The organism is Pseudorhodoplanes sp., from assembly GCF_046289595.1.
In the GTDB taxonomy this organism is placed as follows: domain Bacteria; phylum Pseudomonadota; class Alphaproteobacteria; order Rhizobiales; family Xanthobacteraceae; genus Pseudorhodoplanes.
In genome coordinates, this window is the sequence record NZ_JBKBVB010000001.1 from 56,117 (window position 1) to 110,015 (window position 53,899).

Consider the following 53,899-nt stretch of genomic DNA (forward strand, 5'->3'; position numbering starts at 1 on the left):
AGCCGAAGAAGACCCGCCCGTTCCATTGCGTGCCGGTGATGGCGCGCGCGATGGCCGAAAGTGATTTGTATGGCCGGCCCTGATACTCGTAGCCGTCGTCGCGCACCGTTACGCAATGCTCGATGCCCTGATATTCCCGGATCAGCCGGGTGCCAGCGATAGGCCGATCATGATCGGCTCGGCGCCGCCGCAAATCCACCTTGCCGCCGTCCAGTTCCTCGGCCAACTCACGCAAGTGCCGCAATGTCTCAGGCTTCAACCCGCCATAGGCCAATTCCTGAATCCGGTAGGCCAGTCGATGCTCAAGGAAACGCCGGTTATAGGGTGGCGGCTCGGACTCGAAGAGATCGCGCCATTTCTGCTTGAGCGCGCCGATCGGCGCGGTTTTCAGGGCGGCCAATTGGGCCAGTACGGTGTCGGTCAACCCGAGCCTCCATGCGACGTAAGACGGTCGGCATGACTGCTCTGGTCAGCGGTACAGTCGAGTGAACTCTCTCTACAGGCGGCAGATAAAGGAGTTGACTGTCGGGCCCGCAGACGGATCAGGCCGGCGGCCAAGATTTCGGCAAGTTCGGCGAGACGCTCGGATGCGGACAATCGGCCAGCGTCGATACCGTTATGCATGGAGTGGGAGCCTTGGATTGCTTGCTCCCCTTAGTAGCGGTCGAGCAGGCGATCTTTGCCAAGAGGTCCCTGAGGAGGCTCAGTGTCTCGACCCCGAAGCGCGCTCGATCTCGACGTCGAACTTAAGCAGCCGGTCGAACAGGCCGGTCTTGCGATAGAAATGGCGCTTACTGAACCGGGACTCCGTGATTTGCTCGGCGCGGTGATCGACCAAGCCGAACCACAGCAGTGGCCGCAGAATACGGCCCTCGAACGCGAACGGGGTTCGATCCCAGTCGCCCGTCAGCATCTCGGGCCTCGGGATTGTACAGAGGCGTGTCAGCTTTTCCGCGGATTGCCAGTCGTCGCCGCAAACCGACAACGACCAGAGAGCAATGCCGATGTCCTCTTGCGGCCACGAGCCGAGGAGGCCTCTGGCAAAGTAGCTCAGATCAAACCGCCAGAACGCGATCTGTGCCAGGAGCGCGACCAATCCACTCGGATCAGAGAGGCATTGCTTGCCCATCGGGGGCGCAATCAGCTTGTCCTTCTTGATCTTCACAAGACCAGCCGCCTCGCAGAGGAGCCGGACGATATGGAGCGGCATGAAGTCGGGCTCGTTGATAACCTTGCTAAAGCGGAAGGCATCGGCCTGATCGTAATCCGGCCAATCCATCAGCTTGCACATGTCCGCGACGACGGCGCGGGTGAGATTGCCGGTTGCAGTGATTGGCAGCCCGCCAGTGTCTATGGCGCGCTTTATCAATATAAGCGCGTTGTGCGCCGCGGCCGATGCTTTTATTTCATCAGAGGTCAAGTCGGTGGCGAACATGATCGGTCCACCGCTCATTGACCGCTGCTGCCGCAGCGCGCGAAGGCTTCCAAATGTCAGCAGGGTCCAGGCCGGCTCGACACCAGCGAGCCATTCCCGGACTTTTGGGTCACTCAGAAAATCCTCAGCGACCATCGTCAGCCCGTCATGGCGGTGCATTGCTTGAACGATGGAGTAGGACGCAGCCATTCGGCGAGTTTCGACCAGCGCCGCCGGCCCGAGACATTGCGTACAGCGATGGCGATCGCTTTCTTCTGTCCGACCAGCACCACGAGCTTCTTGCCGCGCGTGACGCCGGTATAGAGCAAATTCCGCTGCAACATGGCGTAATGTTGCGTAAGGACGGGAATCACAACCGCCGGATATTCTGAGCCCTGACTCTTGTGAATGGTCGCCGCATAAGCCGGTACCAGCGTGTCGAGTTCGCCGAACCCATAGGTAATGGTTCGGTCATCAAAGCGGGCCGTCAGTTCGCCGGCATTGGTATCGACGTCATCGATCATGCCGATATCGCCGTTGTAGACCTCCTTGTCGTAGTCGTTCTCGATCTGCATGACCTTGTCGCCGGGGGCGAAGGTCCAGCCGAACCGCTCGACCTTGTTCTCGCCTGCGGGATTGAGCGCGGCCTGCAGCTCGATATTCAAGGAGCGGGCGCCGACGCCACCGCGGTTCATCGGGCAGAGCACCTGAATGTCGCGAATCGGGTCGAGGGCAAAGCGATTCGGGATGCGCGTCTTCACGAGCTCGATGATTCGGGAGACCGCCGTCTCCGGGTCGTCTGCCTGCACGAAATAGAAGTCGCTCTCGGTCTCGGGCGGGCTGAGGTCCGGGATCGAGCCCTGGTTGATGCGGTGGGCGCTGGTGATGATGCGGCTTTGGGCCGCCTGCCGAAACACTTCGGTCAGCCGCACCACGGGAACCGCGCGGGACGAGATGATATCGGCCAGCACCTGCCCGGGACCGACGGACGGCAGCTGGTCGATATCGCCCACGATCAGCAGGGCGGCTCGGTCTGGTATTGCCCGCAGCAGCGCCTGCATCAGCATGACGTCGACCATCGAGGCCTCGTCGACCACCAGGAGATCGCAATCAAGCGGATTGTCCTCGCCCCGTTTGAAGCCGCCACCCTTGGGGTCGACCTCGAGCAGTCGGTGTATGGTCTTGGCCTCGAACCCGGTTGCCTCGGTCATGCGCTTGGCCGCACGGCCGGTTGGTGCACACAGCAAAAGCTCGGTGCCCTTGGCGGCGAGGATGCGCAGGATGCCTCTGACGATGGTGGTCTTGCCCACCCCAGGCCCGCCCGTCATCACCATGACCTTGCACATCAAGGCCAGCCGGATCGCCGCAACCTGGCTTTCCGCAAGCGACAGGCCGATGTGTTTTTCGACCCAGGGCAGCGCCTTGTCCGGATCGATCCAGGGCCACGGCAGCGTGCCGCTGGCGAGCCGCAGCAATCGGTCGGCGATGGCGCGTTCGGCGCGATGCAGGCCTGACAGGAACACACAAGGCGTATCACCGACGCACTCGGCGATCACACTGCCCTCGTTCAGTTCGAGATCGAGCGCGGTCCGAACCAGGTCCTGCGGCACGTCCAGGAGCTTCTCGGCAAGCGGCAGCAGTTCATCCGTGGGCAGGCCACAGTGGCCTTCGTCCATCGCTTCTGTCAGCGCATAGGAAATCCCGGCACGCACCCGCATCATCGCGGTCTTTTCGATACCGAGCTTCGTGGCGATCGCGTCCGCGGTCTTGAACCCGATGCCCCGAATGTCGCGCGCCAGGCGGTACGGGTTTTCGGTCATGACCTGGATGGCGTCGGCGCCGTAGGTCTTGAAGATCCGTACCGCCCTCGCCGTACCGACACCATGGCTGTGCAGGAACACCATGATTTCCCGCACCGCCTTCTGTTCGGCCCAGGCGGCCAGAATGCTGGCGGCGCGCACCGGGCCGATGCCGTCGATCTCGCGCAACCGGTCCGGCATTGTCTCGATGATGTCAAAGACCTTCTCGCCAAACGCCCTGACGAGCTTCTTTGCATAGACCGGCCCGACGCCTCGGATCATGCCGGACGAAAGATACTTCTCGATGCCATCGACCGAGGTCGGCGGGGACGTTCGCAGGAACCGCGCCTTGAATTGCTGACCATGGGTCCGATCGTTGACCCATTCGCCGGAGGCGGTGATCCACTCGCCGGCCGCGATCGTCGCCGAATGACCAACGACGGTAACAAGGTCGCGGTGGCCGCGCGCCTTGGCGCGCAGGACGCAGAATCCGTTCTCGGCATTGTGAAAGGTGACTCGCTCAACCAGGCCCGCCAGGACTTCCTGCTTCGAAGGCTCGAGCTGTGCTGTCATGGCGGTCGTCATCGGTTTTGAGTCTGCCTGCGCCAGTCCCACGGCATGTCGAACTCACCCGACCAGATATTAGCCCGGTTCCGCCGCGCGATATTCTCGTCGCCAACGTAATCCAGAGAATATCGCCGGAATGCCACCGCCCAGCCGTGCTGCACCATCCGGCGACCAAGATCCTCAATGCCCTGGAAACAGACGGCTACCACCCGACCGTAGCGATCAAGATCACGCTGCTCGCAGCGGACTGTAGCGCGCCCAATTCTGTCCGCCAGGGCAAAGCTCGCCTGCTGCCCGCAACGCCACGGTTCTCCGTTTGGCCGGACACAAAGCTGACTGCTCTCTGGTGCGTCGATGCCGAACAGGCGAATGCGCTGACCGCGGATCTCGATGGTGTCGCCGTCGATGACGGAGGCGACACCGACGATTGGCGTTTGCGCGCCGGCCGCCGCGACAGCTAACACGACCAAAAGCACAACAATGCAGAGGGCGTGCCAGGTCATCGTCATCGCCAGACCTTTTGCGGATCGTCGATTTCCTCGGCATCGCCGGTCTCACGATGCACTTCTTCGCGAATGACCTTTTCAGTGATTTCGGACAGATAGGCCAGCAGAGCGGCATTCGACTCCTGGAATTCCGGCCACAGCACCTGCTCCATAAAGCTCTTCGGCCCCTTGAGCATAATGGACTGGCGGTGCATTCGCGGATGACGGTACGGCCGCAGACCGTACCGGCGGCACAGCGCGATGAACAGCTGCCGCGACCAGACATCGGGAATCGAGAACTTCATCTCGATGGATTTTTCCTTACCCGCCGCCTGACCCAGGCGCAGGCGAATCCGTTCGGCGGCGGCCCCCGCGGCGGCCTTCTCCCCTGGCGTCGCTGCGCCGGCGAACAGCGCCTCGATCTTGCGCAGCTTGTCGCGGAGGATTTCGTCGGGGGTCATCGGTTGGTCACAGCCGCTTCGAGGCCCAAACCACACGCCCGATAATGTTCACATCCTCGGCGTTGCGCTCATAGGTCTGGTACTCGGGATTGAGCGACTTGATGATGATCTGGGTCGGATCAGAGTGCGGCACGTGTTCAATCCGTTTGGCGACAATCCCCATGCCGTCCCAGATCACAAAAATACCGGGCGGCGCCGGCACACGCCGGCTGGTATCGACCATGATCCGGTCGCCGCTCGAGAGCAGAGGCTCCATCGAGTCACCGTCGATTGTGACGATGTGCAGATCTTCCGGCCGCGCGCGGAACTCATGGCGGATCACCTCGTCAGGAAACAGCCAGGTGCTCTTGGCCTCCTCGAGGCCCTCATGAAAGGCCCCCGGCCCCGCCGACGCGCGCATGTCGATTTCGGTGATCGGGGAAAATCCTGCAGCCGATCGCCGCGGACGCTTGCGAGCATCCAGTTGTTCGTCGTGCTCATCCTCATGGCGCGTCTCCTGGCGCGCTGGCGCCTTTCGCTGTGGCACCTCGGGATGGCGCAGCACGCGATCAGTCACACCAAGATGCTTGGCGAGCGCCTCCCGAACATCTTCGGGCAGAATCTTCGGCGTGCCGCGATAGATGAACTGGTGTACGTAGGCTGCGTTCTTGCCACACGCGAGCGAGGCCTTCTTGAGATCGGTGCCAGCGCGCTCGACCAGATCGAGGACCTTCAGCCGGATCGGATCGAGGTCCATGGGATAACTCCTTGATTCGAAAATGTAGGAAATTTCCAACTTCTTTTCGTTGACGCTCGATCTGCATATCGTTTTTATGCCGCTCATGGCAAGAACATTTAGTGAACAATTCGCTGTCCGGGTCGAGACCTTCCTGCAGGCATCGGGCTTCAAGCCAACGGAATTCGGCCGCCAAGCCATTGGTGATGCGTCGTTTATTCTCAATCTGCGGCGTGGACGGTCGCCCACGCTCGCGACCGCCGACAAGGTCTTAGCCTTCATCGAGCAACTGGAGGCCGCCACGGTAGCCAGCGCTCGAAATAGGAGGAAAAAATGACTATTCCTCCAATCGGCTCTGCTATGCGCACGGCCAATGCAAGTGCCGCCCAAGCCGCTCCGGCATCGGACCGGTGCTTCGACCAGCCTTCGCTGCGGACCATGATGAGCGCCGCCGCCTATCACGCCCGTCGGGTCGCGCGTACCATGCGGCTCTCCAATGTGGAGCGCGAAGACGTCGAGCAGGATATTTTGCTCGTGATGCTGGAACGGCGCCGCTTTTTCGATCCCGCCCGTGGCGCCTGGTCAGCTTTCGCGGACCGCGTGGCACGCCAAGCCGCGCAAGGGGTCGCCAACAAGATCGGTGCCGAGTTCCGGATGTGGGGCGCCTCGCTCGATCAGTCGGCTGGCAGCAACAGAACCACCACGCTCGGCGACCTCAGCGAGACACAGCAGTGGGTCGGTTCCGATGACGAGCAGGAACTGCAGCTCCCGCTCGTTCTTGCCGATTTCATTGCCGGGCTGCCCGAGGAGCTCGCTCTGGTCGCACGCCTGTCACTTTTCGAGGATGGCGATCTCCCAGCCGCGCAGCGACGCTCGGGTCTGTCCACCAGCGAGTTCTATCGGCGGCTACGCGAAATCCGCTACCGCATGTTCACGCTGGAAATCGTCGATCGCCGATCGATCCTTAGACCTCCTGGGAGCGATCAGCGGTCCCAATCGGTACTAAGGGGGCGTGAGTGATGTCGCGCAGATCGCGGGCCGACAGGAACAGGAGCATCAGCATGCGCCCAAGTCACGTCCAACGCGTCCCACCCGGCGACCTCCTGGGAAAATCGGCGGCTTCGAACGCTACTAAGGCACAGTGGGCAACGTCGCCCGACAGGAACACAAGCGAACCAGCATGCGCCCAATCATATCCAATGTTTCGCACCCGGTCATGACGACCTCCTGGGAAAATCTGAGGTCTCGGTCGCTACCTAAAGAGTAAAGGGACCGATCACCTCACGGCCGACCGGTCCACAACACGCACATCCGAATTCCATTCACGGCCGAGCTTGATGCTCCGGCCGAACGAGAAAGCTTTGCCCGATGTCAGCTTATTCACGCCACCTGACCGGCACGCTCGCGCTTCACGCCGTGCCCCTCGACGAAAACCGGTTCGTCGACTGGATCGTGGATGCCAAGGCGCATGACTGCATCGCCTATTACCGAGGCCATCTCGCCCTTGATCGTTGCGAAAGCACAGGCGTGCTGAGCCCGACCGATCGCCGGCGTCTGGCGACCGTTGCCAACCGCGTGATGGTCGCTTCGGGACAGGGTCTGGTGTTCCCGGTGCAGAAACGCCTCGGACCGCACGATTATCTTTACCTCGCGGTTCGGGCTCTGGGCCGGCTCGGCACGGCCGCGATGCGAGCGCCGCGCATCGTGCCGCTCAAGATGGCAGCGTGAGGCCCGCGCCATGAACGCCCCGATCATTCTGACCGAACATATCCGCGACATGGATGTTGCCGACATTGCTCTCGTCTCCGCGCCAGAGCTTGCATGCCTGCTCGATGACCTTGCCATGCAAAAGGCGGCGCTGCGACGGATTGAGGACAAGCTCGATGCCGCACTCGACCGGCGCTACGGCCCCCGCGCCGCGCAACGCCGCGCCGAGGCCGGAAAGGACGCCGGCACTGTTCGTTTTGAGGACAACGGTTTCATCGTCATTGCCGATCTGCCGAAGCGCGTGACCTGGGACCAGGATAAGCTCCGGCACGCCTCAGAAATCATCCGCACCGGCTGGGGCGATGATCCGGCAGATTACGTCAAGACCAAGCTTGAGGTCTCGGAGGCAGCCTTCGCCAACTGGCCGCGTCCGCTGCGCGAACTGTTCATGCCGGCGCGCACAGTAAAGACCGGCAAAGCCTCGTATCGCGTCGAGCCACTCAAGGGAGGCCTGTGATGGCGCTGCGGATCATCACGGCTGACGAGCGCCTGTCCGGGGCCAGTGCCAAGACCACGATGGCGATCTTCGGCCCGAGCGGCGCCGGCAAGACCTCTCTGCTGAGGACGTTGCCGCCCGAGGAGACGCTGTGCATCGATCTCGAGGCCGGCATGAAATCCGTCCAGGATTGGCGGGGCGATAGCATCCCGGTGCGCACCTTCGCCGACGCACTCGACATCGGATGTCTGGTGGGTGGTATCAATCCTGCGGCCGACCCGTCAGGCTTCTTCTCGGACGGACATTATCGCCATCTCGCCGAGAGCTATCCTGATCTGGTCGGCATGATTGGGCAAAAGCGCATCATCTTTGTCGACAGCATCACCGATCTAACCCGGCAGGCCATGGCCTGGGCGAGAACGCGACCGGAGGCGTTTTCGGAGAAGACCGGCAAGCCGGATACTCGTGGCGCCTATGGGCTCCTCGCGCGCGAGGTGATCGCCCTTCTCAAGCATCTGCAGCACGCGCCAGGCAAGACGGTAATCTTTGTCGGCATTCTCGAACGCGTCACCGACGAGTTCAACCGCGTGACCTGGCAGCCGCAGATGGAGGGTGGGAAGGCTGCGCGCGAGCTTCCCGGCATCGTCGATCAGGTGATCACGCTCAGCCTGTTCGCTCCCGACGGCGAGAGCTTCCGGCATGACCCCGAGCGCGGCGATGTCCGCCGCCTGGTTTGCCGCTCCGGTAACCCCTTCGGCCTGCCGGCGAAAGATCGCAGTGGTCGTCTCGACATCACCGAGCCGCCGGACCTCGGCGCGCTCCTCGCCAAGATCAATGTCACCAGGAAAGGATGATGGGCCATGAGCTTCGACATGAATGACGCCGAGCCGCAGAAGAGCGGCGAACTGATTCCCGACGGCACCTTCGCCAAGACGACCATGACCATCCGGCCGGGTGGAATCGATGGCGAAGGCGAAATCGACCGCGGTTTGCTCCGTGCATCCAAGGATCCGACAAGCGACGTGCGCATGCTCGACTGCGAGTTCACGGTGGTGGAGGGACCGCATGCCAAACGCAAGTTCTGGCAGATGTTCACCGTCCAGGGCGGCAAGGTCGATGAGAGCGGCGTTTCGATCGCCTGGAAAATCTCCAAGAGCACGTTCCGTGCAATGATCGACAGCGCGCTTGGGCTCGACCCGCAGGACATGAGCGAGGCGGCGAAGCAGAAGCGCATCCTGCGCGGTCTTGCCGACCTCAATGGCATCACGTTCGTCGCCAAGATCAAGGTCGAGGCAAGCGAGGATCCTCGTTACGGCGACCAGAACCGTCTCGACCGTGTGGTGCTGCCGACCGAAAAGGAGTGGAAGCTGGTCATGGACGGCAATGATGTGCCGGCGAGCCCGAGCCGCTCGCGTAGCGCTACGCAGAAGTCGGCGCAACCGGCCTGGTCCGGAGCCGCCCCACAGAGCGGACAGCTTGGACAATCGCGACCTGCGCAAGCCTCCACGGCCCCGGCCTGGGGCACTGCGCCGGCCGCAGCGCCAAAACCTGCCGGACCCGCATGGCTCAACGGCTGAACCATGACCGCTGACGAATGGCAGGCGCACACCACGCATGAAGCGGCGAAAGCGATCGGCGAATGGCTCGAGGCAAGAGGAAGGCTGCATCAGCCAATCCGCTGTTTGACCATGCGCGAGCTCGAGGCGATGGCGCAGAACGCAATCAGCCGCTTCATCGTGCTGACCTCGCAGCGCATTGCGGAACGCCCAAACGACTCCGTGTCGCGCAGGTTCTCGACACTGCTGTCGGGGTGAGGGTCTGCGCCATCTGCAGCCGGGCAGCACGCGGCTTCTACTACACCCATGAAATGCGGCCGGATCGCTATCCGACCTTCGGCTTCTGTTCGCTTCGCTGTCAGAGCGCCGGCGCCGCCATCGCAAAAGGAAACAAGGGGATGATCGATAAGTCGGACATGGAGCAGCGGGCGATCAAGGACGCGCGGCGCTTCCTCGCCGAGGTGCTGACGGAACTGAACCTGATGGCGCCGTTCCACGACAGGAGCCCGGCCGACATCGATCGCATCATCGAGGCCTGCGTGGACGGATTCCAGGACTCGATGCAGCGCCAGTCGCTCAATAGCGATATTCCATTTTGAGGCGAGCCAATGATCGACCTCAATTCCGGATCAGGTCTCGTCTACGGTCGCGGACTGCCCGCAGCAGCAGCACCCGCCCAGCGGATCAATGCGCTGATCGATCGTGCGTTGGTGGAGCAGAACCATTGCCAGCCTCCCCGGGACTATCTCGGCGGTAGCCGCATCGGAGAACCCTGCGCGCGCAAACTGGTCTACGAACTCACGAACACGCCGGTCGACGAGGGCAAAGGCTTCGGCGGTCAGACGTTGCGAATCTTTGATGCCGGCCACCAGTTCGAGGCGCTGGTTGTGCGCTGGCTACGCAAAGCAGGCTTTGACCTGCGCGACCGCGGACAGGACGGCCGGCAGTTCGGCTTCTCGATCGCCGGCGGGCGCATCCGCGGCCATATTGACGGCGTGATCGTCGCAGGTCCAGACGTCGGCATCGCCTGGCCGGCGCTTTGGGAGCACAAGACGCTCAATGCGAAGTCTTGGACCGATCTGGTCAAGCGCGGAGTCCAGCTTTCGAAGCCGGTCTACTACGCCCAGCTGCAGATCTATATGGCTTACATGGAGCTTCGCTCGGCGCTGTTCACCGCGCTCAACAAGGACAATCAGGCACTGCATCACGAGGTCGTGCCGTTCGACGCCTCTGCTGCCCAGGCGCTGTCCGACAAGGCCGTTGAGATCGTTCGAGCCGCGCAGGCAGGCGAATTACCTCCCCGCATCGCCCAGAATGCAGACTTTTATCTCTGCCGCTGGTGCGCCTATGCACAGCGCTGCTGGGAGGGCGACGTATGACTTTCACGCCGTCTCCGCAGCAGGCTTCGGCCATCCGTGCGATCGTCGATTGGTATCGCGACCCGCATCGCAAGAAGCCTGTATTCCGCCTGTTCGGCTATGCCGGATCAGGGAAGAGCACCATCACGCGCCACGTCATCGAGGCACTCGGCCTCTCGCCCCTGAGCCGCGATGGCAGCGCGAAGGGCGGCGTGCTCTTTGCCGCCTATACCGGCAAGGCGGCGCTGGTGATGACCCGCAAGGGTACTCCCGCCTCAACCATTCATGGTCTGATCTACCGGGTCTCGGAGGCAACGGCAGAAGAGATCGCGCGCGTTGAACAGGAGGCGGCAGACATCCGCGCGCAGCTCGGCGCTCTGCCCCCAGCGGAATTATTGTTCGCCATGGAGCGGCTGAAGCGGCTCGAACTCCGCCTCGCCGATGTGCATCAACCGCGCTTTCTGCTCAACGAGCAGTCGCTGGTGCGCGATGCCGATCTGATCGTCCTCGACGAGGTGTCCATGGTCGGCCCCGAAATGGCTGCCGATCTGCTTGCCTTTGGCAAACCCATCCTGGTGCTGGGCGATCCCGGCCAATTGTCGCCGATCAAGGGAACAGGTGCCTTTACCGATGTCGCTCCTGACGTGATGCTGACGGAGATCCACCGGCAGGCGGGCGAAAGCGCCATCATTCGCCTGGCCACCATGGCGCGGCAGGGTCTGCCGATTCCCTACGGCGCCCATGACCAGCATGTCTGGAAAATGCGACGCACCGACGTCACCGCCGAACAGCTCCTGCGCGGTGGTCAGGTGATCTGCGGACGCAACGCCACACGGATCCAGCTAAACGCCGCCATGAAGCATGCCGCGGGCTTTTACGGCACCCACCCTGCTGGCGGAGACGAAAAGATCATCTGTCTCAAGAACCGGCATGACCTCGGACTCGTCAATGGCATGTTCGTGTCGCTTACCGACATTCGCCATGAAGATCATCTCTCCTTCAGCGCGTCAGTGACCACCGAGGATGGAGCAGCAATCGCTGGAAGGCACCGCTTCTACAAAGGGCACTACGACGATCACGTGGCCTTCGACAGCGATCGCCTACGCCGCGACTGGAAGGACATACGCGGGCTGATCGAGACCGTCTGGGGCTACGTCATTACCTGCCACAAGGCCCAGGGCAGTTCCTGGCCCCATGTCGTTGTGTTCGACGATGGTTTCGGCCGCACGGCCGAGGATCGATCGCGCTGGCTTTATACCGCGATCACGCGGGCGGAATGGGGGCTTGCGATCCTTGATTGATCTCAACGACACCCGTCCGCCGCCAGCGCCGCGGATCCACTACGACCTCGACGCCATTGTCGCGGAGTTGCGGGCAACCGCGCAGACCTGGGTGCCGCGGCTGTTCCCGAACGGCCGCCGTGTCGGCGACGAATGGCGGCTTGCCAACATCAGGGGCGCTCCGCCGCGCAAGCAGGGCAGCTGCGTCATTGCGCTCACTGGCGATCACGCCGGGGATTGGCACGAGTTTGACGGCGGCCAGGGCGGCGGGCCGCTGAGCACCATCGAGGCGGCAACAGGGCTCAACGGTCGCGATCTGTTTGCCTATGCCGCCGACCTGGCAGGATGGTCTCCCGGCGCTCCGATGCGTCAAGCGCCGCCGCCAACGGCGGCTGTCGATCGAGACGCCGAGACAGCGCGCGAAATCGCCTTCATCCTCAATCACGCTCAGCCTCTCGCCAACTCGCCGGCGGCTGCCTACCTGCACGGTCGCGGGCTTTTCGTGCCGGAAGGTGCCGACCTACTGTTCCATCCCGACCTGACACATTGGGAGACGAAAACCGGCTACCCAGCCATGCTTGGCCTGGTGCGTAACTGCGCTGGCGACATCATCGCGCTGCACCGGACCTATCTGTACCTGGATCCGAACGACGCGGGCAAGGTCACGAAGGCACCAGTCTCAAAGCCGCGCATGGTCTTGGGCAAGAGCGGTACGGGCGCGGTCCGGCTTTCCGCGCTGAACGAGAACAACGTTCTTGCGATGTCCGAAGGCATCGAGTCTGGCCTCGCTGCGATCACCGCTTGTCCCGGATTGTCGGTCTGGGCAACGCTCTCGACCTCCGGACTGGAGCAGGTCATCCTGCCAGTTGCCGCCAAACGGATCCTGATCCTCGCCGATCATGACGCGTCAGGCGCCGGCCTTCGTTCCGCCGAGACCGCGGCACGCCGGCTGCGCGGCGAAGGACGCGAGGTTTCGATCGTCCTGCCGCCGCAGGAGGGCGACGACTTCAACGATCTGCTGCTGCGCGACGGGCCGCAAGCCGTGCGCGATGTGATTGAACATGCGTTGCGCCCCGCGGCCCCGGATGAAGCGTCATCGCCGCTCGGACAACACCGTCCGCTGAATTACGCTCTCGCGGATTCTTCCGTTCCGCTGATGCGCGCCGACGAGGGCGACCTAGCCCGCGCCGTCGATCGGGCCTGGAGCCTGTTGCTTGCCTCCAACCGCACGCCTTGGCTGTTTCGATACGCGGGGCTGGCAACCTGGGTCGTGCCGGACGACGAGGGCCGTCCCGTCGCCGTTGCACTCACCGACGAGCGGCTGCGCCACATGCTGGCCCGGCTGGCCGATTGGCGACGCCTCAATGCCAAGGGCGAGCTCGTGCCAAGCCACCCGCCGACGGCGCTCGTCAAATCGATCCTGGCGACACCCGATCCCGGCCTGCCAGTTCTGGTCGGCATCGTCAGCGCGCCTGTCTTCGGCCGCCATGGCCGCCTCCTGACGACACCCGGCTATCACCCAGATGCCCGACTGCTCTATTGCCCTGCACCCGGCTTCGACGTGCCCGCCATCCCACAGCAGCCCTCGGGGGGTGAAGTCGCAGCTGCACGCCAGCTCATCTGCGACGATCTTCTGGGCGACTTTCCCTTCGTTTCGGAATCCGAACGCGCGCATGCGGTGGCGCTGCTGCTGCTCGGCTTCCTGCGCGCCATGGTCGATGGGCCCACGCCACTGCATCTGATCGAAAAGCCCAGCCCCGGCACCGGCGCGACGCTGATGGTCGATGCGATCGCCACCATCCTCACCGGCGCCGGCGCCTCCGTCATGACCGAGGGCCGCGACGATGAGGAATGGCGCAAGCGCGTAACCGCCAAGCTTCGGCAAGTTCCGTCGATCGTCCTGATCGACAATCTGCGCAACAAGCTCGATAGCGCCGCCGTCGCTGCGGCCCTCACCGCCCCGTTCTGGGAAGACCGCATCCTCGGTGCTTCCGAGATGGCACGCCTGCCGATCCGCTGCATCTGGATTGCCACCGGTAACAACCCGGAATTCTCCAACGAGATGGCCCGCCGCATCCTGCGCATCCGGCTCGACGCTCATGTCGAACGGCCATGGCAGCGCGCAGGCTTTCGCCATCCCGATCTCATGACATGGGTTCGTGCCAACCGCGCGCCGCTCGTCACCGCATGTCTCACCCTCTGTCAGGCCTGGATCGCCGCCCGACGGCCGCGCGGCACTCGGACCATCGGCAGCTACGAAAACTGGGCGCAGATCTTGGGAGGCGTGCTGGAGACCGCCGGCATCAATGGCTTCCTCGGCAATCTGGAAGAGATGATGCGGGCCTCCGACGCCGAAGGCGTGGTTTGGCGCAGCTTCGTCGCCGCCTGGTGGGACCGGTTCGGGACCGCTGAGGTCGGCACCAACGATCTTTATGAGACGGCGCTCACTTGCGAACCGCCACTGTCACTTGGGTCTGGCAATGATCGCTCGCAGCGGATCCGCCTGGGCAAAGCGCTGGGTCGCCTGCGTGATCGGGTGTTCCAGCTCAGCAGCGTTTCGGTTCGCGCTGAAATTTGCGGCACGCTGCAGGGCGCACAGCGCTGGCGACTGGTTGTTGATGAAAAAACAGGCGCGGAAGAACATTCACAACATTCACGGCCGGTGAATGTTGTGAATGTTCGTGAATGTTCAAAAACCAACATTCACGGCGAAATCCCGAGTCAAACCAACGAGATAGAGGGTGCTTGTGAATGTTGTGAATGTTTTTCCAGACCTTACGCGTGCGCGCGGGCGCGAGCGCCCGCGAGAGAAGACCAGGAAAAACATTCACAACATTCACAACATTCACCGGACGCAGGAAAACTGCGGGTTTCTGACGGTGAATGTGCCGGTGAATGTCGTTCCAGACATTCACCGATCCCCAATCCGCCGGACTGGCTGAAGGAGGTGCTGTGATGTGGCGCCTGCCGCACGCCACCGGCCCACCCAGCGCTGCCAATCCGGCAGACCAGACGACGGCGGCCCGCGCAGCCAAGCACCAGACCGCCGTCGTCCTCCACCACAAACGAATCCCTGAACGGAGACCATCCATGGCTTCGACGACTCTGACTCTGCCTGCCGGCAATGCAATCCCACCCGCGGCAGAAATTCTGGATCGCGCACAACCTTCGATTCTTGCCCTCGATCTCGGCACTACTACCGGCTGGGCCATGCGGGATAGCGCAGGGCTCATCACCAGCGGCACGGCATCGTTTCGCCCCAGCCGTTACGACGGTGGCGGCATCCGCTACCTGCGCTTCCGTTCCTGGCTGGATGGCATTGCCGCCAATGCGGGGCCGCTGGGCGCTGTGCATTTCGAAGAGGTACGTCGGCACATCGGAACGGATGCGGCGCATGTGTTCGGCGGTCTGCTGGCGACGCTGACAGCCTGGTGCGAGCAGAACGGTATCGCCTACCAAGGCGTCCCCGTCGGCACCATCAAGCGCTTCATCGCCGGCAAGGGGAACGCCGACAAGCAAGCCGTGATCGCCGCCGTGTGCGCGCGCGGCTTTACGCCCGCTGATGACAACGAGGCGGACGCCATCGCCATTCTGCTGTGGGCGATCGAGACCAAGGGAGGCGTGCGATGACACGGGCGCGCCTCCCGAACCGCCGTTTCGCCGCGACCTCGGACCTCGAGCATGGCGGCAGTCGCTTCACGGTCACCGTCGGGTTCTATCCCGACGGCCGACCGGGCGAAGTGTTTACCCATGGCACGCGGACCGGATCGACCATGGATGGGCTATTGGCGGATGCCTGCGTCGTCGTCTCGCTGTTGCTGCAGCATGGTGTCGAGCCGTCAGATCTCGCCGCGAGCATGGGCCGGCTTGGCAACGCTGAGCCCGCATCCGTGATCGGCGCCGTGATCGATCTCGTTGCGCAGGCGGTGCCAATCCCGATGCAACAGGAGGTCTCGTGATGCGACGATCTCCTGGACGCCACCGCACGGGATCTGAGCGCATGCTTCGACATGCCGCTGGGGTCATGGCGGAGCGCGATGCGGCCTACGGTGACCCGGCGATTTCCATGGCGGCAGTTGCCGCACGCTGGTCGCTCACGCTGGGGCGCCGCGTCACGCCGGCACAGGTCGTGCTCTGCATGCTCGATCTGAAGCTGGTGCGGCTCGCGCATGACCCTTCGCACCGCGACAGCGCCACGGACGTCATCGGCTACGCCGCGCTCCTTCCGGAGGTCACGCGATGAGATGGGCTCCTCCCGGATACGGCGGCGAACGGCGGCCGCCTGAAAAGGTCAAGCAGGACGGCTGGCGTGAGCAGGGTCTGCTTGCGGTGTCGATCGACGATCACCGCCTCAATTGGCCGGAACGCGAGTTTGTTCGGCAACTCGGCGAGAAGCTTTACGGGAAACGCGTAACCAAAACTCTGAACGATGTCGCGGGGGACCAATGAACAGAAAGCTCAAAACACGAGCAAAACGCGGCGCCTCGCGTCCAGCAATTGCGCAGCAGAACCTCCGTGAAGTGACCGAGTTCGATCCCAACGGCATCGAGGTCACGCATCATCGGACCGTCGATACGCTCGGGCTCATGCTGCGAGCGGGCACCATTACGCCGGCGATGCATGATGCGGCCCGTGACTTCCAGGCCGCGTTCACCATCGCCTGCTTCGATTGCATGCCGCGATCCAACCTGATGCTGATGGCGAGGCCAGCTCCGGGCAAATATCGGCCGGCTGACTTTACCGACACGCAGATCGCCGCGCGCGAACGGGTGGCGAAAGCGCTCGACGCGCTCGGCGGACACGGCTCACCCGCCGGCTCGTGTGTCTGGCACGTCGTCGGCATGCAGACGTCGATCCGCGAGTGGGCGCTTCGCCAAGGGTGGAGCGGGCGTCCGGTGCGACAGGAAAGCGCCCAAGGGATACTGCTCGCGGCCCTCGGCGTTCTGATGAAGCATTACGGCATCCGCGAAACAGACCCGCGATGAGCCAAGAGCAAACAACGACGCTCGTCGTAATTCTTGAGTCGGATCAATTGCTTGCAGACAAAATGTAGCAAACGATTGATTTCGAATTGACGGGCGTCCGATGCAAGTCTAGCTATTTCACCACGGTCCACGAATGCGCCAACGATCGAAGCGACGGCGCAACGGACCGAAAAGCCTCCGATCATCGCGATGAAACTGGTCATCAACGCCACAGACCAAGTCCTGGCGCGGTTCGGCAATCAACTCGCCGCGCTGAGTGACGGAGAGGCGCGCACCGCCATGTCGCGGGCGCTCAATCACGAGGGCGACAAGGGGCGAACGCAAGTCAAGCGCGCGCTCGTCAAGCAGACCGGCATCAAATACGGCGCCATCGACAAAGCCATGGCAACCATCCGCTCGACACCGGCGACGTTGACCTATCAGCTCAAGGCGCGCGGAACGGAAACCAACATCGCCTGGTTCGGCGGCAAGCAGCGCGGCAAGGGCGTGTCGGCTGCGCCCTGGAACAAGCGGCGTATCTTCCGGCACGCCTTCATCGTGCCGCGGTTTGGTCGCGCCTTCATCCGCACGTCGAACAAGCGCCTGCCGATCCGCTGGCTCTACGGCCCCAACCTGGGACGAGAGCTTGTGAAAGACTACAGCGCTGCGGCTTGGCGCAGCGGAGTGTCGAAGATCGTCGACCGCATCGGCCATGAGATTGGGCGCATGCTCGGGACGCGGTAGCCCGGTTCTCGAAGGGGTTCGTCGATTATCGGCGGGGCTCGAAAGGATTGAGCAGTTTCGCTCCGAGATCGGCAACGTCTGCGGTGTTTCGGGTCACGAGCGTCAAGCCGTTGACCTTGGCGGTCGCGGCCAGCAGCGCATCGACAGTTGAAACCGGACGCGTCGCGCCAATCCGCCCCCATTCTTCGGCCGCAGCTCGGTCGATTGGTAGAATCCTTTCGGCAAAGGATGTCGTCACTGCCTTGAGCCAATCTTCCAATGCCTTGGCCTGCACAGGCATTTTGGCGCGCGCCCGCTCAATACCCTTGCGGATTTCACCGATGACAAGAACGCTCAGATACAGCTCACGATCCGAAACTGACTCAAACCAGGCAGCGACATTGGGATCACATCGATCACCCTTACGCACTTCCGAGATGATGTTGGTGTCGACCAGATAGCTCATAGAGCAACATCCCTGCCGAGATCGCGATCGCGGCTGAGATCGATACCGTCCAGCGGTGCTGACGCAAGCAGGCTCTTGAAGCCGGTTGCCATGCCGAACCGTTCTCTGAGCAGCGTCCTCGCCGCGGTCTGCGTCGCGGGATCGGTCAAAGCTTGAGCGATGCCGCGAATGAGCGGCGCATCGCCCTTGGCAACATGGACTTCGACCCGGACGACACCGCGTCGTTTGAGCTTGCGGCGGTAGGTCGTGATCGGTTTGGTTGTTGACGTGGCCATCGGCGATCGATCTCCTTGGGACGGGAGGATAACCGGAAACATCACCGGAAACAAGATTTCCGGAAACGTTTCCGGTTATCGTCAAAAACGAATACTCAAGTAGCATCAATAGCTTACGGGTCCTTCCTCCGAGGGCCTCGGAAGCGGTGGCGCCGCCGCCCGGAAAACGCGCGTTTTTCCAAATCGAAAAACTTCAGTTTGGTTTGGTTTCGCGGCCGAATAATCCAACGATATCAATGCCCGACCCTCAAAAACCCTCAGCCGCCTGGCCGGCAGCGAAAATCGAATTCTGGCCCTTGGAGCGGCTGACCGTGAACCCGCGCAATGCGCGCGTTCATGGCCCCGAGCAGATCGAGCAGATCCGGGCGTCGCTGCGTCGTATCCGCGCCGCGCGTTCATAGCTTGCCATTAGTCAGAAGAGCGTCGGCACTGCTCGATGAGCCGGACAAGAGGCACACCGCGGCAGCGGATCTGTCTCGGATGTGGCCAGCAGGACTTTATCCGCAGAGACAGCCTCGCGCGGAGATGCCGGAGTTGCGCTGCCAAAGAATCCGTTGTGAGGGCAAAAGCAACCCGAGCAAGCAGGAGCCATCGGCTACATGTTCGATGCGAGCATTGCGGATCGATGTTTCCAACTACCCCAAGCGCAGTAAAGGCTGGCCCGCCCAAGTATTGTTCGCGGGCATGCTACCATGACAGTCGTCGCGTGATACGCACGTGCAAGTTATGCGGCGCTGCGTTTTCAGTTCTTAAGAGTACGATTTCGGGGCGGACGAATGCTTCTGGAAGATTTTGCAGTCGTGGTTGCTATCACAAACATCTCTGCCGTACGGAGCGAATTAACGGGCGCGGCTCACGCTGGAAAGCAATTCGGGATGAGGCAATACGACGAGTCCCGTTCTGTTCGATCTGCGGCACTCTACGTCGCCTCGATGTCCACCATATAACGCCCTATCGACTGACTCGCGATAACAGCCAAGCCAACCTTATCCCGCTGTGCAAACGCCATCACACTCTGGTCGAAGGAATCTACCGCGACTTGGCGGCTGAAGAATTCGATCAGACAATCTTGGCCTTTTGGTTGAAGGTCTCACTGCTCGAACGACAGCTCGCAACCCGCGTCAGATTAAGACGAATCTGGGACTCTCTCCGTGCAACCCCTAATCCTAGAGAACTGGCCGATCGAGCGCCTGGTTGATTACGCCCGCAACCCGCGGCGCAACGACCACGTCGTCGATCGCATGTGTTCCGCCATTACTGAGTTTGGATTTCGGATCCCGATTGTCGCGCGCAGCGACGGCAGCGTAGTCGACGGCCACCTGCGTCTGAAGGCGGCGCGGCGCCTCGGTCTTGCAACGGTTCCAGTCGCGCTGGCCGACGATCTGACAGATGCGCAAATCAAGGCCTTTCGATTGCTGGCTAACCGCTCGGCGAGCTGGGCTGATTGGGATGACGAGTTGCTCCATCTGGAATTGGGCGAGCTCAACGCTGCGGAGTTTCCGCTTGAGCTGACCGGCTTCGATCCAGACGAACTCGACAAGCTGCTCCTGGTCGACACCGACATCGACGGCGACCCAGACGAAGCGCCCGAGCCGCCAGCAGAGCCGATCAGTCGCCCTGGCGATCTTTGGATTTGTGGCGAGCACAGGGTTCTTTGTGGTGACGCTACGGTGCTGAACGACGTCGAGAAGGTGCTGGGTGGCGAACTCGCCGATATGACTTTTACGGATCCGCCGTACAACGTGAACTACGCCAACTCGAGCCAAGAGAAACAGCGCGGCAAGAATCGACCGATCCTCAACGACGCGCTTGGCGAAGATTTTGGTGCCCTTCTCTACGACGCCTGCGTCAATATCCTCGCGCTCACTAAGGGTGCCGTCTACATCTGCATGTCGTCATCGGAACTGGACACATTGCAGAAGGCTTTCCGCGAGGCCGGCGGCAAGTGGTCGACCTTCGTGATCTGGGCCAAGAACACCTTCACGCTCGGTCGGTCTGATTATCAGCGCCAGTACGAACCCATCCTCTATGGCTGGAAGGACGGCGCCGATCACTATTGGTGCGGCGCCCGCGACCAGGGCGATGTGTGGTTTCTCGATAAGCCGGCAAAAAATGATCTGCACCCGACGATGAAGCCGGTGGCGCTGGTGGAACGGGCGATCCGCAATTCGTCCAAGAGCCGGGACATCGTGCTCGATCCGTTCGGCGGCTCAGGGACCACGCTGATTGCGGCGGAGCGGGCGGGACGGCGGGCGAGGCTGATCGAGCTCGATCCGAAATTTGTCGACGTCATCGTTCAGCGCTGGCAGGACACGACGGGAGGCATAGCGCGGCTCGCAGTCTAGAACATGGACTGGCTAAGATGTACTTCGAGCTCTCGCTTCTCTAAGGTTTGCCGCAGATCATTGACCGCCTCCATCCAAAGACAGATCCTTTGAGCGTCGACCATCTCCTGCTGGACTTCATGTTGCGGTGCGAAGCTGATTCTTGCTCTACCAAGAGCATTATTGAGCCGCTACGATGCCATCCAATCAGGGACGTTCTGTAATCGTAGGGCGATGATGATTACGCTTGAAGATTGCATTGGATTATGTGGTTTGACTGAAGAAGAGGTGCTCGCTCTTGCGGAACACGAACACCTTTCCGAAATCTGTGCAACAGCGCTCGCGCAATATCTTTTGTCCCAAGATCAGGGCAGCGAAAAAGTCCGGGACATGATTGTCGACGATATTCGGCAAGCGCAGCGAAGTGGCGACAAGCAGCATGTCTTAGCCTTGCTACATGTTCTTCACCATTTCCTTAAGAAGCACCCGGAGGCTACGCCATCTCAACATCCCTGGAGTGAGCAGCGCTGAAGGTGACGCCGGCGCTCTCGGGTAGCATCAAGCGAAGCCAGAAGTCTGCATTTTTGAATTGCAGCGCACGGGTCGGTACAGCGCACTAGACCATGAATCGAATGCCGCCGACCGCAAGATCAGCCGAAAACGCTCGACCGATCGCAACTACGCCGATTCGCCTTAAACGCCGGATTTCGAGCGGCGCCTCAGTGCGATAAGGCACGAAGTCCGCGAAACGAAACGGGATGGTCCGCCACTGCGGATCGGCACGAAAGTTCTGCCGGTAAGACTGCCAGGGCCGTGTCAGATCTTCGGTGCGCAGATGAATTCCATACTCTTCGCCGTTGCCGAAAACATCGAGCTCGATGCCCTGCCAGGCGCTGGCATCGACCGCTTTGCCGTCGGGCGCAAGATCGATCGCGATCTGGACGAAGCCACCATTGTTTTCGAGACTGACATCACCGCGCATGCGAATGGCAGGTCGGCCTGCGACGCTCTCGCGTACCATGGTGCCGTTGGAGACGCCACCCATCACACGGTCGGTAAACACTTGCCAGCGCGTGCCGATTGCAGAGACTGGGGGCTCACGGCTGAGATCGTCGATGACAGCCGATTTGGGACTCATGGTCTCGCCTTCCGCTGAGCCGCCGGCGACCGAGACGAACGCGGCAAGTAACAGAAACGTCCGGCGGTCACAGAGCATGATAAAAGGCGCGCCTCGGGTTGTTCGAACAAAAATGGCCCCCGGCAAATACGCGCCAGGGGCCACTCGTTCACCGGGCAATGTCAGGGGGGCTGGGGGACTGCCCGATTCCCTCGTCAGCTAAGGCGCCGCGGCTGTTCGGCAAGCTAGGATACTTCACAGCTCTGTGATCGGACCAGTCAGCCCAAGATTCGATAGACGCGCCCGCGTTTGTCATCCTTCTCCGAGGATATATCGAGCCCGAGCTTCTTTTTCAGCGCTCCCGCCATGGCGCCCCGCACGGTGTGTGGTTGCCAGGACAGCGCCTTTGCGATCTCGTCGATGGTGGCACCCTTGGGGTCTCGCAGCATCACGACGAGCTGCGCTTGCTTGCTGTTCTCGCGGGCAGCGCGTGGCAATTTCTGCTTCTTTGATTTCGCGGATTTCCGCGCGCGGCTCTTGGACTTCTTCGAACGTGAACTCATGAGATCGCTCCTTCGGCAGCTGGGCGCGACCATCGCGGCCCTGCTACCGACGCAAGCCCCGACGGCCTAACCGTGCGGGGCGAGGCTGAGGCGCTTCCGCATAAACGCGTCATCCGCCGTCAAAGCCAAGACGTTAATCGGATCATTTGATTGCTTATCGCCGGCGCACCGATCACTAAATGATCGTCCGTAACTCTTCGCCAATCATCGAGCCTGGTTGTTATGGCGCGAACCGCGGGACATACCGGCGCCCATGATGCCGCCGGCACCATTCCGATCGAGGTTGCTGCCAAGCTGTTGATGGTCACGCCGGAATGGGTTCGCCGATTGACCAAGGACGGCTGGATCGCCAAGAGCGACCGTGGCCGCTACCGCGTGGTCGACGTAGTTCAGGGCTATATCCGGTTCCTGAAGGACGAGGCGCGGCGTTCGACCAAGACGGCATCACATAATCGGCTACAGGATATTCGCACCCGCAAGGAGGAACTGGCAGTCGCGCAGACCGAGCGCGAGCTCGTGCCACTGGTGGAAGCCATGACGCTGGTGGACGAGGTGGCGGGTGCAGTCGTCGCGCGGATCAATGCGATCCCGGCACGCTTGACCCGCAACATCGAGCAGCGGGAGCAACTGCAGCGAGAAGTAGATGATGCGCTCACCGAAGTGGCCGACCGCATCGCAAAACTCCGTCGTTCTTATCGATCGGGTGACGAGGATCCTGCGCCCGAGGAGGAAGGTATCGACTGATGCCTGGGCGCGTGAGAACCGGGTCTATCCCCTTTCCTCGGGAAGGCCTGGGCCGAAGGACCCGGCGCTGACCCCTTACATGATCCCGTTCATGCGGGCCTTCGAGGATCCACGCTACAATACCGTGGTGTTCGTCTGTGGCGGCCAGATGGGCAAAACTGATTCTGTCATCGACGTGATCCTGTCGCGGCTCGATCAGCGTCCGGTACCGATCATCTACGCAGGACCGGACCGGAATTTCGTGACGGACCAGTTCGAGCCGCGGTTCGACGATGCGCTGAACCGGTCGCCGAGCCTTTCGGTGAAGCTGGCGCGCGGCAAGAAGAACAAGAAGACCCGCAAGATCGTCTCCGGTGTTCCGGTGCGTCTGGCCTGGGCAGGCTCGGCGAACCAGCTCAAGTCGGATCCCGCGGGTCTGGCCATCGTCGACGAACGCGATGGCATGGCCAAAAACATCAAGGGCGAAGGTGACCCCGTGCGGCTCCTTGAGGTCCGCGGCGATACCCATGCCGACTTCACGCTGGGCGTCACCTCGACGCCGACCGAGGGCACGGTCGAGATCGAGAAAGATGAGGTCACGGGACTTAAATTCTGGAAGGTGGTCGACCAGGATGACATCGATACCCTGGATAGCCCGATCTGGAAGCTCTGGCAGCGTGGCACCCGATATCACTGGGCCTGGTCGTGTCCACACTGCGAGGAGTTTTTCATCCCGCGGTTCGATTGCCTGGTTATCCCTAAGATCGACATCACGCCTAAGGGCGGCAAAGAGAAAATCGAACGCGACGCGACTGCGATCGAGGCGCGGAGGCTGGCTTTTCTGCAATGTCCCAATTGTGGCGGCGTCATCGAGGAGAAGCACAAATTCGAGATGAACGCGCACGGCGTCTATGTCGCGCCAGGGCAACGGATCGGACCGAACGGTGATTTGACCGGCGATCCGCCGGAAGGCACGACGCTGAGCTTTTGGGTCTCAGGGCTGGCGTCGCCATTCGTGTCGTTCGGCGAGCGTGCCGGCCGTTATGTCGAGGCGTTGAACTCGGGCGATCAGGAAGAAGTCCAGACAGTCATCAATGGGGGGTTCGGAGAACTGTGGGCGCCGGCCGGCGGGGATGCGCCGGAATGGGCGGATGTCGCCCGTCTCAAGCTGCCGTATCGCTCGGGTGAGATTCCGGACGGCGTCTTGCTGCTGACTGCCGGCATCGACGTCCAAAAGAACCGGCTGGTCTATGTCATCCGCGGATTTGGCACCCGCCAGGAAAGCTGGCTGATCGAGCAGAACGAAATCTGGGGGCCGACCGAACAGGGCGATGTCTGGACCGATCTCGCCGAGCTTTTGGCGCGGCCGATCGGCGGCGTCGTGATCCGCCGGGCCTTCATCGATTCCGGCTTCCGCCCCGGCAAGAAGGATGAGGTTCCCGAGCACCGGGTCTATGAATTCTGCCGGCGGCACGCGCGCGTCGCTTATGCCGTCAAAGGGTTCGAGCACCGCGACCAGCCGCTGTCAGTCAAGCGCATCGACGTGACGCCGAAGGGCAAGGCCGCAAAATACGGTCTTGATCTCGTCCGCCTCGACAGCGACTTCTTCAAGTCATGGGTCCACGAGCGCGTGCGCTGGCCGGATGATCAGCCCGGCGGCTGGCATCTCCCGAGTGACGTCACCGAGGCCTATTGCCGGCAGATCGTCTCCGAGGGGCGGGTCAAGAAGCCGTCGGGTGGCTACACCTGGCTGCAGCGATCGCGCGACAACCACTTTCTCGACTGCGAGGCGATGGCCTATGCGGCAGCTTACATGCTGGGCGTGCCGCGCATTGCCGATACCGCGCAGCCGCGGCAGCCAAAGCCGAAATCAAGACCACAAATTGAATCCTTGCAGCAGGTGAAGCCTGTGACCAGCGTCGCCGCCTTGGCGCGGCTCAACATGGGCCGATGAAATATGGCGACGGCAGCGGAGATCAATGTCTGGCGCGCGCAACTCGCCGAGGCCGAGGCCGCGCTGCATGCGGTTGTCGTTCAGGGCAGCGTCGCGCGCATGCGCCATGGCGACAAGAGCATGGAATGGAACGCGCAGAACGTCAGTACGCTGCGCGGCTATATCGCTGAGCTGCGTGGAAAGCTCGGGCTTGATGGCCGGGGCTCGGCGCGCCGGGTGAGTTTCTGATGGCAAGTCTCCTCGGGCCCGACGGCTTTATGGTGAAAGTCCCGGCCGCGCCGCGTTCCACGGCGCGCATGCTGGCGGCAGGCTATGCCGGCGCTTCGGTCACCGATCCGGATCTGGCGCAATGGCGCCCGCCCTTGTGGTCGGCGCAGACGGCGCTGTCGCCGGATCGTCCGGTGCTGGCGGCGCGGATCCATGATCTCGCCCGCAACGACGGCTGGGCGTCGGGCGGTGTCACCCGGCAAGTCGATGCCGTAATCGGCGCAGGCTGGCGGTTGTCGTCGAAGCCCAATGCGCGCTCGCTCAAGATCGATCCGGACGTGGCCTCGGATCTGGCCTCCGACATCGAGGCAGCCTGGAAGGATTTTGCCGAGGACCCGGATTGCTGGTGCGACGCCGGCCGGCGCATGACCATGGGCGGGCTGCTGGCGCTGGCGTTTCGGCATCGATTGATGGATGGCGAAGCTCTCGCCGCCATCCTCTGGTTGCCGCGCGGCGGACGATATGCGACTGCGGTTCAGGTCATCGATCCGGACCGGCTATCGAATCCATCTAATTCAGTCGACACCTATTGGCGCCGGCAGGGCATCGAGCTCGGCGAGCACGGCGAGCCACTGGCTTATTACGTCCGACGCTCGCATCCGGGCGACCAGAATGTGTTTCATCCGATGTTCTGGACTTGGGAGCGCATTCCGCGCGAAACCAGCTTCGGCCGCCGGGTGGTGGTGCACGCGTTCGAGCCGGGTCGCGCCGGCCAGTATCGTGGCGTCTCGGTGCTGGCGCCGATCGTCAAACGGTTGCGCATGCTTGGTCGCTACGACGAGGCCGAACTGCAGGCTGCCGTCCTCAACGCGGTGATGGCCGCCTTCGTCGAAAGCCCGTTCGATCATGACCAGTTTGCATCTGCACTGGGAGGGGGCGAGGAACTCTCCGCCTACCAGCAGCAGCGCCTCGACTACTACCAGGCCGCTCCGATCAATGTCGGCGGCGCCAAGATCGCGTTCACGTTTCCGGGCGAGAAGGTGACGCTGACCAAGCCGAACCATCCCAACAGTGTGTTCGAGGCCTTCGAGCGGGCGAGCCTGCGCAACATCGCCTCCGCCATGGGCATGACCTACGAGCAACTGTCGATGGACTGGGGCCAGGTCAACTATTCCTCGGCGCGCGCAGCGCTGCTGGAGGTCTGGCGCGGCTTCACCGCCCGCAAGGAACACTTCGCGCAAGCCTTCATGGCGCCGATCTACGCGGCCTGGCTGGAAGAGGCGATCGACCGCGGCATTGTCACGCTTCCAAAGGGAGCGCCCGATTTCGCGCAGGCCAAGGCGGCCTATTGCGCGGCAAAATGGATCGGTCCCGGCCGCGGCTGGGTCGATCCGCACAAGGAGGCGACGGCTGCGACCGAGCGGCTCGCGGCCGGCCTCTCTACGCTCGAGCGCGAATGTGCTGAACAAGGCGAGGACTATCTCGAAACGTTGCAGCAGCGGGCAAGAGAGCGCAAGGAAATGATGGCGCTCGGACTTAATCCCGACGCGATGTTCGGCCGGAAAGCCGCGCCATCCGACGACCATCAAGAAAAATCGTCGGACAAGCAGCAAAAGGCGCTGGCATGATCCTGCGTCCGGAATTGGCAGCGCGGATGTTCAATACGCCGCTCCTGATGCATCCGGGCAAGCTCGATGCGGCGCTCGCCGGCATCGGCGGACGGATCGTCGAGGGCGGGGTGGTGCTAGAGGGCGTCAGCGAACGCATCGATCATGTCGCGTTCGCGAATGGTCAGCCCTTGGCCGGTCGCATTGGCGACAAGGTCGGCCGGCTTTTCGACGACAGCGGCAAGCTGCCGTTTGCGATGGTCGAGGGGATTGCGCTGATCGCGATCGAGGGCACGCTGGTTCACAAGGGCGCTTATGTCGGCGCCTATTCCGGGCGCACCTCGTACGAAGGGCTGCAAGCACAGGTGCTGCGCGCCCTGCGCAACCCCGCGATCAAGGCCGCAGTGTTCGAGATCGACAGCTTCGGTGGCGAGCTTGCCGGCGCTTTCGAGACCGCGGACCTGATCGCCCGGCTGTCGGCCGAAAAGCCAACACTGGCCATTCTGACCGATCACGCTTTGTCGGCCGGCTACCTTCTGGCATCGGCCGCACGCCAGATCGTCATGCCCGAACACGGGCGCGCCGGCTCGATCGGCGTGGTGACGCTGCATGCCGACTGGTCGAAGGCGCTCGAGCAGCAGGGTGTGAAGGTGACGGTGCTGCGGGCGGGAACACAAAAGATGGCGGGCAATCCGTTCGAAGCCCTCCCCGACGAGGTCGCCCAGCGAATGGTCGGCGATCTTGAAGCGGCGAGGCAGACGTTCGCAGAGAGCGTTGGGCGTTACCGCGGCTCGCGTTTCACCGCACAAGCCGCCCTGGCGACCGAGGCGCAGGACTATCGCGGGCGGGATGCAGTTGCGATCGGACTTGCCGATGCCACCGGCCATGCGCTCGAGGCCTTCGACGGCTTCGTCAGGGCGATCAACGCCAGACATTAGGAGACAACGATGCGAGACGTAATCCTGGCCGCCGCGTGCGCTGCGGCCGAGAGCGACACCGTGCCTGCTCGCGAACCGGCGGAGCCGCTCGAGAAAGGCAATGACGTCGCCGTCCAACTGAGTGAAGCACGTTCAGCCGGTGTGACCGAGGGCGTGCGGCGCGGTGGACTGGCGGAACGAGATCGGATCAAAACCATCCTGACGGGCGAGACGGCCAAGGGGCGGGAGAGCCTTGCCCAGTATTTTGCCTTCGAGACCGATTTCCCGGCCGAGGTGGTGCTTGAGGCGCTGGCCAAATCGCCGGCGACCAAGGGTGGTCTTGACGAGGCCATGGCGCGGGAGGCGCAGCCGAAGCTCGGCGCCGGCGGCGAGCGTCCAACCAATCCGCCACGCGTGATCAGCACCGAGGACGTCTATGCGCGCCGGCGGGCTGCGACGACGGCCGCGGCCAAAGCTTAGCCGCACACAACAATTCTTAAACAACGCCAACGCACGTCCGCATCGCTCGACGCGGCGAACAGGAGAACTTTATGACCGTGCTCCATGAGAGCCCGCATGATGGCAACTTCATCCTTTCGGAAGATGCCGAGGGACGATTGTCACGCGACACCATCGTGATTGCCTCTGGCGCTGGCAAGCTTTTGCCGGGGACGGTGCTCGGACGGGTCACCGCGAGCGGCAAATTCGCGCCGTCGCCGGAAACCGCCGCCGATGGCTCGGAGACCGCCTCAGCCATTCTGATTGGCCATGTCGACGCAACAGATGCGGACGCAGTCGCGGTCGGGCTCATGCGTCATGCCGAAGTCAACCGCTTTGGGCTCATCTACCACGCAAGCGTCGATGACGACCCCAAGAAATCCGCCAAATGGGATCAGCTGCGCGCCGTCGGCATCGTGGTGCGCTGAGGGTCGGGAACGCAAGGAAAAGATCATGGAACAGATCCTCGACGTCTTTAACAATGACGCTTTCAGCTTTGTGTCTTTGACGGACTCGATCAACAAGCTTCCCTTCGTACCGGGTCGGCTCGGCTCGCTCGGGCTTTTCAATGAAGCGCCGGTGCCCACGACCTCGATCGCGATCGAAGAGCAGTCCGGCATCCTGACGCTGGTCAACCCAACGCCCCGCGGTGGTCCTGGCGAGACGCGTCCTAAACCCTTGCGCAGGGCACGGGTTCTGAAGGTCCCGCATTACCAGCTCGACGACAACGTGTTGGCCGAGGAAGTGCAGAATGTCCGCGAATTCGGCCCGCAGATGCAGCCTCGCTCGGTCGAGACCTATCTCGCAAGCCGCATGGAGATGTTCACCGCCCAGCTCGACGCCACGACCGAATTTCAGCGCGTCGGCGCCATCAAGGGGCTGATCGTCGACCGCGACGGCAACACGATCTACGACCTCTATTCGGAATTCGGCGTCACTGCCGTCACGCCGGTCAATTTCGCCCTCGGCAGCGCAAACACGGCGGTGCGCAAGAAGTGCAGCCAACTCGTGCGCACCATGGCGCAGACACTCGGCGGGGTTGCCTTCACCAGTGTCTATGCGCTCTGCGGGGATACCTTCTGGGACGACCTGATCGAGCACGCCGAGGTGCGCGATACCTATCGCTACCAGGAGGGCGTCAGATTGCGGGAGGGCGTGGTGTTCTCGACCCTCAAATATGGCGGCATCACCTTCGAGAATTACCGCGGCTGGATTGGTGGCGGCACCGATACGGGCGACACCATCACCCCGTTCATCGATCCGAACGAGGCGCATTTCTTCCCGCTTGGCACGCCAAATCTGTTCAAGACCTTCTTTGCGCCGGCGGACTATATCGAGACCGTCAATACGCTTGGCCTGCCGCGCTATGCCAAGGCGATCCCGTCAGATAACAATAAGTCGGTCCGGCTCGAGATGCAGAGCAATCCGCTGTCGCTGTGCCTGCGGCCGCGCGCGCTGATCAAGGGCGTCCATCACTAAAATATGTCAGTCAAACAGATCGGAATGCGTGCCGCTGCGGATCAAGATAATTGCGTCCGGCGTTTCATCCCAGACCAGCAACCAGTCTGGCTCAATATGACATTCCCAGAGCCCTTTCATCTCTCCCTGAAGGCGATGCGGACGATGCCTTGGCGAAAGCTTGTCGCCACTGGCGAGTGTAGCGATCAGGGCTTCGAGCTTGTCGAGGTCCTTGCCACGTTTGCGCGCCAGTTTCAGGTCGCGCAAGAATCGGTTTGTGGTCTTTATCTCCTTCACGCACGCGCCGTGCGCATGACGTCAGCAGCCGTCTTGAAGCTCTTGAGCTTCTTGCCGGAGCGCGCCTCGGCAATGGCGGCGCGGGTCGCGGCGTTCGGCAACCGAACCTCGAAGGGCAGCCCGCCCCGCAGAGAGATCTGCCGGTAAAACAAGCGGATTGCCTCGGTTGGTGACAGCCCGACCTTGGCCAGAACCTGCTCAGCCTCTTCTTTCAGGTCGGGCTCCATCCGGGCGCGGATCATTGCGGACTTCGACATGGTACTTACTCCTCCGACCTTATGTAGCACAGTTGGGATACATTTCAATAGGTGAGCCCCGCGCCGATGTCGCAGTTTTCCAAAACCTGGACCGCGAGCCAACCAGCGCTCGATCGCGCGTTCGCCGAGACCGTACGCCTCGTACCCATGCGGTCGGGCGGTTATGCCGACGCAGCCCCCGATCTGGATCGGGCCGAGCGGCAGGTGCTCGCGATCATCACCGAACGGCCGGATCGCAAGCGCACGGTCGAGAATGCCGTGGGTCGGGACTTTGATCGTGCCTTGGTCATGGCCGAGACGGTTGCAAGTATCGATGCGGGGAGACTCGGCGGCGAGTGGCCGAAGGTCGGCGACCGGGTCATCCTGCTCGATCGGCCTGACCAGCCGGCCTTCGAGATCACGGTCGTGGAAAGCGATGGTCTCGCCCGTGTCCTCCTGTCACTGGTGAGGAATGTGACGTGAGCCTTGCAGTTGCGGCGATCAAGATCGCGGCGCTCCGATCCCTCAAGGGCAGGACCTCCGCAGGCGAGGCCGTGTTCGATAGCGCGGTCGAGCCGTTCGATGCACTGCGCGATGAAGGGGCGCCGGTGATCGTGATCTATTGCGACAGCGGCAAGCGGCAGGTCACGGGACGAGAGCTCTTCAGCGCGCCGCAGGTGATCGAGCTGTCGATCGACATGTTCGTGGCGCAGGCGGTTACCGTCGATGCCGGAGAGACCGAGATCCGGATCCCGGCCTCGGATGAAGGCAACGAGGTGTATCTGCGAAGCCTCGCCTACGAAATCGAGAAAGTGCTCCTGGCCGAAACAACGGTTTGGCCCGCGCTGTTTCGGAGGCTCTGGTTCCGGACCGGGCCCCAGGATTTCTGCGAATGGGACCGCGGCGCCATCGCCGACAAGGGCCGCCGCCTGGCTCTGCTACGGGCCATATATAAAGTGGAGCCGATTGCCGAGCCGATCCCGGGCGCCGAACCGACCGGTGTTTGGGCCGATCTCCTGACCGCCATGGAAGCCGATGTCGAGCTCGAAGGTATCGCGCGATATTGGAGCCAGCTTATTGCCGGCACGGTCACCCCGGATTGGCAGCAGGCCTGGGTCGCTCTGGGGCTGACGTCTGTCCAGAGCATCGGGCTTGGTCCGATCCTCGAAGACCCGGCACCGGATGAGAACGCCCCTCCGCTCGCAGGCGCAACGCTGACGTTTCCGGGCGGCGCGTTCGAGGCAAACGAGCACAGCGCCAACGACGCGCTCGGACCGCAGGAACCTTAGTAGCGATGCGCGAGCTTGCCGAACTCGTGGTGCGCATTGCCGAATTGGAGCGCCGGCTCGCCAATCTGATGCGCCACGGCACCGTCGAGCAGGTCGACGCCAAAAAACAGCGCCTGCGCATCCGACTTGGCGAAGGCGACGACGGGGCGCCTTTCATCGGACCCTGGGTGCCGTATGCGCAAATCGCGGGCGATCTGAAGCTACATACGCCACCGAGCAAGGGCCAGCAGATGACCATGCTGAACCCGACCGGCGACTTTCGGCAAGCGGTCGCGATCCCGCTCACCTGGAGCGATCGCAACCAGTCGCCGTCCGAAAACGAAAGCGAACATGTGCTCACCTTCGGTTCGGTACGGGTCACCCTCAAGGACAGCGAGCTCGAGTTCAAGGTCGGCGACGACGCCCGCCTTCTGATGACCGCGGATAAGATCGTGGCCGAGGTCGGCGACAAGAAACTCGGTGTCAAAACAGCTGCGGTCTATTCGGTCAAGACCACCCGTCTTGGCCTCGACGACGAAGGCGAGGCGGACAGCATCAAGCCGAAGGTGATGACCGCGGCTGGGATCGCCAAACAGACCGAGGCCAAGGTCGCATAGACATGGAGGACACAAAAGCATCGGCGATGGCGAAGATGATGACGACCAAGGCTTACGAAGCGACCGGCCTTTGTGAATGGGTGGCCGGCCGCAAAGTGCGCGCGGGCGAGATCCTGCTCCTGACGCAAGATGAGGCCGATTACGAGCTTGCGCGTGGCCTGATCCGCGAGGCAGGCGCACAAAGGCGTGCCGAGGCCGCAGCGCCGCACCGGTCGACCCGGCGGAGATAATCCATGGCGGCCAAGCCGGTCGGCGCCGGCCTCGATCGCTGGACCGGCCGCCCGATCGCCGGCTGGGGTCATGTGATCTTAAGTCTGGAAGCGATCTTCTCGACCCCATTCGGGTCGCGGGTCATGCGCCGCTGGATCGGCTCCCTGGTTCCGAACCTGCTCGGTGAGAACCTCGTCCCCGAGACGCTGCTCAATTTCTTCACCGCGCTGTTTGCCGCACTCACCTTCGAGCCACGCTTCGCCTTGACGAGAATTGCCGTACTTTCCGAGGCCGACGAATTGCGGACCGGGAGGCTTCGCCTGGAATTGCAGGGTGTCTATCGCCCGCGTGCGCATCTTGGCGACTTCACCGTCGAAGGGCCGCGGCGCGTCATTCTGTTCGCCAACGAGGACGGTCTGGTGACCGTCGAAAGTCCGCTATGACCGTGGTCGTCAACGTCAACCGCTTCATTGCGCCGACGATCAATCCGGCGCACTTGCCGTTGCCGAACGCCATCGAGGAATTGGATCAGGAAGCGATCCTCGCGGCGCGCATGGCAGATTTCCAGGTTCGCGCTGATCAGGCGGGCTTTGCCTATGACGTGGGCGGTCTCGAATTCGACCCCATCAAGATCGACCAGGAGGCGCATGCCCATCGCGAAACCCTGATGCGGGCGCGGGTGAATTCTGCGGTGCGCGCGGTGCTTCCGGCCTATGCGCAAGGCAGCGATCTCGACGCCATCTCAGCCCGGACGAACGTCCAGCGCCTTGTGATCGAACCGGCAACGCCGGACGCACCCGCGGTGATGGAGAGCGATTCGTCGCTCCTTCTTCGGTACCTAACCTCGTTTGCGGTCCCCGCGGCCGGATCGCCGGATGCTTACGTCTATCATGCGGTCAAAGCCTGGCCGCAGGCACGGGACATTGCGGTGCTGGGGCCCGGCGTGCATGGCGTGCCCGGACGCGCTGCGGTGTACTTGCTGGGGTCTGACGGGACGCCTGCCGCAGCTGAGATTTGCGATCGCGTCCGCGCGGCGCTGCATGCGCAAAATGTGAAACCGCTGACGGACATCGTCACCGTGGCGCCGGCGGACATCATCCCTTACGAGATTGCACTCAGTATCACGCTGCCGCGTGGGCCGGCCCCCGCCGTAATCGCAGCGGCGGCGCGGGAACAGGTGCGCAAGGCCTCCGAGGCGCGCTACGCCATCGGCGCGACCGTTTATGCCAACGCGATCGAGGGCGCGGCCTATATCGGCAATGTGCTGCGGGTGCGGCGCACAGCGCCCGCGGGTGACATTGTGGTCGGGCCATCACAGGCCGCGTTCTGCAGCGAGATCACGATCGCGGTCGAGGTCGAACCGTGATCCCCTATCACGACCATATTCTTCCGGCCTCGGAGACGCCGTTCAACAAGGCGCTGGCGGCGCTGTCGACACGACTTGAGGCGATTGACGCGCCGACCCGCGCGGTCTGGGACCCTTGGTCGTGCCCGCCGGCCTTCTTGGCGGTGCTGGCGCATGCCTTTTCGGTCGATCTATGGTCGGAAGACTGGAGTCTGACGCGCAAGCGCAGCATCATTGCCAATGCGGTGCGCATGCACCGCGAAAAGGGCACGCTCGCGGCGATCCACTCCTATCTGCCCTATGTGGATGCGCGCCCGCTGGCGGTGATCGCACCGCCCCAGGTCGTCTATTCCGGGCCGCATCTGACGCGCGCGCAGCGCGAAGCCTGGCTCTCTGGGTTGCCGCAGGTGCGCACCTGGCGCATGCGCGAGCGCGGCCATCGCGGGCTCGCCATGCATGCCGGCGGCTATCATTTCGCGAGCTTCTTTCGGGTTGCCTTCCCGGTGCCCTCGACCGCGATCAAGCGATTGCAACGCCGGGCGCGCTGGGTGGTCGGCGGCACCGAGACCGACACCCGTGTCAGCGATTACGGCAGCTGGTTCCGCCTCCATATCAAGGCGCAGGGCAGCGGGCGGGTCTTCGTGCGCTCCTCCTTCAATGCCCGCTTCTTTCAGCCGTCAGAGGCCTGGCGGCGGATCGTGACCATTGCACCAAAGACGCGGGACCATTGGCGGGCGCCGGTCGGACCGCATCTTGAAGCGGTCACGTCAGAGCCGGAGCGGATCAAGGTCGAGGGGCTCAGAGATGCCGGCGTGTTCTGTAGTCATTACGTGCGCGGCGGTTATTTTCGGCCAACGTCGGCGCCGCTTCGGATCTACTGGCGCTTTGCCATTGCCGATGGAAGTCGCATCGCCAGACGCCCTTCGACCCAGTTCATGGGGATCGGACGCTATGGCTTTCCGGCGCATACCGCCCATGTCCAGGTGTCGATGCCCGCAACCCGCAAAGCCTTTGCGGCCGGCGAAGGCATCCTGTTGCGACGCTCGAAATTCTGGCTGCCACATGACCCAAACCGCACCCTCAATGCACGGCGCGCGCTGATCGCAGCAAAGCGCGCCTCCGACCGCCTGATGATCCGCTACGCGCCCCGGGCGCAGATCATCGCGGGAACAATTTTTCTGGCCGGTATCGATCATTTCGTCGTCGGCCGCCCCAGCCAAAGGTAACACGCCGTGGAAAAGCAGGTCATCTTTCGTGACTATCAGGAACAGACCGCGTCCGATCATAACAATCTGCAGTCCTTCGCGCGGACCTCGTTCGAGCATATCGTCGATGATGCGGTGACAAAGAGCCATCGCTATGCCGGCTTCAACGTGACCAAGAGCGCGCAGGCCGAGATCGCGGTGGCTCCAGGCCGATTCTATCAGGCCGGAGGCGCGGTCTTCGCACGCAGTTCGAGCCTCACCCAGAGCATGGTGCCGTACCTTGCCGCGGCCTCGAAGCGCATTGTCGCGGTGTCGGTATTCGGCCAGGAAAACGATACCGATGTCACCGAGCGCGATTTCCTGGTCAATGTCGAGACCAACCAGACCGAACCGGACAGCGTGGCGCTGACCCGCGCGCGCGACGCGGTGCTCGCTTTCACGGCGGGCAGCGAAAGCCCTGACCCGCAGCCACCCGCCATTCCGGTCGCGCATGTCGCCATCGCGCATGTCCTGCTCGATCCGACGCAAGTTCTCTCGGTCACCATGCTGACCGACAATGCGGTCGCCTCGACCGAAGCTCTCGACCAGCGCACCGATATTTTGGAGGAGTTCCGCCGCCAGATCGAGCCGCGGGTCGCCTCGCTCGCCTCCGATCTTGCCGCCCTTGCCAATCAAATCCGCCAGAAAGGCGAGATGACGGAGATTGCAAGCCTCTACGTCGATATCGCTCGCATGAAAGAGCGGCTGGAACTCCCGGACGATGCCTCCGCCTATGGCGCCGACCGCTTTCTCGATGACGAGGAGAGCGACGCGCAGAACGCGCAAAGTCTTGGCTACGACGCCAGGATCGAGGAGGGCCTGCGCTTTGCCCCAGCCAATGAAAGCGCCGCAGAGATGGACGTGTTCTCCTCAAACGATCCGAACGCGCGCTTGAGCAACGGACTCCTGCTTCCGGCCTACAGCGACGTGCTCAAATTGCAGGTCGGGCCGATGCATTCCGATCTCGGCATCGCCCAATACGGCTTCCAGACCCACGATATCGTGCAACGCACGATTTCGCGGCAGCGCATCCGCTATGGCGCGCAATTCAAGGTGTCGAGCAGCAAGCAATGGTGGCTTTCCGGCGAATACGATCCGGCGACCCGGATCTTCAGCAAGGATGGCGAAAGCTTCCTGGTGCTCGACCCCGACAAGGTGCGAAAGCACAAGAAAACCCGCCTGGTCGAGATGTTCATCGACGCCTGGGACGAGAGCTATTGGGACCAACTCGTCATCGAACACCAGATCGTCGGCGCCCAGGTCGCCCAAACGTTCCTTGTCTCGAACGACATGTGGCTGACCAGGCTCGGTTTTTACCTGACCGCGAAGGGCGCCGATGAAGCCGTCCATCTGACCCTGTGCGAAACCGCTAACGGCGTCCCCGATCTGTCCAAGGCGATCCTGCACATTGCGGTCCCGCACACGGCGCTGTTCCAGAATGCCTGGAATCGGGTGCAGGTGACCCCGACGTTCCTTCGCGCCGGCGGGCGCTATGCGCTGGTGCTCACCTCGAACGCCGCGCATCGCGTCGGCATGGCCTATGGGCAAAGCTACACCGACGGCACCTTCTTTTACTCAACCGATGGCGCGTACTATTACGGCGATCTCACCAAGGACCTGATGATCGAGCTGTGGGGCGCGCGGTTCAACGCGCCGCAGGTCGCAATCGAACTCAAGCCCATCAACCTCGATGGCGGCATGCGGGCGATCGATATTCTGGCCGGCACCATCGCCCCGGAATCCACTGAACTGATCTATGAGATCAAGCCGCCAGGCGGCGATTGGGTGCCCCTTGCTCCGGGCGGCCCGCCGGCGCTGACCGGCGCGCCGCCTTTGGTGCAATTCCGCGCACGCTTCATCGGCACCCGCGATATGCAGCCCGGCCTGATGCTTGGAGGCTCCCGCCTGTCGGTGTCGCGGCCCAAGACGTCATTCCGGCATGTGTCGGCGCCGATCATGCTTGCCGCGGCATCGAACAACATCTTCGTGCGGCTTCTGCTCGAATATTTCGACGACACGCCGCACGATTGCAGCTGTCGGCTCCGCATCGGCGGTACCGACGAATTGCCGGGTGTGGTGACAGATCGGGTGGTCAGCGCAGCCGAGGGGCGGATCGAGCGCACCTTCAATTTCCAGCTCGGCGCTGCGGTTGCCGGCTTCAGCATTGTGATCGAGGGCGCGACCAACTCGCCGGCATCGATGTTCCATGCCGCCGAGCGCATCCATTGGGCGCTCTGAGGAGTAAGCCATGAGCAGGACCGTGAGGAAACAGAAGCCGCCGTTTGAGCCGGAGAAGCTTTATCGCATCCGTCTCAGCCGAACGGTGCTCTATAACGGCGTGCGGCTTCGGCCATTGGACACCCATAAGGTCAAGGGCAAGATCGCCAACGCCATTCGCGACGCTATCACGCAAGCGGAAGCCGCCGACTGACATGTCGATTCGATACGATGTTTACCGGGTCAAGCGTGGCGACAATCTTGGCGATCCGGAGTTCTGGAATGTCCGGTTCCAGGAACTCGATCTGCGTCTCCACGCGCGCGAACTCGACGGCCAGAAGATCGATACCGCGGTCGATCAGATCACCGCGGTGGCGCTGGAGCGCATCAACACGACGTTTCTCAACTTTCTCGCCGACACCACCAACCGCATGAGCGAGATCGAGGCGCAATTCGACACGATGCAGACGGAAATCGCCGCGTCCGTGCAGGCCGTTCAGGCGCTTGCCGACCAGGTCGACGATCTGGTGCAGGGCATCATCGACGAAGGAACGTTCTGACAATGCCGGCCCGGATCAAGCTTTTGCGCTCGGCGACGCCGGGCGCCGTCCCCGACGCCCTTGAGAGTGGCCAGATCGCGATCAACGAGGCCGATGGCAAGCTGTTCTGGCGGCGGACCGACGGCGCCGTCCTTGCGGCCGATCTCAATATCGAGGCGCGGATCGAGGAGGCAATCGGCGACCTTGTGAATAGCGCGCCGACCGCGCTCGACACCTTGCAGGAATTGGCGGCGGCGCTGGGGAACGACGCGAATTTCGCAAGCACCGTCACCAATGCGCTGGCCGGCAAGGTGCCGACGACGCGAACCATCTCCGCATCGGGCCTCGCCACCGGCGGCGGCAGTCTTTCCGATGACCGCACTTTCAGCGTACCCGCGGCCTCCCAAGCCGAAGCCGAGGCCGGCACCGACAATACCAAGGCGATGACGCCGCTCCGGGTCGCGCAAGCCGTCAGCGCCCTCGCACCAGAGGGCGTTCCGCCAGCGCGGCAGATCCAAACCTCGGGTCTTGCAACGGGCGGCGGCGATCTCTCGGCCGATCGTACGATTGACGTGCCCGCGGCTTCCCAGGCCGAGGCAGAAACCGGTACCGACAACGCCAAAGCGATGACGGCCTTGCGCACCGCGCAGGCGATCGCAGCGCAGGGCAGTACCAAGTTCCAACCAATTCCTTCATCGGTGTCCTATCCCGTCGGCACATTGATCCTCGCGATGAAGAGCAATTCCGGCGGCGTGAACGAGGGTGCAACCATTGCTGGGTCGAACTTGCGCCGCGTGTTGTTCGGGCTTGATAGCAGCGGCGTACTCACCATCGACACCGGCGCCGGCAACCTATCGGGAACCTGGATGAACGTATCGGGGCATCAGATCAACCAGATGACGAACAACACCAACCGCGGCGTCGGTTACTTCGTGAGGACGGCATGAGCCTCGTAATCAGTAATCTTCGCTATGCCGATCCGCAGAGCATGCTGATCGACATGGACGTCACGAAGGACGGCGAAACCTTCCCTTTCACCTATGCAGCGGACGACAGCGCGCCACTCTCGAACGAGGTCCGCGCGCTTTTGCAGGTCGGCAGCCATCCGGTCGAGGCCTATGCGGAGCCTGTGCCCGATGCCGCGTCCTTGCGCGCCTATGCAGCAGGGGCGCGCTGGCGCAAGGAAACCGCCGGCCTTGCGGTCGGCAGCTTCCATGTCGCGACCGACGACCGCTCCAAGGCCCTGATCCAGGGCGCCTATCTGCAGGCGCAGCGCGATCCGGCCTTTACCGCACAATGGAAGACGGCCTCAGGCTCCTTCGTCACCATCACTGCTGCCGCGATCGAGGCGGTTGCGCTCGCCGTGGCCGCCCACATCCAGGCCTGTTTCGCCAAGGAAGCCGAAGTGGTCCAAGCCATCGATAATCACGTCATCGACAGCTTTGCGCAGATCGACGCGGCCTTCGACGCGCTGACGTAGGTCGCGCGACCAAGAACGCCAGAACCACGGGGCCGCCAAGCGCGGCCCTTGTCTTTTCCAGCCCTCGGAGACCTTCGATGTCCTCTCCCACCTTCGGCATTTCGATCACGCGGGTCGATAACCAACCGCGGCCCGCCATCGTCAGCGACATGTCCGTGGTCGGACTTGTCGGCACCGCGCCGCAGGCCAATGCGGACACCTTTCCGGTCAACACGCCGGTCGCGATCTATAGCGACGACAAGGCAAAGCTCACCGCGCTCGGTCTGACCGGAACGCTCCCGGACGCGATCGAAGGCATCAATGCGCAGCTTGGCGAATTCCAAGTCGCGGCGATGGTGGTGATCGTGCGGGTCGAGCAAGGACCCGATATCTGGACCACCATCGCCAATGCCATCGGATCCTCCGCCCAGAAAACCGGCATCTGGGCTTTCACGCTCGCCGGGCCCGTGCTGGGCGTGATCCCGCGCCTGATCGCGGTACCGGGACTGACCTCGCAACAATATCAGGGACTTGGTTCGCTGGTGCTCGGCACCCAAGGAACGAACCTCACCGAGGCCCCGACCGTGGTGTTCTCCGGCGGGGGCAACGATCCGGGCAAGGTTTTGCCGGAGGCCCATGCCGTGCTCGGCGAAGGGGATAGTGCCGGCAAGGTGGTTTCGCTCATTGTCGATCATCCGGGTGCCCATCTCTCCGGCTTGCTCACGATGTCGTTCACGGGCGGGGGCGACGCTCCGGACAAGGAGCTTCCGACCGCAACCGCAACCATCGAAATCCTCGCCAACCCGGTCTGCGCCGCGCTGACCCCGGTCCTCGAAAAGCTGCTGGCGGTGGCCGTCTTGGATGGGCCGGCGACGACCCAGCAGGCCTATACCGATTGGCGCGAGACCATGCAGAGCCACCGTTTGATCCCGGTCGAAACCGCCGTGAAGGTCGGGGTCAATGCGATCGTCAAACCCGCCTCGCCCCGGGTGATCGGCATTGCGGTGCGCCGCGATCACGAATTCGGCGGCCGCCCGTTTCATTCCTGGGCGAACCAGCCGGTGCAGGGCATCGTCGGCCCGAACCGACCGATCGAGTTCTCGCTCACCGATGGCGCGACCGAAGGCCAGGTCCTCCTTTCGCAGAATGCCGGCATCATCGCGCGCGGCGAAATGGGCGTCGAAACTGCGATCGCATCCGGCGGTTTTGTCTATATCGGCACCGACAATTGTTCCGAAGACCCGCTCTGGCAATTCTACCACATCGTGCGCGGGCGTGATTTCATCCACCTGATGTTCCTGCGCACCCTTCGCGGTTTTCTGGGCCGTCGCAACATCGATTACGGCACGGTGCAGGACGTGCTCGATACCATGCGTTTCGCCCTGCGCGACCTCAAGGCGGACGGTGACATCATCGACTACACGGTCGGTTTTACCCGCGACCAGAATTCGCCCGAACAATTGCGGCTCGGCAAATTCACCGTGGACTTCGCCGCAGAAGAGCCGCCGGTGCTGCGCCATCTCGGCATCCGCTCGGCGCGCTACCGCGCCGCCTTGGACGTTTTGCTCGACGACCTCCTGTCGCAGATCGACCTCGCCGCCTGACGACCAATTGCCGATATAGGAGCCCGACGTGAGCACGCTCTATGTCCTCGAAGCCGCCAATCTGTTCTGCGGCGATCACGACCCGAAGAATTCCAAGCACCTCACGCTTCAAGAACTGAAGCTTCCGACCCTCGAGGCGGACTATCAGGACCACATGCCCGGCGGCTCCAAGGTCGGTATCGAAATCGAGGTCGGCATCAAGAAGCTCGAACCGACCTTCAAGCTGGTCGGCTTCGATCCGGAATTGCTGACCCAGTTCGGGCTCGGCTCCCGGATCAAGCACATCTACACGGCCTATGGCGAAGTCCGCGACCGCCGCACCGGCGCATCGATCGAACTTCGCGCCGTGATGGAGGCCCGCCTCGGCAAGATCGAAAGCGACGCCTTCAAACGCGGCGACCTGATGACGACCGATTTTGCCCTGCACGAGGTCACGCATTACGAAGTCTATTTCAACAACCAGGAAAAATGGTTCTGGGATTTCTGGTCCAACACGTTGCGCATCAACGGCGCCGATGAGGGCCAGACCACCAACACCATCCTTCGCATTCCACGCGCCGCAACCGCCGAACGATAAAGGAGCCCCTTCATGACTGCGAAGACGCAAGGTCCGCAGCCGGCATCACAGCTCGCGACCTATAAGCTCCTGTTCCCGGTCACCTACAAGGACGCTGCCGGCACCGAGATCACGGTCGCAGAATTGGCGCTCCGCCGGCCGAAAGCAAAAGATATGCGGCTTCTGGAGCGGGTGCAGACCGATGGCGGCGGCGACATCGCCGCGTCCCTCGCCCTCCTGGCCGCCATCAACGACCTGCCCGAGACGGCGATCGATGAGCTCGATGCCGAGGACGTGTTGGAGCTGTCCGGAGTTCTGCTCGGTTTTTTGCCACAGAAGCTTCGCCGCAAGGATGGCGAAGCGTCGTAGCCGAAACGGCGCACATTCTCGCAACCCCGCTCCCCGACCTTCTGGACATGGACTGGGCCGAGGTCTGCGCCTGGCACGAAGAAGCCGCGCGGATCGCCAAGGCCAATATCGGACGATAGCCCGCAATGCCTGATCTGACTTCGCGCCTGATCGTGCGCCTGATCGATGGCGTGTCCGGTCCGGCGCGGGCGGCGGCACGGTCCCTGGCCGCGTTACAGACCGCCGGCCGGGCCACCGTCGCGCTTGGCACCGCCAGGCAGATCGCCGCGAACGCCAAGTCGCTCGCCCATCATACCCATGCGATGGCGACGGCTGTATCCGCGCCAATGGCAATTATCGGCGCGATCGGCGCCAAAACCGCCTTCGAATTCGAGAAGGCCGGTAACATGCTGGAGGCGCTCGGCGAAGCGACCGCCGCGCAACGGCAAGAATTCGAGAAAATCGCCAATGTCCTGAATGCCAAATATCCGCAGAGCGCCACCGAGATTATCCGCACCGGTACCGAGCTTCTCAAAGCCGGTCTCGACTGGAAGCAGATGCTGGGCGCCATGGACTCCACGCTCGCGACCGCCATTCTGGGCGACATGAAGCCGTCGGAGGTGGCGACGATTATCGCCGCCTCACTGAATGCCTTTCAGATGCCGAGAGAAACCCTCGAACAGGCGGCGCGATCGACCACGACTGTGGCCGACCGGATTTCCTATGCCGCGGTCAAGACCACAGCGTCGCTCCGCGACATGGGCGAAATGTTCAAATACGTGGCGGGTGCGGCGGGCGCGACCGGAAGCACCATCGACGATGTGACGGCCATCGCCATGGCTTTCGCCCAGAACAAGGTCGTCGGCTCGGAAGCGGGCGTAGCGCTCCGCTCGGCAATCGTGCGCATGGTCAGGATGCCGAAGGGCGGACTAGCCGCCCTGCAGCGCGCCGGTCTCAACCTGAACGACTATATCCAGGGCAAGCAGCAGATCACCGCCGACCGGATCATCGCGGGGCTCCTGGCCGGCGGCATCGATGCAGCGCCGCTGAAATCGCAGATCGACGCGCTGGTCGAGGATCCTGCCTTGCAGAACGCTCCCCTCAAGCTTGCGGCCAAGGTTCAGGCCCTGTTGCAGGAACACATGAAATCCACCGGCTCGGCAGTGGATGCAAGCACGATCGCCGAAAACGTGCAGGACAGCATCATCGCGGCCGGTACAAAAATCGACCTCATGCGCTTCTTCACCGACCTGAAAAAGAAGATGGCCGAAGGCAAAGCCACCATGGGCGATATTTCTCAGATCTTCGAGGGCCGGCATTTCGCCCGCATGCAGGCGGTGCTTGCGGCGGACCTCGACAAGATCAAGGCCGATATCGCTGCAAACGCCGAGGGGTTCACCGCGGAACGCTACAAGATTGCCATCAAGGGCATTGTCGGCCCCGTCTATGAATTGACCGCGGCGCTCGAAGGCCTGGCGGTGGCGCTGGGTAAGGTGGTGTTTCCAAGCCTGATCGCGTTCATCAATCAGCTCACGAACGCGCTAAAAAGCCTGTCCGAGACCAGCCCCGAAACCCTGAAATGGCTGACCTATATCGGTGCGGGACTGGCCGTGCTTGCCCCGCTCGGCTTTGCGCTTGGCGGTCTTGTGGCAGGCTTTGCGGCAGCCGCGGCGGCCGTGAAGTTGCTAGTTGGCGTCTTCATTCTGCTCGGCGGATGGGCCGCGGCGATCGTGATCGGCCTCGCAGCGCTGGGCTATGCGATCTACACCAATTGGGATGCTTTCAAGCGGTGGGCCGAAAACGGCATCGACGGGCTTCGCAGGTTCAATGCCGCCCTGATCGCGTTCGAGGACGGCGTCAGGGCCAAGATTGCCGACGTTACCTCATGGCTTTCCGGCCTCGGCGCCAACATTGCCTCCACGATCCGGCAGGGCGCTGCGGATTTGTTCTCCATTGGCGCCCAGATGCTGCAGCAGCTCTGGGACGGCATGAAATCGAAGCTGTCCGACATGCTCGGATGGGCATCCGGCATCGGTGCGCGGATCAAGGGTGCGCTGACCGGTAGCGCCATCACCGGCGAGAGCGTCGGCGGCGAGACACCGACCCCGCGCGCGCTCGGTGGCAATGTCACGCGAGGCCGCGCGTATGTGGTGGGTGAGCGGCGGCGCGAGCTGTTCTTTCCCGGCGTCTCGGGCACCATCCATCCGACGACGCAACTCGGCGGAGGCGGCGTCTCGGTCTCCTTCAGCCCGGTGTTCAACATCGACGGCGCACAAGACGCGCAAGCGGTCGCGCAGGAAACCTATCGCCTGTTCGAAGCGCGCGTGCGCGAACTGTTCCGCGGCCTGCAGGCCGATGCCGGCCTGCGCTTCGCTTAGGAACCCGATCATGCTGGCGCAGCTTGGTTCGGTCCAGATGGAAGTCTGGCCGCTCAACCTGACCGAAACTTCGCTCGATAGCGAAGCGACTTTCGCCGAAAAGTCGGTGATGGGCCGCCGTCCGCCCCTGGAATTCGTAGGACCTGGCGCGGAGACCTGGACCCTCAAATGCAAACTCTTTCCAAGCAAGTTCGGCGGGCTGTCGTCGCTGCAACGCCTGCAATCGCAACTGGCGTCCGGCCTTCCGATGCCGTTCATGCGCGGCGATGGCACCGCGCTCGGCTGGTTCGTGATCGAGAAAGTCAGCGAACGCGCCAACCATCTCGACCGCCACGGCGTCGGACAGGTGATCGAGCTCGATATCACAGTGAAGCGTTCCGACCCGCCACGCGGCGGCACGATCTTCTCGATCATCAGCGGCCTGGGATAGTCCGCACATGACCGAGATCGCCCGCGAAACCTTCACGGTCAAGTCCGACGGCATGTCAGTCGACTTGATGCTCTGGCAACGGTTCCGCCGTCCAATGCCGGGACTGCTCGAGCGCATCATGGCGCTCGCCGAAAACCAGCACCTCGAGCATTGCGGCTTCTTGCTCCCATTGGGCACCGCCGTGACCATCCCGATCGAACCGCCGCCGCGTGAGCAGGAACTTCCGGTGATATCGCTGTGGGACTGACAAGTTCAAGCGACTGATATGTCCAAGAGACTGATATGGCCAAGCGCGCCTTTTACCGGATCATGGTGTCTGGGCAGGATATCTCTTCGCGCTTCAACCCGCTTCTGATCGACATTCGCATCAGCGATCGCGAAGGCACCCATTCGGACACCGCCTCGATCCGCCTCGACGACCGCGATGGCCGCATCGCGCTACCACGAACCGGCGCGCCGATCGCGATCATGCTCGGCTGGGAAGGCGCAGGCGCTGCTTCGGTTTTCGTCGGCACCGTGGATGAGGTCAAATCGAGCGGCTCGCGCGGCGGCGGCCGCGAACTCACGATCAGCGCCAAGGGCGTGGATACCGAGGGCACATCCAAGCAGCCGCAGCAAAAGCATATGGACAACAAGACGGTGATGGAGGCGCTGCAAGAGGCCGGACGCGTCGCCGGCATCACCGCCATCAAGGTCGATCCGTCCTTTGCCGGACACCGCCGAGACTGGTGGGGGTTGAACGAGGAGAGCTTTCTGCATTTCGGCGAGCGCCTGGCGCGGGAGCTCGGCGGCATCTTCAAGGTGCGCGGCACCGAGGCGATCCTGGCCGCCAAGGGCGCAGGTTCCGCAACCGGGCTCACCACGGGTAGCGTCACCGGCCGCTACGGCGACAATCTCATTTCGTGGGACGTCAGTCCGACCATGGGGCGGCCTCGTCATCGGCGCGCGCGAGCGCGCTGGTACGACCAGAGAGAGGCCAAGTGGAAGGATGTCGAGGTGGATATCCAGGATCAAGGTGCCCGGGCGACCATGGGCGACCGTTTCTCCCGAGCGGATCGCACCGAAGCGCAGGGCTCGGCCAATAATGGCGCCAAGGACGCCGAACGCGAGAAGGGCGGCGGCTCGGCTACGATCGACGGCGACGCGGCGGCAAAGCCGGGCGGAACCTTCATTCTTTCGGGCACTCGGCCCGGCATCGAAGGCGTCTATCGCATCGAAGGCGTCGAACATGCCTATTCCCGAGCGGGCTGGACCACCAAGCTCGATCTGAAGCAACCGCAAGCCGGCCGATAACGGTCTCATGCACTGTCCGCGCTGAGTATCGCGCGCACGCGCATCTGAAACGACCCCACGGAGACGCCCCGCATGGACCTTCAATGGTGGATTACCGTCATCGGCGTCCCTTTGGTGGGTGCGCTGTTCTGGCTTCGCTTCCACGACCGGGAAATCGTCGACAAGGGCCTGCGCGAGATCAAGGACGAGCTTGCAAACTACAAGCTTCTGGTTGCCACGAGTTTCGTCACGGCAACCAGCATGAAGGACCTCGAGGTTCGGATCATGAGCCACCTCGACAAGATCGAACGAAAAATCGATCGGGTGATCGACCAGCGTCACCCGCCCGCCGATTAGGCGCGAGACCTTATTCGCCGTCTCAACCTCGGCCGCCCTTTTGGGCGGCCGTTTTGATTCCGGGAGTACCCAATGAACATTTCAAAAGCTGCCTACGACCTGATCCTGAAAGAGGAGGTTTCCAGCCGCCAGACCTATGAGAAGAAGTATCGCGGCCCGACTTGGCCGGGTCACTCCTCTGGGGTCACGATCGGCATCGGCTACGACGTGGGTTACGTCACGGCGACGGAACTGCGACGTGAATGGCAGGGACGCATTCCCGAATCGATGATCGCGGCACTCATTCCATGCTGCGGGGTTACCGGGAAAGCCGCGCAGGCGCTGGTGAGCCAACTACGGCGCGTAGGGTCGATCGACATTCCCTTCGACATCGCCAAGCAGCAATTCGACGAGGTTAAACTACCGAAGTTCGAGCTTCGTACGGCCCGCTCCCTGCCCAACACCGACAAGCTGCATCCGGACTGCTTCGGCGCCCTGGTATCGCTCACCTTCAATCGCGGCACGTCCTATTCGATCCCGGCCTCCAGGGACCCGCACGGACGATACCGCGAGATGCGCGCCATCCGCGCAGCGATGGCGGCGGAGAACTTCCATCTGGTCCCGGCTTGTTTTCGAGACATGAAGCGGCTCTGGCCCGGCTCTGGTCTCGTCGCGCGGCGTGAGAACGAGGCCAGACTGTTCGAGCGTGGGCTCAAGGCGCAGGTAGCGCCGCTGCTGTATGTTCCGCCAGAACCGGAACCACAGACGCCCACCACGTGCGCAGAGGTCACACCAGAAGTCATCGCCCACGTGCAGAAGCGGCTGCGCGCACTCGGTTACTATGAAGTCGGCGAAACCGACGGCGGCGAGCACGGGCTTGCCAAGACGCAAGCGGCGATCCTGGCTTTCCGCAACGACAACGGGATGCCAACCACGCCGGACATCGATGATGAACTGCTGGTTGCGATCGCAACCGCAAAGCCGCGTCCAGTCTCTGCAAGTCGTGCGAATGCGACTGCGAAGGATCTGGCACCGAAGGTGGAAGCCGTTGAGGCCGCTGGGAAGTCGAAACTCGCCGCGATGTGGCTTGCCGCCACCTCGTTCGTAGGCGGTCTTCTCAAGGGCGTGTCCGAACACGTCGAAACCGCAAAAGGCTACGTCACGCCGGTCAGGGATTTTCTCGGCGAAATACCAACCGAGTATTACCTCGTCGGCGTCGGTCTCTTGGCGTTCTTCATCTGGCGCAGCGCTCAACGCGCCGAGCAATCGACAGTGCAGGGTTACAACGAGGGCCGCATCCTATGATCGCGATCGTGAAGGGTTTCGCTTCCATAATCCCTCTCGTGGGACGAGGGCTCGGGATGCTGTTCGGTTTTCGAACGCAAACCCTGAAGATCGTCGGCATCGTCGGCGCGCTCCTCATCAGCGGCATCGTCATCGATCGTCACGCCACCTTGAAAGAGCGTACCCGCTGGGAAGTCAAGGCTTACGAAACGAGGATCAGGGCTCTGACAATCGATCTAAACGCCGAGAAAGCGGCGCGCGCCAACGATCTGAAAACGATCGACGATCTTGAACGCCAGAAGGCGAATGCGGAAAAGGCAAATGATGCGCTCAAAGACTACATTGATACGCTTCCGAAGGGCGATCAATGCATTGCTACTCCTGGGCGCTTGCGTCAGCTGCACAAAGCACGTTGACGCGCCGGCCCCGTTGGCCCGCAGCCTGCCGGAACAGCCTGCCTTTGCTCGACCGGTCAACACGGCAGATATGCGCGCGGGTGAATCCTGCTGGGTCGCCTATGATCGAAAGCGGTCCGGTGAGCGCCAGAACGCGTCGATCGTGACACGCTACAACGCTTGGTATGCAGATGTGCGTGGTAGCTACGCGAACCAGGACAACTAAGGAACCGAACGAGAGAGATGCTGCCGCTCCTTGGAGTCATCCGGGCGCAGGGGTCACGACCATCGGCGCAACAACAAGGGCGCTCAATCAATGGGCATTTGCTCGCGGCGCGACGGGCAGTGGCATGTCTCGTCCGTGGCAAATCTGCTCTTCCGTGCGCACCGGATCATCGGATCTTAAGCGGGAAATGCAGACGCGCTTCTGTTTCCGACCCAGCGGGGTTGGAAGGCCCGATTCTGGCTGTTTTCTTTTCGGTTCGCTTTCCTCCTTTTGCTGGTGCGGTTTGGGCAGGCCTTCGACGAAGTCGACAATCGGAGTTTTGCCCTCCATTCCGCGGCTCTGATGCGACCCTCGTTGTAGTCTACGCGCTCGGCGCTATAGAATTTCTGGACAAGCAAACCATGTTTACTGTAGTGTCAATAATTAAACACAACTGACCAAGGTTGAATTATGGCCCAAGAAGCTACAGCCGGATTCCGCAACGCAAGCTGGACCATGACTGGGTTGCCAGCTGATGTCTCGATCACGGTGCATCCATTGCAAACGCAAGACGGGGCGGCGGTTAACGGATTTCTATACGCAAAGCAGTCCGCCGAGACCGTGCTCTGCATCATGCACCCACGCGAATTTCTGGCAACGCATTATCTCGTGCCGGATCTGGTCTCGGCGGGTTATGCTGTTTTCACGCAAACTGCGCGATCCGTCGGCAACGATATGCGGCTTGAGCATGAGATTGCGCTGCTGGATGTGGCAGCCGGACTGAATTTTCTGAAAGGTGCAGGCTTCAAGCGCATCATTCTGATCGGAAATTCGGGTGGTGCCAGCCTGTACGCCTTCTACAATCAGCAATCACTTAAAGAGGCAGGGAGCCGGCATGAGAAAACGCCTGGCGGCAGGCCTACCGGTCTCGTTGAAACCTCAATGCCAGTAGCCGACGGTATCGTGTTTGTCTCGCCGCATCCCGGACAGGGCCAAATTCTGCTGAAGTGTATCGACCCTTCGGTTGCTGATGAGGGCGACGCGCTTTCCGTGACCAAAGACTTAGATTTTCTCGATCCGGCCAATGGCTATCGCGACGAGCCGGAGGGATCTCGATACTCTGCGGATTTTGTAAGGCGCTTCCGGGATGCCCAGTCCGAGCGAGTTGCACGGCTCGATACGGTCGCGCGCGCAATGATTGACGAACGGCTTTCCGCTCGCAAACGAGCTAAAGCGACCGGTTCGGCCGCTGACCGCCGCAAGGGTGCTCATACGCCGGTCATGACGATTTGGCGTACTGACGCGGACTTGCGGTGCTGGGACCTGTCGATCGATCCTTCGGATCGAAAACTTGGTTCTGTTTGGGGAAAGGATCCATTCACAACCAATTATGGCGCGGTAGGGTTTTCTCGCTTTTGCACGCCGGAGGCTTGGCTTTCGACCTGGTCCGGGCATTCGTCGCGGGCCAACCTGTTCGAGACCGCTAAAGCGGTTGAGCAGCCTTGCCTGTTGATCGACTATACCGGCGACAACACGGTATTTCCGACCGATTGCGCCACAATCTTCGAGGCGGTTGGATCGTCACGAAAAATCCGCAAGAGGTTCCGCGGCGATCACCACGGCCGGGCGCTGGAGAAAGGCGAGGAGCCCGGGCGAGTCGGAGCCGCAAAAGGGATCGTTGAGTGGACGAACGAAACGTTCGGATAGACTAAGCGTGCATTTCAGCCGCGATTCCAAGAACCGGTTCGTTTGTCGGTGCTAGTCTGATGGCATCAGATGTGAACGAGGTGATCTTGCCGTCCAGTCCCGCAGTCAGACAGCCAAACCATACTGCTTCACCGAGACCGGTCGTGTCCCGTCTGATCTCTATCTCGCCGTCGAATTCCACGTAGCGATAGCCGGCAATGACGGAATGAACTCGACAACGCTCATGATTTTCGGCCGCACGGACCAGCGGTTCAAATTCGGCGACGTCGAGGACGTAGAAGCCGCTCATGATACGTTTGCCGGCTCGGCCCCCTGCTGACGTTTGCGAACGAAGTCGGCCTTCGCTCGCCACAATTGCTCGATGTTGGTCCAATGGCCGGAATCTTCGAGGATGAGCGCCGCCTCTATGGTCATTCTGGCGTCAACCGCATCAAGCTCTTCCATATCGCGTAGCGAGCGTGTGATCTCCAGTGGATAGAAATTTGGATCACGAAAATAAATCGATTCCAAAATTTCATGCTTGACGAACTGGCTTACGCGGACGCCTTTGTCTTCCAGTCGCTTCTGCCAGGCAAGCAATTCGTCCTCGGTCTCGACACGCCACGCTGTGTGATTGGCCATCGCCATATATCCCTTTGGAACTACGAGTTCCCGGGGCTGGTGAGTGCCAATATAATAAAAGAAAGCGATGCAGCTTTCGTTACCGCTGTCGAAAAAGAAGTGAATGAAGTCTGCGTGATGTTCCTTTTCCCGACCCCATCCCTTAGCGGTGATAGCATGAACAAGCGGCAGCCCGAGTACGTCGCGATAGAATTCGACGGTCTCACGCAGCTTCCAGGTAGGACGTGCTGTATGATCGACGCCGTGCAGGGAAAGGCGTCCGGAGAGTGATGGGGCGAGCGTCATCGCGAAATCCTCCATCCAAACTTGTGGGGGCAATCGACCCAACCAATATGATCCAATTCAACACAAATGTCAATTGGCTGACACGTGTGCTGAAGATTTGGTTACGTTGCCCCGCGATCAATTAGCCCCAATATATCCCTGATTTCCGAGGTCAGCGCTCGGACGTCGCTTGCCGAGCCATTCGCTGCACGAGAACGTTGCACACTGTGCATGGCCAAATCCGAAATGCGGTCGGCGATTGTTGCGGCGCTTAGCCCGCCGTCCGGCACAAACCACCACGCTGTCCAGTTGCACATGCCGATAATTGCAAAAGCTGTCACGCGGCTGTCGACCGCGCGAGCTTCGCCTGCAGCCACGGCCTCCTCGATCAGATGCATCATGCCACTCAGCACACGGCGCTTAGCCTCACGGTGCCGAGCTAAGATAGGGGCCGGTAATTCGTTCTCACTTCGGTCAATGGCGATGAAGTGCAGCCGCCGCTCGGTAACCCATAGGACAAGATCCCGAGCGGCGGCGCCAATCTTCTCGATCGGGGATAGGTCGGTTCTCTTCTCGACATTGTCCAGAATGCGCGCGGCCGAAACCGTGACGCCGGTGAGGAGTTCCTCAAGCAGCGCATCCTTGCTCGGAAAGTAATAGTAGATTGCCGGTCGACTGAGGCCCACCGCATCGGCGACGTCTTTCAGACTTGTCCCGGCGAAGCCGCGCTGAGCAAACAGTCCGACTGCTCGATCCAGGACCTCGGACGACAGGATATCCTTGCGAACCCCCGATTTCCGTCCGGCTTCCTGCAAGGACCCCCGCGAACCTCTGATCGGAACGGTCTTTGCCGAAGGCTTCTTGCGCGGCGTCGAAGGCATGTCGATCTTTCCATTAAACGGTAAGCATACGTTCGACGTTTTCCCGTTCGGCCGCAAGCTGTTCTCCGGTCCCCCGCCAGGAAGTCCGGCCTCGCTCCAACACGTAGCAGAAGTCGGCGATTCGGCTGAGGGCTCTCAGGTTCTTGTCGATCACCAGCAGGGCCAGACCTTCGGTTTTCAACCGATGCAGCGTCTGCCAGATCTGGTGGCGCACCAGGGGGGCCAGCCCCTCGGTAGCCTCGTCCAGGATCAAGAGCTTAGGATTTGTCATCAGTGCTCGGGAGATTGCGATCATTTGCTGCTCACCGCCTGAAGTCTGCCATGCCGGACGGTCTAGCATGCTGCCGAGCCGAGGAAAAAGATCGATGGCGCGTTGTAGAGTCCAGCCGCCGGTCAGCGTGCCGCGCGCAAGGACCTCAAGATTTTCGCGGATCGATAGGCTTGGAAAGAGCTGCCGACCCTCAGGGACGATGCCGATGCCGAGACGGGCGATCACGTGCGGAGGCTTACCGACCAGGGACTGCCCGCCAAAGCGTATCGTGCCGTTGCGATGGGTGAGCGCGCCCATGATTGCGCGAATTGTCGAGGTCTTGCCCATACCGTTGCGCCCACATAGCGCGACCACGTGTCCTGGCTCGATATGCAGATCGACGTCGAACAGAACGTCAACGGGGCCATATCCCCCGGCGAGTGATCGCACGGCGAGCAAGGGCTCAGACATCGTCGTTATCCCCCAGGTAGGACGACCGGACCTTAGGATTGGATCGTATCTGCTCAGGCCTATCCGAAGCGATAACCCTGCCGTGGGCGAGAACAGTGACGGTGTCGGCTAGCGCAAACACCGCATCCATATCGTGTTCGACCATGACAATGGAGGCGCCGCCCTTAAGCGCTTTCAAAAGCATGGCCATGCGGAGGGATTCGTCCCGGCCTAGTCCTGCCATGGGTTCGTCGAGCAACAGGAGGCGCGGCTTGCCCGCAAGCGCGGTTGCGATCTCAACGAGGCGGCGATCGCCGTGGGAAAGCAGCTCAGTCCGTGCGAGGTGTTTGTCAGTAAGACCAACCGCATCAAGCGCGGCGACCGCTTTCGGACCGATATCGTCCAGATTTCGTAAAGGCGTCCAGAATCCAAAAGCATGAGGCCTGCTACCGAGTGCACCGATTGCTGGATTGTCGACCGCAGCAAAACTCGGAAATATCTTCGGGACCTGAAAGGTGCGGCCGATGCCGAGGCGAGCTCGCGCCTGAACGGGCAAAGACGTAACGTCTAATCCTGCGAAAACAATGGTGCCGGAATCCGGAATAAGTTGGCCACCGATCTGATTGAGCAAAGTGGTCTTGCCAGCGCCGTTCGGCCCGATGACCGCTTGCAGCTCTCCCGGCATGATGTCGATCGAGATGTCTTCACTGACAATCAGTCCGCCGAGCCGCTTGCAGACGTTATGTATGGAAAGGAGAGGAGCAGTCACGGTGTTACCAGCCGGCGCAAAGCGATGAAGAGGCCGTCGCGGAACAGAAGCACCCGGGCAATCACGGCGATGCCGACATACATTGCCCAAAAATCGGTGTAGCGTGAGATCATCTCTATCAACGCCAGGAAGATTGCCGCACCTGCAACAGCACCATAGAGCGTCCCAGCCATACCAAGGATCACCATGACCAGCAATTCCGCCGACAGATGCCAACTGAGTACTGAGGAGGGTGCAATGTAGAGCGTGAGGTTGGCGGAAAGGACGCCCGCAAGACCGGCGATTGCACCCGAGACGGTGAAAGCTGTTAAGCGAAGCCAGTAATTCCCGATGCCCGAAGCCGCGGATCGCATAGCGTCATCACGAGCCGCCTGCAGCGCCGAGCCGAAAGCGGCGCCAGACGCGCGCCGTGCGAACAGTAGCACCGCGATTAGGATCAGCGTGCATGCCAGGAAAAACACGCGCGGATCATCGAGTGGTATGCCAGCCAGCGTGGAACGCGACGGCAGGCGGAATCCGTCAGCGCCGCCGAGTCCCGGAACCGCATTGGCGCCGTAATAAAACATCTGCGCAAATGCCAAGGTGATCATAATGAAGTAAACACCCGTCGTTCGCAGGGCGAGCGCGCCAATGATAAAGGCGGCCAGTGTCGCCACTCCGATCGCGATCGGCCAGACAAAGAAGCCTTCGGTGTAGCCGAGCAGCGCGAGTGATCCGGTTACATACGCACCGAGACCGAAAAACGCAGCGTGGCCGAGGCTAACAAGCCCGGCGTAGCCGAGGACGATATCCACCGCAACTGCCGCCAGGCCCATGATCGCGATCCGGCTCGCGAAACGCAGCAGAGTTTGATCACCAAATGCGGCGAGAGCAGCGATGAAGATGGCTATGGCGCAGACTGTGGCGATTCGTAACGAGAGTGGGGTGGTATTCACCGTGGTTTTCCAAATATCCCGAATGGACGCCAGACCAGTGTGATGGCCATTAGTAGATAGATCGACATGTTGGCGAGTGCGAAGCCGGCGGTGTTACCCAAGGCGAATGGCAAATAAGTCCGGCCAAATACTTCGACAAATGCGACGA

The 53,899-nt window shown here is 62.1% G+C and carries 71 protein-coding genes (2 of these 71 cut by a window edge); 51 read left to right on the plus strand and 20 right to left on the minus strand.

All coding sequences use genetic code 11. The features are described from left to right. The 6 genes from ACK41X_RS00280 to ACK41X_RS00305 form a co-directional block, all read right to left on the minus strand. Positions 1-424, minus strand: the 5' portion of a protein-coding gene (locus ACK41X_RS00280) for a DUF2924 domain-containing protein (protein ID WP_409717694.1). It extends 26 nt beyond the left edge of the window; 424 of the gene's 450 nt are visible here — the first part of the coding sequence; it begins with the start codon at positions 422-424; the stop codon falls past the left edge of the window. A gap of 279 nt (positions 425-703) precedes the next feature. After that, positions 704-1,624: a hypothetical protein gene (locus ACK41X_RS00285; protein WP_409717697.1), complete on the minus strand. Its 921-nt coding sequence runs from the start codon at positions 1,622-1,624 to the stop codon at positions 704-706. Then, entirely contained in the window at positions 1,573-3,786 is a 2,214-nt protein-coding gene (locus ACK41X_RS00290; RefSeq protein WP_409717700.1) for an ATP-dependent RecD-like DNA helicase, read from the minus strand. The genes ACK41X_RS00285 and ACK41X_RS00290 overlap by 52 nt, the downstream gene beginning before the upstream one ends. Before the next feature lie 8 nt (positions 3,787-3,794). Further along, a complete protein-coding gene (locus ACK41X_RS00295) occupies positions 3,795-4,283 on the minus strand; it encodes a thermonuclease family protein (protein WP_409717703.1) in 489 nt (162 codons plus the stop codon). 2 nt (positions 4,284-4,285) lie between these two features. Beyond that, a complete protein-coding gene (locus ACK41X_RS00300) occupies positions 4,286-4,726 on the minus strand; it encodes a hypothetical protein (RefSeq protein WP_409717706.1) in 441 nt (146 codons plus the stop codon). A gap of 7 nt (positions 4,727-4,733) precedes the next feature. Then, complete coding sequence (locus ACK41X_RS00305; protein ID WP_409717709.1) at positions 4,734-5,462, minus strand: helix-turn-helix transcriptional regulator; 729 nt, start codon at positions 5,460-5,462, stop codon at positions 4,734-4,736. A 49-nt stretch (positions 5,463-5,511) separates the two neighbouring features. On the opposite strand from ACK41X_RS00305, the gene ACK41X_RS00310 reads away from it, so the two are divergent. The 17 genes from ACK41X_RS00310 (at position 5,512) to ACK41X_RS00390 (ending at position 17,546) form a co-directional block, all read left to right on the plus strand. Then, positions 5,512-5,778 carry a hypothetical protein gene (locus ACK41X_RS00310; protein ID WP_409717712.1) on the plus strand — a complete coding sequence of 89 codons (267 nt, stop codon included), beginning with the start codon at positions 5,512-5,514 and terminating at the stop codon, positions 5,776-5,778. 23 nt (positions 5,779-5,801) lie between these two features. Next, on the plus strand, positions 5,802-6,461 hold the full coding sequence (locus ACK41X_RS00315) for a sigma factor (RefSeq protein WP_409717715.1): 660 nt from the start codon (positions 5,802-5,804) through the stop codon (positions 6,459-6,461). Positions 6,462-6,809: 348 nt separating this feature from the next. Continuing rightward, on the plus strand, positions 6,810-7,169 hold the full coding sequence (locus ACK41X_RS00320; RefSeq protein ID WP_409717718.1) for a hypothetical protein: 360 nt from the start codon (positions 6,810-6,812) through the stop codon (positions 7,167-7,169). 10 nt (positions 7,170-7,179) lie between these two features. Continuing rightward, positions 7,180-7,665, plus strand: a complete 486-nt coding sequence (locus ACK41X_RS00325) for a hypothetical protein (RefSeq protein ID WP_409717721.1) — start codon at positions 7,180-7,182, stop codon at positions 7,663-7,665. Further along, complete coding sequence (locus ACK41X_RS00330; protein WP_409717724.1) at positions 7,665-8,498, plus strand: ATP-binding protein; 834 nt, start codon at positions 7,665-7,667, stop codon at positions 8,496-8,498. The genes ACK41X_RS00325 and ACK41X_RS00330 overlap by 1 nt, the downstream gene beginning before the upstream one ends. 6 nt (positions 8,499-8,504) lie before the next feature. Continuing rightward, positions 8,505-9,221, plus strand: coding sequence for a hypothetical protein (locus ACK41X_RS00335; protein ID WP_409717727.1), 717 nt, complete (start codon positions 8,505-8,507; stop codon positions 9,219-9,221). 3 nt (positions 9,222-9,224) lie between these two features. Beyond that, positions 9,225-9,458 (plus strand): hypothetical protein, encoded by a 234-nt coding sequence (locus ACK41X_RS00340; protein WP_409717730.1) that lies wholly within the window; start codon positions 9,225-9,227, stop codon positions 9,456-9,458. Positions 9,459-9,598: 140 nt separating this feature from the next. Next, positions 9,599-9,799 (plus strand): DUF6511 domain-containing protein, encoded by a 201-nt coding sequence (locus ACK41X_RS00345; RefSeq protein ID WP_409717733.1) that lies wholly within the window; start codon positions 9,599-9,601, stop codon positions 9,797-9,799. 9 nt (positions 9,800-9,808) lie between these two features. Continuing rightward, positions 9,809-10,579 (plus strand): PD-(D/E)XK nuclease family protein, encoded by a 771-nt coding sequence (locus tag ACK41X_RS00350; protein ID WP_409717736.1) that lies wholly within the window; start codon positions 9,809-9,811, stop codon positions 10,577-10,579. Further along, positions 10,576-11,859: an ATP-dependent RecD-like DNA helicase gene (locus ACK41X_RS00355; protein WP_409717738.1), complete on the plus strand. Its 1,284-nt coding sequence runs from the start codon at positions 10,576-10,578 to the stop codon at positions 11,857-11,859. Before ACK41X_RS00350 ends, ACK41X_RS00355 begins: the two co-directional genes overlap by 4 nt. Then, entirely contained in the window at positions 11,852-14,794 is a 2,943-nt protein-coding gene (locus ACK41X_RS00360; RefSeq protein WP_409717741.1) for a toprim domain-containing protein, read from the plus strand. The genes ACK41X_RS00355 and ACK41X_RS00360 overlap by 8 nt, the downstream gene beginning before the upstream one ends. A gap of 134 nt (positions 14,795-14,928) precedes the next feature. Further along, on the plus strand, positions 14,929-15,468 hold the full coding sequence (locus tag ACK41X_RS00365; RefSeq protein ID WP_409717744.1) for a crossover junction endodeoxyribonuclease RuvC: 540 nt from the start codon (positions 14,929-14,931) through the stop codon (positions 15,466-15,468). Further along, the gene (locus ACK41X_RS00370; RefSeq protein WP_409717747.1) at positions 15,465-15,797 is read left to right on the plus strand and encodes a ribonucleotide reductase; all 333 of its coding nucleotides are present in this window, start codon (positions 15,465-15,467) and stop codon (positions 15,795-15,797) included. Before ACK41X_RS00365 ends, ACK41X_RS00370 begins: the two co-directional genes overlap by 4 nt. 41 nt (positions 15,798-15,838) lie before the next feature. Beyond that, the gene (locus ACK41X_RS00375; RefSeq protein WP_409717750.1) at positions 15,839-16,081 is read left to right on the plus strand and encodes a DUF6378 domain-containing protein; all 243 of its coding nucleotides are present in this window, start codon (positions 15,839-15,841) and stop codon (positions 16,079-16,081) included. Continuing rightward, the gene (locus tag ACK41X_RS00380) at positions 16,078-16,287 is read left to right on the plus strand and encodes a hypothetical protein (RefSeq protein ID WP_409717753.1); all 210 of its coding nucleotides are present in this window, start codon (positions 16,078-16,080) and stop codon (positions 16,285-16,287) included. The genes ACK41X_RS00375 and ACK41X_RS00380 overlap by 4 nt, the downstream gene beginning before the upstream one ends. After that, positions 16,284-16,823: a DUF6456 domain-containing protein gene (locus ACK41X_RS00385; RefSeq protein ID WP_409717756.1), complete on the plus strand. Its 540-nt coding sequence runs from the start codon at positions 16,284-16,286 to the stop codon at positions 16,821-16,823. Before ACK41X_RS00380 ends, ACK41X_RS00385 begins: the two co-directional genes overlap by 4 nt. A 189-nt stretch (positions 16,824-17,012) precedes the next feature. Further along, a complete protein-coding gene (locus ACK41X_RS00390; RefSeq protein WP_409717759.1) occupies positions 17,013-17,546 on the plus strand; it encodes a hypothetical protein in 534 nt (177 codons plus the stop codon). Positions 17,547-17,571: 25 nt separating this feature from the next. Here ACK41X_RS00390 and ACK41X_RS00395 read toward each other — a convergent pair whose 3' ends face one another. Further along, positions 17,572-17,991, minus strand: a complete 420-nt coding sequence (locus ACK41X_RS00395; RefSeq protein WP_409717762.1) for a type II toxin-antitoxin system VapC family toxin — start codon at positions 17,989-17,991, stop codon at positions 17,572-17,574. Beyond that, a complete protein-coding gene (locus ACK41X_RS00400; RefSeq protein ID WP_409717765.1) occupies positions 17,988-18,266 on the minus strand; it encodes a hypothetical protein in 279 nt (92 codons plus the stop codon). The genes ACK41X_RS00395 and ACK41X_RS00400 overlap by 4 nt, the downstream gene beginning before the upstream one ends. Before the next feature lie 146 nt (positions 18,267-18,412). On the opposite strand from ACK41X_RS00400, the gene ACK41X_RS00405 reads away from it, so the two are divergent. The 3 genes from ACK41X_RS00405 to ACK41X_RS00415 all read left to right on the plus strand — a co-directional run bounded on the left by ACK41X_RS00405 (position 18,413) and on the right by ACK41X_RS00415 (position 21,121). Then, positions 18,413-18,667 (plus strand): hypothetical protein, encoded by a 255-nt coding sequence (locus ACK41X_RS00405; protein WP_409717768.1) that lies wholly within the window; start codon positions 18,413-18,415, stop codon positions 18,665-18,667. A 750-nt stretch (positions 18,668-19,417) separates the two neighbouring features. After that, complete coding sequence (locus tag ACK41X_RS00410) at positions 19,418-20,611, plus strand: DNA modification methylase (RefSeq protein ID WP_409717771.1); 1,194 nt, start codon at positions 19,418-19,420, stop codon at positions 20,609-20,611. 162 nt (positions 20,612-20,773) lie between these two features. Further along, complete coding sequence (locus ACK41X_RS00415; RefSeq protein WP_409717774.1) at positions 20,774-21,121, plus strand: hypothetical protein; 348 nt, start codon at positions 20,774-20,776, stop codon at positions 21,119-21,121. Between the two features lie 85 nt (positions 21,122-21,206). On the opposite strand, the gene ACK41X_RS00420 is transcribed toward ACK41X_RS00415, so the two are convergent. Continuing rightward, complete coding sequence (locus tag ACK41X_RS00420; RefSeq protein ID WP_409717776.1) at positions 21,207-21,854, minus strand: CIA30 family protein; 648 nt, start codon at positions 21,852-21,854, stop codon at positions 21,207-21,209. A 131-nt stretch (positions 21,855-21,985) separates the two neighbouring features. After that, positions 21,986-22,270, minus strand: a complete 285-nt coding sequence (locus ACK41X_RS00425; protein ID WP_409717779.1) for a DUF3489 domain-containing protein — start codon at positions 22,268-22,270, stop codon at positions 21,986-21,988. Positions 22,271-22,492: 222 nt separating this feature from the next. Here ACK41X_RS00425 and ACK41X_RS00430 point away from each other — a divergent pair, with 222 nt between their 5' ends. From ACK41X_RS00430 to ACK41X_RS00465, 8 genes are all read left to right on the plus strand, one after another. Then, positions 22,493-23,014 carry a hypothetical protein gene (locus ACK41X_RS00430; protein WP_409717783.1) on the plus strand — a complete coding sequence of 174 codons (522 nt, stop codon included), beginning with the start codon at positions 22,493-22,495 and terminating at the stop codon, positions 23,012-23,014. Further along, on the plus strand, positions 22,917-24,947 hold the full coding sequence (locus ACK41X_RS00435) for a terminase gpA endonuclease subunit (RefSeq protein ID WP_409717929.1): 2,031 nt from the start codon (positions 22,917-22,919) through the stop codon (positions 24,945-24,947). The genes ACK41X_RS00430 and ACK41X_RS00435 overlap by 98 nt, the downstream gene beginning before the upstream one ends. A 3-nt stretch (positions 24,948-24,950) precedes the next feature. Further along, positions 24,951-25,175: a gpW family head-tail joining protein gene (gpW, locus tag ACK41X_RS00440; protein WP_409717786.1), complete on the plus strand. Its 225-nt coding sequence runs from the start codon at positions 24,951-24,953 to the stop codon at positions 25,173-25,175. Then, positions 25,175-26,782 carry a phage portal protein gene (locus tag ACK41X_RS00445; RefSeq protein WP_409717789.1) on the plus strand — a complete coding sequence of 536 codons (1,608 nt, stop codon included), beginning with the start codon at positions 25,175-25,177 and terminating at the stop codon, positions 26,780-26,782. The genes gpW and ACK41X_RS00445 overlap by 1 nt, the downstream gene beginning before the upstream one ends. Then, positions 26,779-27,699 (plus strand): S49 family peptidase, encoded by a 921-nt coding sequence (locus tag ACK41X_RS00450; RefSeq protein ID WP_409717792.1) that lies wholly within the window; start codon positions 26,779-26,781, stop codon positions 27,697-27,699. The genes ACK41X_RS00445 and ACK41X_RS00450 overlap by 4 nt, the downstream gene beginning before the upstream one ends. A gap of 9 nt (positions 27,700-27,708) precedes the next feature. Beyond that, a complete protein-coding gene (locus tag ACK41X_RS00455) occupies positions 27,709-28,158 on the plus strand; it encodes a hypothetical protein (protein WP_409717795.1) in 450 nt (149 codons plus the stop codon). A 71-nt stretch (positions 28,159-28,229) separates the two neighbouring features. Continuing rightward, on the plus strand, positions 28,230-28,604 hold the full coding sequence (locus tag ACK41X_RS00460; protein WP_409717798.1) for a head decoration protein: 375 nt from the start codon (positions 28,230-28,232) through the stop codon (positions 28,602-28,604). A gap of 25 nt (positions 28,605-28,629) precedes the next feature. Further along, entirely contained in the window at positions 28,630-29,655 is a 1,026-nt protein-coding gene (locus ACK41X_RS00465) for a major capsid protein (protein WP_409717801.1), read from the plus strand. 6 nt (positions 29,656-29,661) lie between these two features. Here ACK41X_RS00465 and ACK41X_RS00470 read toward each other — a convergent pair whose 3' ends face one another. Together ACK41X_RS00470 and ACK41X_RS00475 are read right to left on the minus strand one after the other, a co-directional pair. Beyond that, the gene (locus tag ACK41X_RS00470) at positions 29,662-29,931 is read right to left on the minus strand and encodes a type II toxin-antitoxin system YafQ family toxin (protein ID WP_409717804.1); all 270 of its coding nucleotides are present in this window, start codon (positions 29,929-29,931) and stop codon (positions 29,662-29,664) included. Next, positions 29,928-30,188, minus strand: coding sequence for a type II toxin-antitoxin system RelB/DinJ family antitoxin (locus ACK41X_RS00475; protein ID WP_409717807.1), 261 nt, complete (start codon positions 30,186-30,188; stop codon positions 29,928-29,930). The genes ACK41X_RS00470 and ACK41X_RS00475 overlap by 4 nt, the downstream gene beginning before the upstream one ends. Before the next feature lie 51 nt (positions 30,189-30,239). Here ACK41X_RS00475 and ACK41X_RS00480 point away from each other — a divergent pair, with 51 nt between their 5' ends. The 22 genes from ACK41X_RS00480 (at position 30,240) to ACK41X_RS00585 (ending at position 47,690) form a co-directional block, all read left to right on the plus strand. Further along, positions 30,240-30,650, plus strand: a complete 411-nt coding sequence (locus tag ACK41X_RS00480; protein ID WP_409717810.1) for a hypothetical protein — start codon at positions 30,240-30,242, stop codon at positions 30,648-30,650. Next, on the plus strand, positions 30,647-31,456 hold the full coding sequence (locus tag ACK41X_RS00485) for a hypothetical protein (protein ID WP_409717813.1): 810 nt from the start codon (positions 30,647-30,649) through the stop codon (positions 31,454-31,456). Before ACK41X_RS00480 ends, ACK41X_RS00485 begins: the two co-directional genes overlap by 4 nt. A gap of 5 nt (positions 31,457-31,461) precedes the next feature. Further along, a complete protein-coding gene (locus ACK41X_RS00490; RefSeq protein ID WP_409717816.1) occupies positions 31,462-32,052 on the plus strand; it encodes a phage baseplate assembly protein V in 591 nt (196 codons plus the stop codon). 2 nt (positions 32,053-32,054) lie between these two features. After that, positions 32,055-32,282, plus strand: a complete 228-nt coding sequence (locus tag ACK41X_RS00495; RefSeq protein ID WP_409717819.1) for a hypothetical protein — start codon at positions 32,055-32,057, stop codon at positions 32,280-32,282. Between the two features lie 3 nt (positions 32,283-32,285). Further along, entirely contained in the window at positions 32,286-32,705 is a 420-nt protein-coding gene (locus ACK41X_RS00500; protein ID WP_409717822.1) for a GPW/gp25 family protein, read from the plus strand. Further along, a complete protein-coding gene (locus tag ACK41X_RS00505) occupies positions 32,702-33,628 on the plus strand; it encodes a baseplate J/gp47 family protein (RefSeq protein WP_409717825.1) in 927 nt (308 codons plus the stop codon). The genes ACK41X_RS00500 and ACK41X_RS00505 overlap by 4 nt, the downstream gene beginning before the upstream one ends. Continuing rightward, positions 33,625-34,833, plus strand: coding sequence for a phage tail protein I (locus ACK41X_RS00510; protein WP_409717828.1), 1,209 nt, complete (start codon positions 33,625-33,627; stop codon positions 34,831-34,833). The genes ACK41X_RS00505 and ACK41X_RS00510 overlap by 4 nt, the downstream gene beginning before the upstream one ends. A gap of 6 nt (positions 34,834-34,839) precedes the next feature. After that, entirely contained in the window at positions 34,840-37,089 is a 2,250-nt protein-coding gene (locus ACK41X_RS00515) for a hypothetical protein (RefSeq protein WP_409717831.1), read from the plus strand. A gap of 10 nt (positions 37,090-37,099) precedes the next feature. Continuing rightward, complete coding sequence (locus ACK41X_RS00520) at positions 37,100-37,282, plus strand: hypothetical protein (protein ID WP_409717834.1); 183 nt, start codon at positions 37,100-37,102, stop codon at positions 37,280-37,282. Between the two features lies 1 nt (position 37,283). Then, complete coding sequence (locus ACK41X_RS00525) at positions 37,284-37,628, plus strand: hypothetical protein (RefSeq protein ID WP_409717837.1); 345 nt, start codon at positions 37,284-37,286, stop codon at positions 37,626-37,628. A 2-nt stretch (positions 37,629-37,630) separates the two neighbouring features. After that, a complete protein-coding gene (locus tag ACK41X_RS00530) occupies positions 37,631-38,554 on the plus strand; it encodes a hypothetical protein (RefSeq protein ID WP_409717840.1) in 924 nt (307 codons plus the stop codon). Continuing rightward, complete coding sequence (locus ACK41X_RS00535) at positions 38,551-39,087, plus strand: DUF4376 domain-containing protein (RefSeq protein ID WP_409717843.1); 537 nt, start codon at positions 38,551-38,553, stop codon at positions 39,085-39,087. Before ACK41X_RS00530 ends, ACK41X_RS00535 begins: the two co-directional genes overlap by 4 nt. Positions 39,088-39,164: 77 nt before the next feature. After that, positions 39,165-40,670 (plus strand): phage tail protein, encoded by a 1,506-nt coding sequence (locus ACK41X_RS00540; protein ID WP_409717845.1) that lies wholly within the window; start codon positions 39,165-39,167, stop codon positions 40,668-40,670. A gap of 28 nt (positions 40,671-40,698) precedes the next feature. Next, a complete protein-coding gene (locus ACK41X_RS00545; RefSeq protein ID WP_409717848.1) occupies positions 40,699-41,247 on the plus strand; it encodes a phage major tail tube protein in 549 nt (182 codons plus the stop codon). Between the two features lie 12 nt (positions 41,248-41,259). Next, complete coding sequence (locus tag ACK41X_RS00550; protein ID WP_409717852.1) at positions 41,260-41,595, plus strand: phage tail assembly protein; 336 nt, start codon at positions 41,260-41,262, stop codon at positions 41,593-41,595. 125 nt (positions 41,596-41,720) lie between these two features. Further along, entirely contained in the window at positions 41,721-43,952 is a 2,232-nt protein-coding gene (locus ACK41X_RS00555; protein WP_409717854.1) for a phage tail tape measure protein, read from the plus strand. Positions 43,953-43,962: 10 nt separating this feature from the next. Next, positions 43,963-44,382, plus strand: a complete 420-nt coding sequence (locus tag ACK41X_RS00560; protein WP_409717857.1) for a phage tail protein — start codon at positions 43,963-43,965, stop codon at positions 44,380-44,382. 7 nt (positions 44,383-44,389) lie between these two features. Continuing rightward, a complete protein-coding gene (locus tag ACK41X_RS00565) occupies positions 44,390-44,629 on the plus strand; it encodes a phage tail protein (protein ID WP_409717859.1) in 240 nt (79 codons plus the stop codon). 35 nt (positions 44,630-44,664) lie between these two features. Further along, the gene (locus tag ACK41X_RS00570; RefSeq protein ID WP_409717862.1) at positions 44,665-45,675 is read left to right on the plus strand and encodes a phage late control D family protein; all 1,011 of its coding nucleotides are present in this window, start codon (positions 44,665-44,667) and stop codon (positions 45,673-45,675) included. A gap of 72 nt (positions 45,676-45,747) precedes the next feature. Beyond that, complete coding sequence (locus tag ACK41X_RS00575) at positions 45,748-46,011, plus strand: hypothetical protein (protein ID WP_409717865.1); 264 nt, start codon at positions 45,748-45,750, stop codon at positions 46,009-46,011. A 72-nt stretch (positions 46,012-46,083) separates the two neighbouring features. After that, complete coding sequence (locus ACK41X_RS00580; protein WP_409717868.1) at positions 46,084-47,295, plus strand: hypothetical protein; 1,212 nt, start codon at positions 46,084-46,086, stop codon at positions 47,293-47,295. Further along, positions 47,292-47,690, plus strand: coding sequence for a hypothetical protein (locus ACK41X_RS00585; protein ID WP_409717871.1), 399 nt, complete (start codon positions 47,292-47,294; stop codon positions 47,688-47,690). The genes ACK41X_RS00580 and ACK41X_RS00585 overlap by 4 nt, the downstream gene beginning before the upstream one ends. A gap of 292 nt (positions 47,691-47,982) precedes the next feature. On the opposite strand, the gene ACK41X_RS00590 is transcribed toward ACK41X_RS00585, so the two are convergent. After that, positions 47,983-48,225: a hypothetical protein gene (locus ACK41X_RS00590; protein WP_409717874.1), complete on the minus strand. Its 243-nt coding sequence runs from the start codon at positions 48,223-48,225 to the stop codon at positions 47,983-47,985. Between the two features lie 165 nt (positions 48,226-48,390). On the opposite strand from ACK41X_RS00590, the gene ACK41X_RS00595 reads away from it, so the two are divergent. Further along, on the plus strand, positions 48,391-49,581 hold the full coding sequence (locus ACK41X_RS00595) for an alpha/beta hydrolase family protein (protein ID WP_409717877.1): 1,191 nt from the start codon (positions 48,391-48,393) through the stop codon (positions 49,579-49,581). A 1-nt stretch (position 49,582) separates the two neighbouring features. Here ACK41X_RS00595 and ACK41X_RS00600 read toward each other — a convergent pair whose 3' ends face one another. The 7 genes from ACK41X_RS00600 to ACK41X_RS00630 form a co-directional block, all read right to left on the minus strand. Beyond that, positions 49,583-49,870, minus strand: a complete 288-nt coding sequence (locus ACK41X_RS00600; RefSeq protein ID WP_409717879.1) for a hypothetical protein — start codon at positions 49,868-49,870, stop codon at positions 49,583-49,585. Continuing rightward, entirely contained in the window at positions 49,867-50,487 is a 621-nt protein-coding gene (locus ACK41X_RS00605) for a VOC family protein (protein ID WP_409717882.1), read from the minus strand. The genes ACK41X_RS00600 and ACK41X_RS00605 overlap by 4 nt, the downstream gene beginning before the upstream one ends. A 101-nt stretch (positions 50,488-50,588) precedes the next feature. Beyond that, positions 50,589-51,347, minus strand: a complete 759-nt coding sequence (locus ACK41X_RS00610; protein ID WP_409717885.1) for a TetR/AcrR family transcriptional regulator — start codon at positions 51,345-51,347, stop codon at positions 50,589-50,591. A gap of 13 nt (positions 51,348-51,360) precedes the next feature. After that, a complete protein-coding gene (locus tag ACK41X_RS00615) occupies positions 51,361-52,068 on the minus strand; it encodes an ABC transporter ATP-binding protein (RefSeq protein ID WP_409717888.1) in 708 nt (235 codons plus the stop codon). Further along, positions 52,061-52,816: an ABC transporter ATP-binding protein gene (locus ACK41X_RS00620; RefSeq protein ID WP_409717890.1), complete on the minus strand. Its 756-nt coding sequence runs from the start codon at positions 52,814-52,816 to the stop codon at positions 52,061-52,063. The genes ACK41X_RS00615 and ACK41X_RS00620 overlap by 8 nt, the downstream gene beginning before the upstream one ends. After that, positions 52,813-53,751: a branched-chain amino acid ABC transporter permease gene (locus ACK41X_RS00625; RefSeq protein WP_409717893.1), complete on the minus strand. Its 939-nt coding sequence runs from the start codon at positions 53,749-53,751 to the stop codon at positions 52,813-52,815. Before ACK41X_RS00625 ends, ACK41X_RS00620 begins: the two co-directional genes overlap by 4 nt. Beyond that, a protein-coding gene (locus ACK41X_RS00630) for a branched-chain amino acid ABC transporter permease (protein WP_409717896.1) crosses the window boundary here: on the minus strand, positions 53,748-53,899 show its 3' portion. Its footprint extends 742 nt past the window's final position; the window shows 152 of its 894 coding nt (coding positions 743-894); the start codon falls outside the window, past its right edge; the stop codon is at positions 53,748-53,750. The genes ACK41X_RS00625 and ACK41X_RS00630 overlap by 4 nt, the downstream gene beginning before the upstream one ends.

Bases quoted from the DNA above. Each gene is read 5' to 3' on its own strand.
- ACK41X_RS00285 (WP_409717697.1), bottom strand. From the start codon at position 1,624: ATGGCTGCGTCCTACTCCATCGTTCAAGCAATGCACCGCCATGACGGG.
- ACK41X_RS00290 (WP_409717700.1), bottom strand. From the start codon at position 3,786: ATGACAGCACAGCTCGAGCCTTCGAAGCAGGAAGTCCTGGCGGGCCTG.
- ACK41X_RS00295 (WP_409717703.1), bottom strand. From the start codon at position 4,283: ATGACCTGGCACGCCCTCTGCATTGTTGTGCTTTTGGTCGTGTTAGCT.
- ACK41X_RS00300 (WP_409717706.1), bottom strand. From the start codon at position 4,726: ATGACCCCCGACGAAATCCTCCGCGACAAGCTGCGCAAGATCGAGGCG.
- ACK41X_RS00305 (WP_409717709.1), bottom strand. From the start codon at position 5,462: ATGGACCTCGATCCGATCCGGCTGAAGGTCCTCGATCTGGTCGAGCGC.
- ACK41X_RS00315 (WP_409717715.1), top strand. From the start codon at position 5,802: ATGCGCACGGCCAATGCAAGTGCCGCCCAAGCCGCTCCGGCATCGGAC.
- ACK41X_RS00320 (WP_409717718.1), top strand. From the start codon at position 6,810: ATGTCAGCTTATTCACGCCACCTGACCGGCACGCTCGCGCTTCACGCC.
- ACK41X_RS00325 (WP_409717721.1), top strand. From the start codon at position 7,180: ATGAACGCCCCGATCATTCTGACCGAACATATCCGCGACATGGATGTT.
- ACK41X_RS00330 (WP_409717724.1), top strand. From the start codon at position 7,665: ATGGCGCTGCGGATCATCACGGCTGACGAGCGCCTGTCCGGGGCCAGT.
- ACK41X_RS00335 (WP_409717727.1), top strand. From the start codon at position 8,505: ATGAGCTTCGACATGAATGACGCCGAGCCGCAGAAGAGCGGCGAACTG.
- ACK41X_RS00340 (WP_409717730.1), top strand. From the start codon at position 9,225: ATGACCGCTGACGAATGGCAGGCGCACACCACGCATGAAGCGGCGAAA.
- ACK41X_RS00345 (WP_409717733.1), top strand. From the start codon at position 9,599: ATGATCGATAAGTCGGACATGGAGCAGCGGGCGATCAAGGACGCGCGG.
- ACK41X_RS00350 (WP_409717736.1), top strand. From the start codon at position 9,809: ATGATCGACCTCAATTCCGGATCAGGTCTCGTCTACGGTCGCGGACTG.
- ACK41X_RS00355 (WP_409717738.1), top strand. From the start codon at position 10,576: ATGACTTTCACGCCGTCTCCGCAGCAGGCTTCGGCCATCCGTGCGATC.
- ACK41X_RS00365 (WP_409717744.1), top strand. From the start codon at position 14,929: ATGGCTTCGACGACTCTGACTCTGCCTGCCGGCAATGCAATCCCACCC.
- ACK41X_RS00370 (WP_409717747.1), top strand. From the start codon at position 15,465: ATGACACGGGCGCGCCTCCCGAACCGCCGTTTCGCCGCGACCTCGGAC.
- ACK41X_RS00375 (WP_409717750.1), top strand. From the start codon at position 15,839: ATGCTTCGACATGCCGCTGGGGTCATGGCGGAGCGCGATGCGGCCTAC.
- ACK41X_RS00380 (WP_409717753.1), top strand. From the start codon at position 16,078: ATGAGATGGGCTCCTCCCGGATACGGCGGCGAACGGCGGCCGCCTGAA.
- ACK41X_RS00385 (WP_409717756.1), top strand. From the start codon at position 16,284: ATGAACAGAAAGCTCAAAACACGAGCAAAACGCGGCGCCTCGCGTCCA.
- ACK41X_RS00390 (WP_409717759.1), top strand. From the start codon at position 17,013: ATGAAACTGGTCATCAACGCCACAGACCAAGTCCTGGCGCGGTTCGGC.
- ACK41X_RS00395 (WP_409717762.1), bottom strand. From the start codon at position 17,991: ATGAGCTATCTGGTCGACACCAACATCATCTCGGAAGTGCGTAAGGGT.
- ACK41X_RS00400 (WP_409717765.1), bottom strand. From the start codon at position 18,266: ATGGCCACGTCAACAACCAAACCGATCACGACCTACCGCCGCAAGCTC.
- ACK41X_RS00425 (WP_409717779.1), bottom strand. From the start codon at position 22,270: ATGAGTTCACGTTCGAAGAAGTCCAAGAGCCGCGCGCGGAAATCCGCG.
- ACK41X_RS00430 (WP_409717783.1), top strand. From the start codon at position 22,493: ATGGCGCGAACCGCGGGACATACCGGCGCCCATGATGCCGCCGGCACC.
- ACK41X_RS00435 (WP_409717929.1), top strand. From the start codon at position 22,917: ATGCGCTCACCGAAGTGGCCGACCGCATCGCAAAACTCCGTCGTTCTT.
- gpW (WP_409717786.1), top strand. From the start codon at position 24,951: ATGGCGACGGCAGCGGAGATCAATGTCTGGCGCGCGCAACTCGCCGAG.
- ACK41X_RS00445 (WP_409717789.1), top strand. From the start codon at position 25,175: ATGGCAAGTCTCCTCGGGCCCGACGGCTTTATGGTGAAAGTCCCGGCC.
- ACK41X_RS00450 (WP_409717792.1), top strand. From the start codon at position 26,779: ATGATCCTGCGTCCGGAATTGGCAGCGCGGATGTTCAATACGCCGCTC.
- ACK41X_RS00455 (WP_409717795.1), top strand. From the start codon at position 27,709: ATGCGAGACGTAATCCTGGCCGCCGCGTGCGCTGCGGCCGAGAGCGAC.
- ACK41X_RS00460 (WP_409717798.1), top strand. From the start codon at position 28,230: ATGACCGTGCTCCATGAGAGCCCGCATGATGGCAACTTCATCCTTTCG.
- ACK41X_RS00465 (WP_409717801.1), top strand. From the start codon at position 28,630: ATGGAACAGATCCTCGACGTCTTTAACAATGACGCTTTCAGCTTTGTG.
- ACK41X_RS00475 (WP_409717807.1), bottom strand. From the start codon at position 30,188: ATGTCGAAGTCCGCAATGATCCGCGCCCGGATGGAGCCCGACCTGAAA.
- ACK41X_RS00490 (WP_409717816.1), top strand. From the start codon at position 31,462: ATGCGCGAGCTTGCCGAACTCGTGGTGCGCATTGCCGAATTGGAGCGC.
- ACK41X_RS00495 (WP_409717819.1), top strand. From the start codon at position 32,055: ATGGAGGACACAAAAGCATCGGCGATGGCGAAGATGATGACGACCAAG.
- ACK41X_RS00500 (WP_409717822.1), top strand. From the start codon at position 32,286: ATGGCGGCCAAGCCGGTCGGCGCCGGCCTCGATCGCTGGACCGGCCGC.
- ACK41X_RS00505 (WP_409717825.1), top strand. From the start codon at position 32,702: ATGACCGTGGTCGTCAACGTCAACCGCTTCATTGCGCCGACGATCAAT.
- ACK41X_RS00520 (WP_409717834.1), top strand. From the start codon at position 37,100: ATGAGCAGGACCGTGAGGAAACAGAAGCCGCCGTTTGAGCCGGAGAAG.
- ACK41X_RS00525 (WP_409717837.1), top strand. From the start codon at position 37,284: ATGTCGATTCGATACGATGTTTACCGGGTCAAGCGTGGCGACAATCTT.
- ACK41X_RS00530 (WP_409717840.1), top strand. From the start codon at position 37,631: ATGCCGGCCCGGATCAAGCTTTTGCGCTCGGCGACGCCGGGCGCCGTC.
- ACK41X_RS00535 (WP_409717843.1), top strand. From the start codon at position 38,551: ATGAGCCTCGTAATCAGTAATCTTCGCTATGCCGATCCGCAGAGCATG.
- ACK41X_RS00540 (WP_409717845.1), top strand. From the start codon at position 39,165: ATGTCCTCTCCCACCTTCGGCATTTCGATCACGCGGGTCGATAACCAA.
- ACK41X_RS00550 (WP_409717852.1), top strand. From the start codon at position 41,260: ATGACTGCGAAGACGCAAGGTCCGCAGCCGGCATCACAGCTCGCGACC.
- ACK41X_RS00555 (WP_409717854.1), top strand. From the start codon at position 41,721: ATGCCTGATCTGACTTCGCGCCTGATCGTGCGCCTGATCGATGGCGTG.
- ACK41X_RS00560 (WP_409717857.1), top strand. From the start codon at position 43,963: ATGCTGGCGCAGCTTGGTTCGGTCCAGATGGAAGTCTGGCCGCTCAAC.
- ACK41X_RS00565 (WP_409717859.1), top strand. From the start codon at position 44,390: ATGACCGAGATCGCCCGCGAAACCTTCACGGTCAAGTCCGACGGCATG.
- ACK41X_RS00570 (WP_409717862.1), top strand. From the start codon at position 44,665: ATGGCCAAGCGCGCCTTTTACCGGATCATGGTGTCTGGGCAGGATATC.
- ACK41X_RS00575 (WP_409717865.1), top strand. From the start codon at position 45,748: ATGGACCTTCAATGGTGGATTACCGTCATCGGCGTCCCTTTGGTGGGT.
- ACK41X_RS00580 (WP_409717868.1), top strand. From the start codon at position 46,084: ATGAACATTTCAAAAGCTGCCTACGACCTGATCCTGAAAGAGGAGGTT.
- ACK41X_RS00585 (WP_409717871.1), top strand. From the start codon at position 47,292: ATGATCGCGATCGTGAAGGGTTTCGCTTCCATAATCCCTCTCGTGGGA.
- ACK41X_RS00590 (WP_409717874.1), bottom strand. From the start codon at position 48,225: ATGGAGGGCAAAACTCCGATTGTCGACTTCGTCGAAGGCCTGCCCAAA.
- ACK41X_RS00595 (WP_409717877.1), top strand. From the start codon at position 48,391: ATGACTGGGTTGCCAGCTGATGTCTCGATCACGGTGCATCCATTGCAA.
- ACK41X_RS00600 (WP_409717879.1), bottom strand. From the start codon at position 49,870: ATGAGCGGCTTCTACGTCCTCGACGTCGCCGAATTTGAACCGCTGGTC.
- ACK41X_RS00605 (WP_409717882.1), bottom strand. From the start codon at position 50,487: ATGACGCTCGCCCCATCACTCTCCGGACGCCTTTCCCTGCACGGCGTC.
- ACK41X_RS00610 (WP_409717885.1), bottom strand. From the start codon at position 51,347: ATGCCTTCGACGCCGCGCAAGAAGCCTTCGGCAAAGACCGTTCCGATC.
- ACK41X_RS00615 (WP_409717888.1), bottom strand. From the start codon at position 52,068: ATGTCTGAGCCCTTGCTCGCCGTGCGATCACTCGCCGGGGGATATGGC.